The sequence below is a fragment of the Hyalangium gracile genome (assembly GCF_020103725.1).
Taxonomy (GTDB): domain Bacteria; phylum Myxococcota; class Myxococcia; order Myxococcales; family Myxococcaceae; genus Hyalangium; species Hyalangium gracile.
Map to the genome: position 1 here is coordinate 1 of NZ_JAHXBG010000011.1, position 57671 is coordinate 57671.

The following is a 57671-nucleotide window of genomic DNA, read 5'->3' on the forward strand; positions in this document are numbered from 1 at the left end:
CTTGATGTCCTTGTGGACGATGCCGCGGCGGTGCAGCTCCGCCAGCGTGGAGGCCAGCGCGATGCCCAGCTCCAGCGTGCGAAGCACCTCGAACGGCTGCCCGGTGAGCTCCGAGAGTGGGGTGCCTTGGACTTCCTCCAGCAGCAGCACCGGCCGCTCCTGGAGCTGCTCGCAGGCATGGGCCCGGGTGATGCCAGCCACCTCCCGGAGTCGCTGCAGGATGCCGAACTCGCGGCGGTAGCGCTCGCGCTCGCGACTACCCGGGGCCGAGGCCGCGGGGGTCTTGAGGATGAGTGCCAGCCCGTCCGAGTCACGGACTGCTCGAAAGAGCAGGTTCGTGCCTGTGGTCTTGATGGCCCCTCGGAGAGTGTAACCCGGGATATTCAGCATGGAGCGATGTACTGGGCTGGGAGCCTGGGGGCAAACCTCGGCTCGACCGCCACGGGTTGAGCCATGATTGTCATCATGGCTCAGGTGTCGTCGCAACCCATACAAAGCCTGTACATACCCTCGCCTCGGCACAGGCAGTGAGGCGAGGGCTCGCGGTCCTAAAGGGAACCCCTGGAAGTTGCCGGCCGGAGCCGGTGGCTGGGGCTGCCCCAGGCGAGCCACCTCGGACTGGAGGGTGGAGCGGGTGGCGGGACCGAAGCGGCCGTTGGCGGGCTGGATGCCGTGACGGGACTGGAAGTCCATGACGGCGCGCTGGGTGATGAAGCCGAAGTTGCCGGGGCCGGAGTTGAGCTGGTCCTGGCCCATGAAGCCCAGGGCGACCAGACACTTCTGGAGGATTCGATTTTTCCTCTGCTTTCTGCGTTTGCTGGAATTGCTGGGTGAGGACAAGGATAAGCCTTGCATCGCTCGACCCATCCCCCGGAGGAAAGACATGGCCCGCACTCCGCTGTTCGAGTTGTTCCGGCAGACCACTCGCATTGCCCTCGCATCGGAGCGGGAAGGAGTGCCTGAGCGCGAGGCCACGGAGGCCATGCGCGTGTCCCGGCGCTCGCTGCTCAAGAACGCCACGGTGCTCGGCGCGGGGATGGCGGCGGGGCTCGGCACCCAGGCCTCGGCCGAGCCGTTCCTGCACGGAGGGCGGACCGGAGAGCCGCGCGTCGGCATCATCGGCGCGGGCATCGCGGGCCTGGCGTGCGCGTATGATCTGAAGCGCGCGGGCATCATCGCCACGATCCACGAGGCGAACGAGCGCCCGGGTGGGCGCATCTTCTCGCTGGGCGGAGCGTTCCCTGGGCCCGTCGCCTTCCCTGGCCAGGTGGTGGAGCGCGGCGGCGAGCTCATCGACACCGGGCACAAGACGATCCTGGGCTACGCGCAGGAGTTCAACCTGGCCAAGGAGAGCTACATCAAGCCGCCGGGCGACGTGTTCTACTCCTTCGGCGGCCAGCGCTACCCGGAGTCCGTGGTGGTGGAGCAGTACCGCGCCTTCGTGGCCGCGATGCGCGCGGATCTCCAGCAGCTCTCGGGTGCGCCGACGGCGGACGTCCACACGCCGGTGGATCGCCAGTTCGATCTGATGGATCTGCGCACGTACCTGGAGACGCGAGGCGCGGGGCCGGTGCTGAAGGCGGCCATCATCGCCGCGTACGAGGCGGAGTACGGGCTGACGGCGGATCAGCAGAGCTGCCTGGGCTTCGTCTTCTTCATCCGGGCCAACCGGCGCTCACGCTTCGAGCCGTTCGGGGTGAGCGACGAGCGCTACCACCTGGTGGGCGGCAACCAGCAGATCCCTCGGGAGATGGCCGCGCGGCTGCCGGGGCAGGTGCGCCATGGCGAGCGGCTCGAGGCGGTGCGCAAGACGGCGGCCGGAGCCATCGAGCTCACCCTGCGGCGCGGCTCCACGGCGATCACGGCGACGTACGACGCGAGGCCGAGCGCTTCGTGGCCGATCTGAACCGGGTGTATCCGGGCGCAGCGCAGAAGGTGACGCGGGACACGAGCGGCAGGATCCTGGCGCACCTGGAGCACTGGCCGTCCAACCCGGGAACGCTGGGCAGCTACACGGCATACAGGCCCGGGCAGTTCACCTCGATCGCCGGCAACGAGGGCAAGTCGGTGGGCAACCTCTTCTTCGCGGGCGAGCACACCAACTCGTTCTACTGGTGGCAGGGCTACATGGAGGGCGGCGCCCTGTCCGGAAAGGACGCGGCCGCCGCCATCCTCGCCCAGGTGAAGTCCGGCGAGCTGTGAGCCCGAGCGTGGCTCACAGCCCCACCGGAGGCTCTGCTCACATCAGATAGGAGCTCTCTGCTCCACCAGCTTGCGCGCAGCTCATGACGGAGGGAAGGGTGGTGACGCCGCTCACCCTCTGCCCGCCCCCTCGGTGAGCCTCGGGCCCGTCAGGCCGAGGGGCGAGCAGGCAGCTCCACGCTGAAGGTGGCGCCCTGGCCGGGCTGGCTCTCCACGCGGATGGTGCCCCCCAGCGCCTCGATGATCTGATGGGTGATGTAGAGGCCGAGCCCCAGGCCGCCGTAGTGGCGCTCGGAGACGGCGCGCTCGAACATCCCGAAGATGCGGCTCGCGTGCTGGGGCTCGATGCCGATGCCCTCGTCCTTCACCGTCAGCCGCGCCCGGCCGCCTTCCTCCCAGAGCCGGACGTGGATGGGCCGGCCGGCTCCGTACTTGAGCGCGTTGGTGAGCAGGTTCGTCACCACCTGCTCCAGCCGCAGCCTGTCCCAGAGCCCTACCACGGGCCTTGAAGCCTCCAGCTGTACCTCGCAGCCGGACTTGCGGGCCTGCTGCTGAAGCTGGGAGACCATCTCGCACGTCACCGCCGTCAGATCGACCTCCGTCAGCTGGAGCTGGAGCTTGCCGGTGCTGAGCCGCGAGACATCCAGGAGGCTCTCCACCAGGTCTCCCAGCCGCTTCGCCTGCCGCTGCGCCACCTCCGTGGACCGGATGACGCGCTCGGCGGGCACCACCCCCTCGGACGCACTCTTCGCGGTCGCCGCCAGGGAGGCCAGCCGAAGCTGGAGCGAGGTGAGCGGCGTCCTCAGCTCGTGCGAGGCCACGGAGAGGAACTCGTCCCTCACCCGAACCGCCGCCTGTGTCTCCTGCAGCAGCCTCAGGCGCTCCTCCTCCTGGCGCTTCTCTTCCGAGATGTCCCGCAGCTCGATGACGGTGCCCACAGGCACGCCGTCCTCCAGGATGGGGCTGGCCGTGAAGGCCACCGGGTAGAAGGCGCCCGTCTTGTGGACGAACGTCGCCTCGCCCTGCTCCTGCATCCGCTGAGGCAGCGCCCGGTCGATGGGGCACTCCTCCATCGGGAAGTGGCTCCCGTCCGGCCGCGTGTGGTGCACGACGTAGTGCAGGGGGCAGTCCCTCGCCCGCACCTCGGCGAGGGTGAAGCCGGTGATCTTCTCCGCGGCCTCGTTCATGAAGGTGCAGTACTGGCGCGCATCCATCATCAGCAGGCCCAACGTCGCGTTGTTCGTGATGGCCTGCATCGTGCGGCTCTGGGCGGCCAGGGCCTGCTCCGCCTTGCGTCGCGCCTCCTCCGCCTTGGCGCGGCGGAAGCCCTGGCCCAGCGCCATGGCGACATCCGCCAGGGTCTCCATGACGACGGGCGGCAGGGGCTGCCGGGCGAACAGGGCGATGACCCCTATCACCCTCCCGTCCGTGGACAGCGGGTAGCCGGCGAAGGAGACCAGCCCCTCCCGACGGGCCCACTCCTTGTCCTGGACCTGGGGATCCTGGAGCACTTCGTTCGTGAGGTGAGGCCGGCCTTCCTGGGCGATGCGCCCGATCTTGAGCTGCCCCACGGGCACGCGCGCATGCGCTCCATCGAGGTGCGTGTACAGGCCGGCGCTGGCGCGCAGCACCAGCTCCGCTCGTGACTCATCGAGCAGCCAGGTGCGGACGAACGCCGCGTCGAGGTGCCGGCAGACCTCGTCCGTGCAGCGCGTGAGCATCCGCTCCAGGGAGGGCTCCTCGGCGAGCCCCTGGCTGACGGCCGCGCGCAGCTCGGCCATCCGAGCCCTCAGCGCCTGCTCTTCTCGCTTCTCGGCCTGCGCGCGCTTCCTGGTCGTCACGTCCCGGAAGACCAGGACGATGCCCAGCAGGCGGCCCTGGCCATCCCGGATGGGGGCGCCGCTGTCATCGATGGCGATCTCGCTCCCATCCTTACGGACCAGGAGCGTGCTGTTCGCCAGCCCCACGACGCCCCCTTCGCGGAGGACCTTGGTGACGGGGCTCTCGACCGGCTGGCGTGTCTTCTCCTGGAGGATGTGGAAGACCACGGACAGCGCCTTGCCTCGGGCCTCCGCCGAGGTCCACTGGGTCAGCGCCTCCGCCACGGGGTTGAGGAAGACGATCCGGCCCATCGCATCCGTGGCGATGACCGCATCCCCGATGCTCCTCAGGGTGGTGGAGAGCCACTCCTGCTGCTCGAACTCCCGCTGCTGCCCTCGGCGCATCGAGGTGTTCAAGAACGTGAGGAAGACACCCGCGAACAGGAACAGGGCCGTGGAGCCCAGATCCCTGAGCGACAGGGAGAAGGCGTAGAAGGGCGGCACGAAGACGTAGTGCGCAAGCAGTGCCGACAGCAGGGTACTGAGCATCCCGGGCCCCCAGCCGCCCAGCCACCCCGAGAACATCACCGCTCCGAAGAACACCAGGAAGGGGATGGGCTGGACATACGGCCAGGCGAGCAGTTGCAGGACGAGCGCCACGCCCGTGGCGAGCACGGCGGTACCGTACCGGAACACTGTCCCGCGCTGCCTGGTCATATCAATCGTCAGGACGACCCGCAGGGCCCCGCTCGGGCCACATGGACACCTCCACGCCGCCCATGCCTTGTCGAAGCCTGAACTCAAGGTGCGCACCGCGGGGCTGGCTGGCAAGCGTCTCGGGCCTCGTCCCCGTGATCCCGTGCGAGCCGATTTCTACGGTGTCCCCGCTCCAAGGTGCTGTGCGCGAGGCTTCACCCGTGGAACGATTCCGGGCGTGGGGAGGCCTCGGCGGCTCCCCAGCGAGGTGGAGCATGGCACGCATCGCAGTGCTGGGCGCTGGAGGGGTGGGCAGCGCGACGGCGCGGTTCCTGGCGCGAGAGGGACACGACGTCACGCTCATCGAGCAGTTCGGGTTCGATCACGATCGGGGCAGCTCGTACGGCACGTCACGCATCATCCGGAAGACGTACACGGATGGCTTCTACACGGCGCTCATGGGGCAGGCGTATCCGCTCTGGGACGAGCTGGAGCGCGAGGCGGGCGAGTCGCTGTTCGCTCGGACCGGGGGACTGTTCTTCGGCCCCGCCGAGCATCCGGAGCTGGTCGCCATCCGCCGCGCGCTGAAGGACAACGGCGTGCCGTTCGAGGAGCTGGAGCCCGCCGCGTGCGCGCGCAGGTTCCCGCGGCTCCGGCTGCTGCCGGGAGAGGCGGGCGTCCTCGAGCGGGAGGCGGGCTTCCTCCGCGCCTCCGCGTGCGTCCGCGCCAACGTGCGGCTGGCGGAGGCGCACGGGGCCCGGCTGCGCCCGAACACCACCGTGGAGGCCATCGAGCCGCGCTCGGGAGGCATCCGGCTGGCGCTGGCCGGGGGAGAGTCCCTCGAGCTCGAGCGGCTGGTCGTCACCGCGGGCCCGTGGACGGCGCGCCTGCTGTCCCGCTTCGTCACCCTGCCGTTCACGGTCACCCGGCAGACGTACTGCCACTTCGAGCCGGAGGCGCCGGTGGCGGACTTCGGCGCGGAGCGCTTCCCGGTGTGGATCGACTTCGCGACGAACTTCTACGGCTTCCCGTACGACGGGCAGACGCCGGGTGTGAAGGTGGCGTGGCACGAGACGGGCACGCCCACGGAGCCGGAGCGGGCGGACCGAGCGCTCCACGAGTCCGACCGCGAGCCCCTGCGCCGCTACAGCGCCGAGCACCTGCCGGGGCTCTCACCGCGCGTTGTCTTCGAGAAGGTCTGCCTCTACACGATGACGCCGGACAAGGACTTCGTGGTGGACCACCTGCCGGGCGAGCCTCGCGTCACCCTGGTGGGCGGGCTGAGCGGGCACGGGTTCAAGTTCACCGTGCTGCTCGGGCGCATCGCGGCCTGGATGGCGACGGGCCAGCAGGTGCCCTGGGAGCTCTCCCGGTTCTCGCTGGCGCGCTTGCCGGGCGCGTCGTCGCGTCCCGCCTGAGCGCGGGGCTCACGGCTTGCGAGGCAGGCCTCGGCCGGTGACGAGGTATACGGCGAAGCTGCCGAGCCAGTGGCCTCCCTCGTAGTGCGCGCCGGTGACGGAGCGCAGGCCGGCCTCCCGGTGGCGCTTCGCCGCGGCGCGCAGCGAGCCCAGCCGCTTGTCGGAGGCGGGGAGCGCGGAGGCGATCCCCTCCAGCATCCACGCCCGGCTGAGGTTCAGGCCGTCCAGGTGCGCCAGCTTCGGATCGCCAGGGTCGGACACCACCGCCGGCTCCAGCCACGTGGCCGAGCCGTTCGTGGGCAGCTCCGGCAGGAAGCCACGCAGCCACGTGACGAAGCGGGCCGGAGGCAGGACGCGCCGCATCAGGTCCGCCTCGGCGATGCACGGCGAGAGGAAGTCGTGCCCGGAGGGCTCGTACGCCAGCGGGCCGCGCTGATCCTTCCCGTAGAACGCCTCCACGCGCTCCACGAGGAGCTGCTCCATGGCGCGGTCCCCGGCCAGCCGCGCCCAGTCCAGGACGAGGCCGAAGGCGAAGGCCGTCTGGTCATGCTCGCCCACGCGGATGGGGCGCGTGAGCTTGGGCACCCACTCGCGGATGCGCTGGGCCGAGGCCTGCTCGAGCGGCTTCAGCGTGGCGGCCCACTCCCGGGCCTGGGGATCGTCCCACTCGCGCAGCTCGGCCGCCAGCTGGAGCAGCCAGGCCAGCCCATAGGGCCGCTCGAAGGAGACCCGTCCGGTCCCGCCCAGGTAGGCCACCTCGGCGGTGATGTTCGCGGGCGTCAGGCTCCGGGCGAGCGCCGCGCGGGCGCGGGGGGCGAAGGCCGCCTCCGGGAACGTCCTGGCCAATCGGGCAAGCAGCCAGTGGCCGTGGACGGCGGAGTGCCAGTCGTAGCACCCGTAGAAGGCGGGGGTGAGCTCGCGAGGGGGGCGCGCGTCCGCATCGCTGCTCAGGACGTGGGCGATCTTGTTGGGGTATTCCTGGTGGACACAGGTGAGGGCCAGCTCGGCGAAGCGCGTCGCGGCCTCGGCGGTGAAGTCCGTGGGCGGCGGGGGGCTGGAGGTGATCATGGTGGCAAGGCCCATCAGCAGGGGCAGGTTCATGGCGGGAGCCTAACGCAGCGGGCCACGCCGAACAGGTGCCAGATCTCTGCTAGAACGAAGGTGTGGGGACTGTCCGTGGAGGCCTCGGATGGAAGTGAAAGGTGTCGCGTTCCTGGCTCGGCAGCAGATGATCGTACAGGAGCACGGAGAGGCGGCCTGGCAGGCGTTCTTCTCGGAGTACGCGGCGCGCGAGCCGCTCTTCGCCCAGCCGGTGATGCCCGTCACGCGCATGCCGGTGGAGGCCTTCCTGCGCTTCAACGAGGCGCTGGTGGATCGCTTCTACAACAGCGACCCGAAGATCTACTGGCAGTTCGGCGTGAAGTCGGCCGAGTACGCGCTGGGCCGGGGGCAGCTCAAGTCGATGTTCGCCCTGGGGGACCTCAAGCGCTTCCTCCTCTTCACGCCCGGCATCTGGAAGGGCTACTTCACCGCGGGCGAGCTGCTGGTGAAGCCCGAGGCCGAGTACACGGAGCTGCGCATCGCCAACGTGCCTCGGCCCCACATCTACTTCGAGCTGTCGGTGATGGGCTTCGCCGCGGGCGGGCTCAAGATGCTGGGCGCGACGAACCTCCAGCACGAGGTGGTGAAGGGCTTCACCCGGGGCCACCCCGAGGTCGTCTACCGCTTCAAGTACGGCTGAGCGGGCGCTTCAGCCCAGCAGCTCGACGGGCGCTCCGACCTGGAGCGTCCCCGGGCGGCGCACCAGCACGTTCTGGCCGAACATCACCTGGCCGTCCTGGCGGCGGAAGGTGGCGAGCGTGCGCAGCGGCTCCCCGTCCCGAGCCTTCTCGCCCGTGAGCGGATCCACGGTGGTGAAGACGCACCGGCCGCAGGGCTTGACCACCTCCAGCTCCACGTCGCCGATGCGCAGCCGCTTCCAGCCGTCCTCCGCGAAGGGCTCGCAGCCCTCCACCACGAGGTTGGGCCGGAAGTTCTCCACGGTGACGGGGCGGGGCATGCGCCGGTTCAGCTCCTCCACGGAGGCTCGCGACAGGAGCAGCAGCGGGAAGGCGTCCGGAAAGCCCACGTGATCCTCGGGCCGGGCGTAGCGGGGATCCACCGGGCGCTCCGTCCGGGCGTCCACGCGCACGAGGACGATGGGCTGGCCGAGGTACTGGCTGAACCAGCGCTCCGCGTCCTTGCCGGCGCGAGCCGCCGAGCAGCGATCGTTCCAGATGGTGACGTCCAGGCGCTCGGCCCCCGCGGGCGGCGCGGGCACGTGCAGCTCGGGCTGCTCCGGGGCGGACAGGCGCAGGCCTCCCTCGGTGGGGACGGCGCTCACGCGCACCAGGGAAGGGAACTCGCGCCCGGTGATGAAGGAGCCATCGGGGCGCACCAGCATCCAGCGGCGATCATGCTCCAGCCCCATCGGCTCCGCCGTGGCCCGCGTCAGCGACAGGCCCCGCGTGGACTTGATGGGGTGGATGAAGAGCTGGGCCAGCACGGGCATGGGGCGCTCCAGGAGTGAGGCGGAGGCGTGCGTCGGACCTCAGGTGGCCCGCGGCAGCTTGATGCGGAAGGTGGTGCCCTTGTTGGGCGTGCTCTCCACGGAGATGTCGCCGCCGAACCCGGTGACGATGCCGTGGCAGATGGACAGCCCCAGCCCCGAGCCGCCCGGCTTCGTCGTGTAGAAGGGCTCGAAGATGTGGCCCAGGTGCTCGGCCTCGATGCCGCTGCCGTTGTCCTGGATCTCCACCACCACCTCGGAGCCCTGCGGGCGCGTGCCGATGCGGATCCGGGGCTCGGGGTGGCTCTCCGGGAAGGCCTGGGCGGCGTTGGACAGCAGGTTGAGGAAGACCTGAGTCAGCCCCTCCTCGCTGGCCAGCGCCAGGGGGACCTCTTGCAACTCCACCACCCGCTGCACGCGCGAGCCCGCGGGCAGCTCGGCCCGGGCGAGGGACTGCTCCACCGCCTTGCGCACGTCCACCGGCACTCCCGGCTGGGGGCTCACGCGGGCGAACAGCTTCACGTCCTGGACGATGCGCTTGAGGCGATCCGTGCCGTGGATGGCGTCCCGGCACGCGTCCAGCAGCTCCGCCGGATCCTCCAGGGGCGCGCCCGCGGTCCGCTTCTCCAGCGCCAGCCGCAGGTGGTTCAGGTTGGTGCTCACGAAGCCCAGCGGGCTGCTGATCTCGTTGGCCATGCCCGAGGCCAGCCGGCCCATGGCCTCCAGCCGCTGGGACTGCGCCAGCTGCGCCTCCAGCCGCGCGCGATCCTCCATCTCCTGGCGCAGCCGCACGTTGGCGGCCTGGAGCTCCGCGGTGCGCGCGGCGACGGCCTTCTCCAACTCCTCCTCGCGGCGGCGGCTCTGCCGGGACAGGTCCCACTTCTGCGCCAGCGCGTGCGCCATCTGGCGCACCTCGATGTTGTCGAAGGGCTTGCGCAGGATGAGCAGCCGCTGGTTGATGCCCAGCCGCTGCGCCACCTCCTCCCACGAGTAGTCCGCGTAGGCCGAGCACAGCACCACCTGCAGATCCTCGTCGGCCTTCCACAAGAGCGCGGTGGTCTCCACGCCGTCGATGCCCGGCGGCATGCGGATGTCCACGAAGGCCAGGGCATAGGGGCGGCCCTCGGCGGCGGCCTCCCGGACGCGCTGCACGCCCTCCTCGCCCTGCGAGGCGGAGTCCACCTCGAAGGAGTAGGCGCCGCCGGTGCGCGCCTGCGGCGAGCCGAAGAGGGCCGTCTCCAGGGCATCCAGCGAGGTGCTGCTCTCGGAGGCCGCCAGGATCTTCTGGAAGTCCTGATGGATGGAGGGGTTGTCGTCGATGATCAGGATGCGACGGCGGGGAGAGGCGGGCATGCTCATGCTCGGGCCTGCTCGGGGTTGAGAGGGAGGTCGATGATGAAGGTGGCACCGTGGCCGCGGCCAGGGCTGGTGCAGGTGAGGCTGCCCTTCATCTCGATGGCGGCCAGCGCGCTGGCGTGGAGCCCGAAGCCATGGCCTCGCTTCTTCGTCGTGAAGCCCTGGCTGAAGATGCGCGGCAGGTTCTCCGGGGAGATGCCGATGCCATTGTCGGACACCTCGAGCCGCAGCCGATCCTCGGGCTGACGGGTGATGCGCAGGGTGAGCTGCTTGTTGGGCTGCTGGCTCTCGAGCAGCGCGTGGCGCGCGTTGCTCAGCAGGTTGACGAGGATCTGCAGCAGCTTGTGCCGGTCCACCATCAGGTCCGGCACCGACGCGTACTCGCGGCGGACCTGGATCTCCAGCTGCTCGAACGAGGTGGCGTGAAGACGCAGTGCGTCATCGAGGAGCTCCGGCAGGGCCACCCGCTCCGTCACGCCCACGAAGCGGGCGTGCTCCTGCTGCATGCTGACCACGGACTTGATGTGGTCCACGTTCTTGGTGAGCGACTGCATCTCCGCCAACATCGTTGCCTGTTCCTCCGCGACCTGCCGCGAGACGGACAGGAGATACTCTGGCAGCAGCCGACCCCTCTCGTCACGCGTGAGGAACGTTCCCAGGTCCGGGGCGTGCTGGTTCATCAGCTCGGTGGCGCGGACCATGCCCTGCACCCGGGAGCCGCGCAGCCGCTCGGCCACGAGGGTGGCCGAGACGTTGACGCTGTTGAGGGTGTTGCCCACGTTGTGGAGCACCCCCGTGGCGATCTCCGCCATGCCGGCCTTGCGCGACGTCTCCAGCAGGGTGCGGTGCAGCTCTCCCAGCCGGGCCTCGGCCTGCCGCCGGGCCGTCACGTCCCGGCCGAAGAGCGTCACCCCCGTCACCTGCCCCTGGGCGTCCGTCATGGGGGTGAGGGACATCTCCAGCGCGGCGGTGGTGTCTCCCACCGGGTAGACGAGCTCCACCCGGACGCGCTCGCCCTGGAGCGCCCGGGCGAAGTTGTCGGGGAACTCCGGGTGCCGCTCGGCGAAGCGCTCCAGGGCCAGCGGCTCGCCCACCCGAGACTCCTGTCCGAAGATGCGGGAGTACCACCGGCGGTGCGCCGAGTTGGCCGTCAGCAGGCGCCCCTGGGGGTCCAGGGAGCACACGATGTCATCGGTGCTCTCCACCAGGTTCGTCAGCTTGCGCTCGTTGTCACCCAGGATCCGCAGCGTCCGCTCGAGCTCCGCCTGGGCATTGTCTCGCGCCCGGCTGTGCATGTAGCTCAGCCCCCAGACGCACACGATGCAGACGGCGGCGAAGACGTTGCCCGAGAGCGACAGCCCGCTGCCGCCGTTGGCGCTCCACAGGGTGAACTGGCCCTGGGAGAGCGGCAGGAGGACGATGGCATACAGGGCCATGAGCACGGCGAAGACCAGGCCTCCGCGCGAGCCCAGCACGAAGAAGGACAGCAGCGGAATGAGCGTGCTGGCCACATGGGTGGCCGCCATGGCGTTGTTCAGGTACAGGCTCGAGCCGATGTAGGCGCCCGCCAGCGTCGAGCACAGCAGCAGGCCAGGGCCGAAGGGGGAGGAGCTCCGACGCAGGAGCACCAGCGTGAGCGTGTAGGCCACCACGCAGAAGATCGCCACCCCGAGCAGGAACCCCTTCCTCGGCAGCGACAGCACCGAGATCAGGAAGAAGAGGGCCATTGCCAGCTGGGACACCGTGGCGGCGACGACAATCCGGTAGCGGGTGAGCTCGTCCGGGCGGCCCTGGCGTTGGGCCTCGTTCAGGAAGAAATCCAATACCTTCCGGATCCAGAACGAGGCCCCCTGGCGTGGGACCTGGGGCCTCGCCGCCGAAGACTCGGATTCTGCAATTCCGGAAGAGCTGGCATTCATTGACAAGGCCTGCACAGCATAGATGGCCTTGGCCCTACTGTGTCGCCAGGGAACCGGGTAGCCCACCTTCGTACAGTGTGCGCTGTCAAACATTGTAGGGCCATGTAGGCCCTGGGCTGGGGCTATGAAAGCGCCTTGGCGGCGGGCAGGAGGATGCGGGCGGTGGTGCCCACACCGGGCTGGCTCTCGAGGGCGAGCGTGCCGCCGTGCGCGACGATGATGCGGCGGGCCAGGGCGAGCCCCAGCCCCACGCCGCCGGTGGTGCGGGCCCGGCTCTTGTCGCTGCGGAAGAAGGGCGTGAAGAGGTGGGGCAGCTCGCTCGCGTCGATGCCGATGCCCTGGTCGGCGATCTCGATGGTGAGCCCCGTCTCCTTGGGCCGTGCGCGCACCCGCACCGTGGTGCCGGGCTCGGAGTACTTGCCGGCATTGTCCAGCAGGTTGTCGAGCGCGCGGCGCAGCAGCACCGGGTCCGCGTCCAGCACGGGCAGCGGCTCCTCGGCGCTCACCTGCAGCGTGTGCTGGGGGCGGGTGGCGCGGAAGCGGGCCGCGGCCTTGTCCAGCAGGGCCTGGGCCTCGACGAGCTCGCGGTGCAGGGGGGGAGTCGCGCCGGGAGACTGCCCGCTGGCCAGATCCAGCCGGGCCGCGGTGAGCACGTCCTCCACCAGCCGCTCCAGCTCGGACAGATCGGTGGTGATGTCCGCGAGCGACTCACGTGCCAGGTCCGCGTCTCCCTCGGAGGCCAGGTCCAGCGCCACGCGGATGCGCGCCAGCGGCGTGCGCAGCTCGTGGGAGACGTTGGCGATCAGCTCCTTCTGCGAGCGGAGCAGGTGGGTGATGCGCTCGGCCATCTCGTCGAAGGCGACGGCCACCTGCCCCAGCTCGTCGCGCCGGCGCAGGCCGGTGCGGACATCCAGCATCCCCTCGCCGAAGGCGCGAGTCACCGCGGCCAGCCGCTGCAGGGGCACGGCCAGGGTGCGGGCGAAGGCGATGGAGGTGACGGCCGTGCACCCGAGCACCAGCCCGATGAGCACCGCGAAGTTGATGGGCGGCGGTCGGGGCGGAGGCCTCTGGAGGATGATGGCGTAGGCGGTGGGCGCTCCACCCGTCGGGAGGGCGACGACCATCCGGCGAGGCTCCTCCTCCGAGCCCGGGGGCCGTCGCTGGGCAGGGCCTGGGGGCGCCGAAGGGTCGGGCGGTGGGGCCTCGAGCGGAGGCGAGGCGCTGGAGGCGAGGACCCGCCCGTCCATGGCGCGCACCGTCGCTGGATGCCCCAGGTGCTTCTCCGCTCGCTCCAGTGCCGTCTGCAGGGCGGCGGGCTGGTCCACGAGCTCGGACCACTCCGCGGCGAAGAAGGAGCGGTAGTGGTCCATGCCCCTTCGCATGGGAGGCTCCGCGACGAGATCCCTCGTGCCGATCACCACCGCGACGATGAGGACGAACTGGGCGATTCCCACCAGATAGATGCGCAGCAGCAGCGAGCTCGGCAGGCGCAGACGCCCTGGGCTCATGACTCGTCACCGCGAGTGAGCATGTAGCCGGCGCCGCGCACCGTCTTGAGCAGCTTCGGGGTGCGAGGGTCCTCCTCCAGCTTCTGGCGGATGCGGAAGATGTGCACGTCGATCGAGCGGTCGAACACCTCGTCCGCGCTGCCCTTGACCAGGTCCAGGATCTGCTCGCGGCTGAGGACGCGGCCGGCGCGCTCGGCCAGCACGCGCAGCAGCCCGAACTCGTAGGACGTCAGGGTGAGGGCGCGGCCATCCAGGGTGGCGGTGAGGCTGCGCGGATCCAGCTGCAGCCGGCCGACCTGGATGGGCTGGACGGCGGGGCCCGCGTGGCCGCGAGCGCGGCGCACCTGGGCGCGGATGCGCGCGAGCAGCTCGCGAGAGGAGTAGGGCTTGGGCAGGTAGTCGTCCGCGCCCGTCTCGAGCCCGAGCACCCGGTCGATCTCCTCGCCGCGCGCGGTGACCATGATGATGGGGACATCGCTGCGGGTGCGCAGCTCCCGGCACACCTCCAGGCCATCGCGGCCCGGGAGCATCAGATCCAGCAGGACGACGTCGTAGGCGTGGCGGCTGGCCTCGGCGAGGCCCTCCGGGCCGGTGCGGGCCACCGTGACCACGAGCCCATGCTCCTGGAGGTAGCGAGCAGTGAGGCGAGCCAGTCGCTCATCGTCCTCCACCAGGAGGACCTGGACGGTTCCTTCCTCGGGCGCCAGGCGGTTCGGGTGCTCCATATGGGTCGCTCCAGTCCCTCTGCGTCAGGCGGCCCCCTGAGGGTGGCGGAAGGTGCGCGACCCGGAGAGCCCCTGGAAGGGATTTTACGGAGTCCACTTGGAGCCCGCATGGAGAGAACCAGACTCCGGGTCGCGCAGGTACACCCTGACGCGGGCCCATGTCCGCCATGCTTCTGGATGATGAAGAAATATTTCGGACGCCCGGGGCCGCGGGGGCGACTCAGGCGGCGGGGCGCTGGGCGGCGGCCTGACGGCGGTCGTGCTGGTAGCGGCGCAGGACCCACTGTCCGGCGGGACGGGCGCGCAACTCCTCCGACATCTGGACGAGGGCCTTGGGCATCGGAACGTCCGCTCGGGCCGCGTACGGCGAGCCCTCGGGCTGGATGATCGGGGCGAGCAGCGACGCCGCGGTGATGTCCGCGATCGTCAGGGTGGAGCCCACGAGATAGCGCGAGGGGTCGCCCTGGATCTCCCGCTCGAGGCGGTCCAGCGCCGCGAGCACCTTCACCCGGGACTCCTCCACCTTGTCGGGATAGATGCGGTACTGACGCGTGAGGACGCGCTTGACGAGCGGGACCAGCAGTCGGCCCAGCCAGCGCTGGGGGGCGGGGTACTCCCCGAACATCAGGGCACCCAGGTTCGCGCCGCTCCCGATGATGTGCCCATAGGCCCAGCGGCGCACGTGGATGCCGGCGTCGTCGAAGAGCTCCTCCAGCTCCAGCGCCCGATCGCGCTCCGGGCCGGGCGGAGGTAGCAGCGGAGGGGTGGGGTAGGTGCGCTCCAGGTGCAGGGCGATCTCGGTGGAGTCGCCCAGCGCCACGGAGCCGTCCACCAGCACCGGCACGCTCCCGCCGCCCTTCGCCAGCTTCTTGGCCACCCCGCGGTGGGAGCCGGGCATCAGGTTCTTGAGGGTGTAGGGCAGGCCCTTGGCGTCGAGCAGCCAGCGAGCCTTCTCGCAGTAGTGGGAGATGGGGAACTGGTACAGCGTGCGTTCGGTGGGAGCCATGGCCCGAGCATCCCACGATTCGCGCGCCGTGACGTCACTTCATCCGCCGGAGCAGCGGCCGCAGTCCTGCTGGCAGCCGGAGCCTTGCCCGTTGCCGCACTGCTCGCTGATCTGACAGATGCGATCTCCACAGGTGTAGATCTCGCTCGGGCGGACCCGGCTGGTCAGCGCCTTGTAGGTGACGCCGTTCCAGGTGCACGTCAGGTAGAAGCCGCCGGGGACGATGGGCTGGCAGAGCTGCTCGCAGGTCCCGGCGTAGCTGAGGGGCGGGCACGCCCGGTTCGTGTAGGGATCGGAGCTCGACAGCTCACAGGCGCGCGAGGAGGACTCGTTGGCGCGCAGCCGAGGCCCGTCCGAGCCGAAGAAGACGCCCTGGCCGTTGAAGAGGTTTCCGAAGAAGCACGCCTCCCGGCGGGAGTACTGGTGGAGCTCGTCGAAGGTGAAGGGGATGATCTGCCCGGTGGCCGTCTTGCCGAGCAGCGAAATCGTCACCGACACGCCGAACTTGTTGACGTGGGCGGCCATGCACGCGGAGACGAGCTGCTGCTCGGCGAGCGTGGCCGCGCGTCCGTTGGCCCAGCTCGGCGCCAGTCCCAGTCCGCCCGCCCAGCGATAGGTGACGCGCGTCTGGGGAGACCGGTAGGTGCGCACCTGTCCCGCGGGCACGGCGCAGCGGACGATGTAGCGCATCACCGTGTCGTTCAGGGTGGGGTTCTGCGCGAACCATGTGTTGAAGCTGGAGGAGGACAGGCCGTTGGCGGACAGGCCGTTGGCGGACAGGCCGTTGGCGGACAGGCCGTTGGCGGACAGGCCATTGGCGGACAGGCCGTTGGCCATCAAGCCGTTGTCGGACGACAGCTCCTGGCTGGATTCCTCGAGGGCGGGCTCGGAAGAAGGCTCGGTGTCGGGCTCCATCGGGCCGCAGGCCAGCGGGCCCGCGACGAGCAACCCGACGGAGAGCATGGCCATGAGGCGTGAGGGAAACGGGGACATCTCCTGGCTGCGGAAGGCTTCATTGATCGGCACCGGCTTCATCGCGGACCCCCTTCGGCAGAGCTTTCAGAGTTTCCGGAGATACTGCTGACGAGTGATCACTTCAGGAAACAAGACCGCAGGGCAGGTGGGCCTTTTCGGTGGCTCGTGAATGAAGCGGACGTGAACCAGGTGACGTTGGAGGCTCGCGGTGTCCGGTTTCACAACCTCGCAACGCGGGACGGATCCAACGCGCGACGGCTCATCGGCCTTCGAGTGTTTTTCCGGTAACGAGCGAGGGGAGGAGCATCATGCTCGCCTGTACGCGCGACGCGAGCCGTCGGATTCACGGGCGGAGCGGACCGGTATAGACAGGTGAGCCATGCGCTCCTCTCCCGTCCCAGTTCCTGCCCGGCTCACCGCCGGAGTGCTCCTGCTCGCGCCGCTGCTCTGGGCCGCCGCCCCTGAGGCACCTCCGCGGCTGGAGGACGCGGTGCAGGACACCTTCCAGGGAGTGGCGCGTGTGGTGGCGGTGGGGGACGTGCACGGGGACGTGGAGGCGCTGACGGAGGTGCTGCGGCTCGCGGGCCTCATCGACGAGAAGGGCCGGTGGGTGGGCGGCAAGGCTCACCTGGTGCAGACGGGAGACATCGCGGATCGGGCTCCCCGGACGCGGGAGTGCTACGAGCTGCTCCGGCGGCTGGAGCGTGAGGCGGCCGCGGCGGGCGGCCGTGTGCACGTGCTGCTGGGCAACCACGAGGCGATGAACATGCTCGGGGATCTGCGCTACGTCACTCCGGAGGAGCTGGCCTCGTACGCGGATCAGAGCCCGACCCCGGATGCGGAGGGGCAGCCGCGAGGGCTCGCGGGACACCGGGTGGCCTTCAGCCCCGAGGGCCGATATGGCCGCTGGCTGCGAAGCCGCCCCGCGGTGCTGCGCATCGACGGGACGCTCTTCATGCACGGAGGGCTTCAGCCGGGAGTGCCGGCGCGGACGCTCGCGGAGCTCAACCGCTGGGTGCGCCAGGATCTCTTCACGGGCAATCCTCCTGGAGGCGCGACGGACTCGCAGGGCCCCTTGTGGTTCCGAGGCTACGCGAAGGATCCGGAGCCCCAGTGGAGCGAGGGGCTGGACGAGGTGCTGCGCCGCTTCGGCGCGAAGCGGATGGTGATGGGGCACACCCCGACGGGGGACGGCCGCATCGGGGTGAGGTTCGGCGGCCGGACGCTGTTCATCGACACCGGCCTGAGCGCCTATTACGGCCGGCACCTGGCGGCGCTGGAGATCCGAGGGGACCGGCTCACGGCGATCTACCCCGAGGGCCGGGTGGAGCTGCTCGCCCCGGCCGTGAAGAGCGCTCCGCCCCCTGCGTCGAAGGCCGCGCAGGGAAGGTGACCGCGCCGCAGGGTGGGCTCAGCCCAGCAGTCCGCCCAGCGCGCCGCCCAGGCCACCGCCGCCAGGAGTGCCCGAGCCGCCACCGGAAGCCCCCGCCAGCATCGGCACCACCGCGAGGATCTTGCTCACCAGCCCGGGATCGAGCCGCGACTTGAGGAAGTTGAGGACGATGGGAGCAATCAGCGTGGCCTTGCTCGCGTCGATGTTGAAGCGCTGGGCCAGCGAGACGAGCGCCGCCACCTCTCCCGCCTGGGACACGGCACCGCCCAGGGCACCCAGCGCGCCTCCCAGGCCGCCCGAGGAGGAACCCCCACCCATCAACCCACCCAGGGCGCCCATGAGCCCACCGCCCGCGTCCGCCGCGGGGGCCTGGGCCTGCGCGGCCTGTTGCCAGCCCTGCAGCTCGGGGACGGCTCCCGCCACCTGTCCGGCGGCGTCCGCTCCGAGCTTCTCCTTGACCGTGCCCTGGATGAGCCCCAGCACGGAGCCGGCGAGCCCCTGCGCCTGCTGAGGGTTCACGCCGAGTTGCTGCGAGAGTTGTCCGATGAGGTCCATGTGACTCCTGTGGGAGGGGCGTCCTATCTACCCCTCTCAGGGAAGTTGGGCGAGGGAGAGGGACGCGAGCCAGCCGCCAAGGGAGAGTTGAGCCCACGAGCAGGCCGGTGGTGTCGTGAATCGAACGGGCCGTCGCTCCGAACCCGGGGAGCCCACGTGAGTGCTGGCGAGCGCCGTCTCCTGGCACGTCACCGGAACCCACGGAGAGCGGAGCGGCTGGCTCCGAGGGGTCGTTCCGGCCCGAAAGGGGACACGCGTTGGTGCCCCCTCTTCGGGAACCGGCTCCCTCCCTGTCGGCCGGACCGGTTGCGAACTGGTATGACAAGCATACCAGTCGGCGGCGTTCTCGCCCGACACGGGCACCTCCCCGGGAGGCGGTGTGGCTCGGGGGCGGTGGGTGCGTCGCGCACCGGGCCAGACGGTCGAGCAGCGCCTCATCCGCGGCCGGTCGTTCACCGGTGGACGTGACGGCCGGGTGGGGCACTGGCGCCGCCGAGGCTCAGAGCGACTCGCAATACCCGTAGTTGCAGGCGGGGGCGGACGCGGGAAAGTCCCCGGGCCCGCCGCACGTCTTGCAGGACGTGGCTCCGTTGGCGACCTTGTCGAGGAAGCAGCCGCAGGCGGACTCGGTGGAGTAGGCGCTCAGCGGGCCCATCTCCGGGGTGCGCTTCACCTTCATGGCGCACTTGGGCACCAGGTGCCGCTCGATGATGGCCTGCAGCAGCTCCTGATCGAGCTTGGCGGAGGCGAAGCGGCTGACGAGCGCGCCGGCGGCGGCCGTGGGCAGTCCGCTCTCCGTCCTGGTGTAGAAGTGCACTGGTCCCCAGTTGGGGTAGTGCCCGTCCCGGACGTTCTGCAGCAGAACCCAGAGAAAGGTTGTCCATGGCAGACACAATCGTCGTGGCGGGAGCGGGCAGCATCGGCTGCTTCGTGGGCGGGCTGTTGGCGGCGGCGGGCCGCGAGGTGCGCTTCCTCGCCCGGCCGAGAATGGTGGCCGAGCTTCAGGCCCACGGTCTCACCCTGACCGACCGCGACGGCGGCAGCCGCCACGTGCCGGCGGCGAGCCTCTCGGTGACGGATGATCCCGCCGTGCTGGCCCAAGCGCGGTGGATCCTGGTGACGGTGAAGAGCGGCGCCACGGTGGAGATGGGGGAGTCCATCGCCCGCCACGCGAAGCCAGAGGCCGTGGTCATCAGCCTGCAGAACGGCATTGGCAACGCGGACCGGCTGCGCGCCGTCGCCAGAGGGCAGCGGGTGGTGGCCGGCATGGTGCCCTTCAACGTGGTGCACCGAGGGGAAGGGCGCTTCCACCGGGGAACGGACGGGAGCCTCACGGTGGAGGCGGGAGTGCCCGGCCTGCTGTCCACGCTGTCCGTCCCTGGCCTGGCACTGGCCGAGCACTCGGACATGAGCGGGCTCGCCTGGGGCAAGCTGCTGATGAACCTGAACAACGCGCTGAACGCCTTGTCCGGCCTTCCTCTCCGCCAGCAGCTGGCGGACCGGCGCTGGCGTCGCGTGCTGGCGGCGAGCCAGCGAGAGGCGTTGGAGCTGATGGCCGCCGCGAAGATCGTCCCCGCGAAGGTAGGGAAGGTCCGACCGAGGCTGCTCCCCGGAATCCTGTCCCTGCCGGATGCGGTGTTCCAGCTGCTGGCGGGGGCGATGGTGAAGATCGACCCGGAGGCTCGCTCCTCGCTCTGGGAGGATCTGGAGAAGCGGCGGCCGACCGAGATCGATCACCTGCAGGGCGCCGTGGTGGAACTGGCGCGCTCGCTGGGCCGAGACGCGCCGCTCAACCGGAAGGTGCTGGAGGCGGTGAAGCGCGCGGAGGCCGCCGGGACGGGCTCTCCGCGCATGACGGCCGAGGCGCTCGGCCTCACCAGAACTTCATCTTCTTGACCGCCTTCTTGGCGGTCTTCGAGACGCTCTTGCTCACGTCCTTGGCGGTGTTCTCCACCGCCTTGGTCGCCTGGTTCACGCCCTTGTTCACGCTGTTGGCGAGGTCCTTCGCTTCCTTCTCGCTCTTGCCGTAGACGTCCTTGAAGACCTTGGCGGTGTCGTTGACGCCGTCCATGACGCCATCCTTGACGGCATCGGCCCACTTGTTCATGTCCTTGAACACCTCGCGCAGGGCCTCCTCGACCTTCTTGCTCATGATGTCCGGGAGCCGGGTGAACGTGTCGGACTTCACGTCGACCTTGAACCTGCCCAGGTCGACGTGCTGGCCCGCGAAGTCGAAGCTGGACTCCAGCTCGATGGCGGACTGGGCTCCCTTTCCCGCGGTCCCCGTGCTCCACCGGGCGCGACCCGACTTGTCGTACATGACGACGTTGCCGTCGCCCTGCATCGTGAGCCTCGCGATGTTCTGACCGTTGGTATTGCTGGCCCAGATCGCGCCGCTCTGGCCGTTGTAGATCACGAGATTGCCATCACCCTGGAAGGCCACCTGGGTGCCATCCCGGCCATGGGTCGCGGAGGCCCACAACACCTCGCCGCTGCTCTTGTAGAGCACCAGGTTGCCGTCGGCCTGGAAGACGAGCCGCATGAACCCGTTGGACAGCAGCGTCGACTCTCCGGGGTAGGACGAGCCTGGCGCCAGGCTGATGTCCGCGGGCGCGTTGTCGATGTCGACGTCCACCTCGACCTCGAGGTCGGTGTTGATCTTCGCCTTGCCGAGTGCGCCGAGATCCACCGTGCCGACCCCCACCTTGACCGTGCCGTTGGCGCCGAAGCCGGACTTGCCGAAGCGGGCGTCGAGGTCGAACTTCACGCCCGGCGCCAGGTTCCCGACGAGCTCGAAGTCGATCCCCTGCACGGACACGCTGGCGTAGATGCCCTGCTTGACGCCGAGCATCGTCATGCTGCCGTTGACGTAGAAGTGGGGCGGGCGGAACTGAGGCACCGGGTTGTCGTTCTGGGTGAACGTCGAGACCGAGAGCTTCGGCCCTCCGCCGCCCTGCAGCGCCGCGATGGAGAACACCTTCTCGTCGAGGATGACGATCTTGTCCATCTGCGCCTCGACGGAGATCCCCCGGTTCTGGGCGATGTCGACGGTGGCCGAGGCGTCGAAGCCCGCGAACGAGATGGCCGCGTTCAGGTAGTAGCCCTGCGGGAACGCGATCGAGCCGATCGAGGTCTTCTGCGGCGCGAAGTAGAACTGGGGCTCGACGGAGACCTCGATGTCATTCCCGCTCTTCTTGAGCGCGTAGTGCCGCATCTTCGTCAGGTCCGTGAGGTGCCAGGACTCGCCCTTCTTGTTCGTCCGGAGGGTGAGCTGCTCGGACGCGCTCGGGATCTGCACCTTCGCGGCGGCGAACGCGGGTGAGAGCTTCGTGAGCTCCTGGCCGTCGAGCTCGTCGGTGAGATCGCCTGGAATCTTGAACCGATGGGTCCCCTTCAAGGCGATCGTCTTCAGGACGTCGTCGATGTTCGAGGGGATGGCGCTCCCCAGCAGCGTGTCCGTCACGTCGTTCAGCGTGAGCTGGCTGAGGGAGCCGGCGACCAGGCTGTTGGACGGGTTGGTGCTGTCGAAGAAGATCGCGACGGACGACGAGAACCTCGACGTGTCGATGGTGCATGCGATGCCCAGGCTCGGGATGCCGCCCCAGTTGACGCCGATCTGGAGCGCGAGGTTCGACAGCTTGAAGGCCTTGCAGTCGACGGGCGCCGAGCCCTTCATGGTGGCCGAGAGGAAGGCCCCGCTGGGGACGAACGCCATCGTCGTGTCGAACGTCTGCTTCTGCCCCTGGATCTCGACCTGCATGTTGCCCGTGAGGAACATGCTGGGCTTGCCGTTCTGCAGGAGGATGCCCAGCTGGTAGTCGAACGGCAGCCCCTGGATCTTCGTCCGCTGCTTGAAGAAGAGCCGCGAGCTCGCGGAGGGGTTGGGGCTGCTGACCGCGAGCGCGACCGACTGCCTCGAGCCGAGCCCGAGCAGCTTCATGAGCAGGCTGTGCTGCTTGTCGTTCGCGTCGAGCTGCCAGTCGGCGAAGACCATGAAGCCCTGGGTGACACCCTGGGCCGTGGCCGGCATGGCCAGGCTCTTCGTGGCGAGCTGGGGCGTGTTGAACTGGGCCAGCGAGGGGAACTGGAAGCTGGGGTTGTCGAAGCTCGACACCACGAGCATGAGCTTCTCGAGCTTGACGACATCCTCGATGGCCTCGAGGGCCGAGAGCCCCGGGATCTTCGAGATGCCGCTCGTGGCGAGATCCAGCCCCGCGGCGAAGCCCCACTTCGTGCCCACCTTGCGCGCCTCGAACGCGAGCGCGCCGAAGCCGTCGATCGTGGTGCCCAGGTTGAAGACGTAGTCGTTGCCGCGCTTCTGCACGAGGATCGCGGCGGACGACAGGGTCAGGTCGAAGCCGGGCGGCATCTCCCCGACGAGATCACACAGCTCGCCGATGACGCTCGTGAGCTGGATGTTCTGGAACGTGCCGCGCACGGTGATGTCGCCGGGGATGCCGTAGCTCACGGAGAGCTGGAGCGACTTTCCGAAGGCGGCGGTGCCGGCGAGCTTGCCCGAGACGGGTCCTCCCTTGGGGTAGGAGAAGTCGACGAGCACGTTGCTGACCGTGAGGTTCGAGCGGCCGACCGGGATGACGAAGGGCTTCGAGCTCGTGGCGGCGAGCATCTGGGCCGAGTAGAGCTTCCCCGGCGAGACGACCATCGAGAGCGTGCCGACCGAGATGTCACTCGGCGCGGCAGCACCGGGCGCGAGCTTCTTGAAGAGCCGCTCGATCGGGATGGACTGGTTGTCCACGTGGGCGAAGACGGTGAACCCGTTGCGGCTCCGGGCCGAGACCGAGATGGGCACTCCCTCGATCTCGAGCGTTCCGGAGACCGTCACGCCGACCCGGGACTTCCCGCTCCCGAACGGATTGTCGACGTCGAACCGGCAGGAGAGGTCATTGACGACGAGGTCATCGCCCCAGATCTTCCAGGAGACGCTCGGCATGCCGACGGTGAAGCTCACCGTGTCGATGTCGGCGGTGCGGCCGTAGGACGACAGGATGAGCGTGACGCCCATCAGCTCGAGCGCCTCGAGCTTCTCCACCGCGCTCCGGAGCTCGTCGGGGAGCAGGGAGGCCAGGCTGTCGGTGCCGCAGAGATCCACGAGGCTGGCGAGCTTGCCGAGCTTCATGCCCTCGCAGCTCGCGTAGAGGCAGACGCGCGGCAGGTTCCACTCGAGATCGGCGGAGAGGTCCAGGGTGATTCCAGCGCTCGGGACGGAGAGCCGGGCCGAGTAGCCGTGCGTCGGCGAGAAGTCCCCGTTCGTGGCCATCCAGTCCGTGGAGGTCGGCGTGTAGACGAGGAACGTCGGATCCTCGAAGGAGAGCTTGCCGATCTTGAAGTCGAGGGGGAGCGGGGCCCTCAGGTGGATGCCGGGCACGTCCTTGCGGAGCAGGGCGCGAGTGGCGACGAACTTGTTGCCGGAGAGCGTCTCCTCGCCCGGCTTCGGGATGCGGATCGTCCCCCGGAGCGGGAGTGCGCCTCCGCCCGTCATGGCGTACTCGAGGACGCCGACCATGCCCTGGGAGCGCATCTGGGACACGACGTTGTGGCCGGGCTCGAGCGCCACGCCGCGCTTCTCGTCCGTCTCCGCGTGCGACGAGACGATGACCTGCGTGTCGAAGAGGTCGAGCGATTCGACGAAGGGCTTCTGGAGCGACGTGAAGTCCGTGCCGGAGTCATTGATGGGATAGCCGGTGTCGTAGTTCCACACCGTGGGCAGCTTGGGAAAGCTGCGCGAGAACGTCCACGCGCCGGGGCCCGGCATCGTGTCGCGCAGCGTGTACGTGAGCCGCGTCCTCACGTTGCCGTCCGTGTCGAGCGAGAAGCGCGCGGTGACTGGCAGATCCGCGACGCCCAGGACGGAGGAGCGGCCCTTCAGGGTGACGGCCTGCTCGTCATCGGAGGTCTGCTCGAGGCTGGGGCTGGAGATGGTGACGTTCTGGCCCTCGAAGTAGGTGTCGAGGAACGTCCCCATGGCGGGGCCGAGCCTGTCGCGAGAGAGGACGACGTCACCTTGGCTGACGGAAAGCACATCTCGGAGTTCTTGGAGTTTCATGGTCGCACCAGGCCAGGGGTCAGGAGTTCCGCGCGTCCTTCTTGGGATACATGAACTGGATCATCGCGATGTCACCGTCGCTGGGCGCCCAGGGGGTGAACACCTTGGGCAGCTGCTCCAGCGCCTCGGGCGCGACCTCGCCGAGAGAGGGATAGTTCAGCTTGATGCCCAGCTTCTTGAGGATCTCGGCTGCCGCCTTCTCTCCGAGCTTGTCGTTGAGCGGGTCCGTCCGGCAGTTCCAGACGTAATAGCCAAACGCCGGGTAATGCATGATGGACGCCGGATCGTAGGGGCCTCCGTCATCCACGTTGTTCTTCAGCACGACCTCATGGGCCAGCCATCCAACGGGTGGATCGGATTTATTGAAGGAGTAGCACAGCCTCGGAACGTCTCCCGCCTGGTACGGAGCATCCTCGATGCGGCCGTTGCGCTCGTTCTCGTGGGACAGGCCGAGGATGTGCCCGAGCTCGTGGGGAATGCTCTTCCAATGATCCATCTGCTCGGAGGCGACCGGGAACATGGCCATGTTCCCGACGTTGCTCCCCGTGGCTCTGCCGTTGGCGCCGGCGGTGGTGCTCCTGGTATCGGTGAGCTTGATGTATTTCACCTCGTCGTTCGGGACGTTGGCGCCCTCCTGGAGGGGCTCTCCCCGCTCGACGAACGAGATGTGGATGCCATCGGAATTGACGAAGTACATCCACTCCGACATGCACCTGCGGATGACGCCCATGAGCATGACGGCGTTGTCGTAGAGCTCTTCGTCTCTCCTCAGCTCCTCTCCTTCCTTCGACCGGACAGCTGGCTCCTTGGGGATGATGAATCGGTAGGGGATGATCCCGTTGGCCCACCGCTTCTCTGCCTTGACTCCGAATCCCATGACGCAGCCTCCGACACGAAACGAGCGTGTCCCTCCCAGGAGCACGTCACGTGCCATCGGGCGGTCGCTGCACGGGAGTTCTTCATGCCGCGAGGGCGCGCTCTGAGCGGGTCGCGGGAGCTGCCGGCGGAGTGCGGAATCCGCAGGAAGAAGCTGCGGATTTCGCAGGGTGTCTCGGAGGACTGCGTGCGGAACGCGTTGGAAACAGACGCGCCTGCGTTCAGCGGGGACGCGTCAGGGCCGCCGACACAGGAAGATGTCGTCGAAGAGGCCGTCTCCGATGGGCCGCTTCAGGGGCTCGACGCGGAAGCCCGCCTGGGTGAGCACGCGATTCCACGTCTCGCGAGGAAAGAGCCCCTCGACGTGCTGATCGTGCACGGCCTTGAGCTCGGCTCCCTGCCGCAGCAGGAACCCGAAGTCGACGACGTAGGTGCTGTCCTCGGGGTGGGGATCCCACGTCCACATGAGACAGCGGAGCGAGCGGTCTCCGTCGTCCTCCGACAGCACCTCGGTGGCGTCCCGGAAGGTCTCTCGGGTGCAGTCCGGCGCGATGATGGCGGCGCCTCCGGGCCGCGTGTGCACGAAGGCCGTGGTCGCCGCGGCGAGCAGGTCCTCCTCGGTGCGCATGTAGCAGATGGCGTCGTGGATCAGCACCGCGTCGAACGTCCGGTTCAGCCGCAGGGTGCGCATGTCTGCCTGGACGTGCTCGCAGTCGGGGTTCTGCTGGCGGCTCAGCGCCAGCATGTCGGGGGAGAGGTCCGCGAGCGTGCAGGTGAAGCGACGCTTCAGGTGAAGCGCGTTGTTTCCGGCGCCCGAGCCGAGCTCGAGCAGTGTCCGCGGCGGAGGAGTGACGACGCGCTCGAACGCGGCCGTGAAGCACACGGCCTCTTCCTCATGGTCCTCTGGCGGATCGACCAGGTGGTACCAGGGGACGAGCTCGCCATAGAGGAGGGGCTGCATGGCCCCTGGTTCTATCAGTCATGCGTGGTCAGGCTGAAGATCTGCCTGAGCCGGCCGAGGATGCGGTTGGCCTCGGGCGCCGCATCCGAGCTGGCGCCGCTGGCCTCGGCCACCGCGCGCAGCTGGGTGCGCCGCCTGGCCAGCAGCGACGAGAGCTGCCGCGCCAGCCCCGGGTGCGTGACGAACATGCGCGCGAAGGCCGGCCGGTCCAGCTCCAGCAGCACCGAGTCCTCCATCGCCACCACCGTGGCCGCGCGCGGCTCGCCGGTGAGCAGGGACATCTCGCCGAAGTAGTTGCCGCGCTTCAGCCGCGTCACCTCCAGCCCCTTGCCCGTGCGCACCGACACCTCGCCCGAGACGACCAGGTAGAAGGTATGCCCCTCCTCGCCCTCCTCGATGATGCGCTCGTTCTTGCCGAAGCGCCGCGCCACCAGATCGCACCTGAGCCGATCCAGCTCCTCCGGCACCAGCAGGGCGAAGAGGTCTACCGCCCGGAGCAGCTCCATCACCGACTCCGCGGAGAACTCGGACTTCTGCGCCGCCTCGGTGCGCGTGTGCAGCACGCGCTGCGGCAGCCCGAGCTCGATGTTGTCGCGCTTCAGCCGGTACCAGAGCCGCGTGTACAGCTCCTCCATGGTGTTGTCCGCCTGGGAGAAGTCCGCCACCCAGTACCGCATCTGGTAGCGGATGGACGACTCGCCATAGGACCACGTCCGGCACTGCGGCGGCGGCTCCTGGAGGATGGTGCTGATCTCCTTCATCACATCCAGCACCGCCGCCTTCACCCGGTTGGGCGGCGCGTCGATCGAGAGGCCGATCTCGATGTCGATGGCGACCGGCTCGTAGCCGAAGGAGAAGTTCTTCACGATCTCCTTGGCCACCATGCTGTTGGGAAGGGTGATGCTCTCCCGGCGGAAGGTGACGATGCGCGTGGCGCGCCAGCCGATCTGCACCACGCGGCCCGTGTACTCCTTGATGCGGATGAAGTCGCCCACCTGGTAGGGCCGCTCGAGCTGCAGCGACAGGCCCGCGAACAGGTTGCCCAGCGTCTCCTGGAGCGCCAGACCGATCACCACCGACAGCACCGCGGAGGTGGCCAGCAGGCCGCCGAGGTCCAGGTTGAGCTGCGTCTGCAGGATGGGCAGCGCCGCCAGCCCGTAGAGCACGAAGCTGATGACGTCGCGGAGGATCTTCGGCGTCGCCACCGGCGAGCGCAGGCGCACGAGCTTCAGCGCCAGGGCCACGCAGGAGCGGATGACGCCGAAGGTGAAGGTCAACATCCACCCGACGTTGACGAGCTTCACCACCGAGCTGGGCGCGTCGGCGGGAATCGTCCAGGCCGCCACCCGCAGCGCGAGGAAGGCGATCAGGAAGCGGAACGCGCCGCGCAGGTCCCGGCGGAACTCCTTGTCGCTGCTGGCCGAGCGCATCCCGAACAGCAGGACCACCAGGACAGCTCCAACGACGAGGGAGACGTTGCTCTGCAGAAAAGGAAGCAAGGCGTGGAAACTCTGACCGAGCCGATCCAGGAGGGTCAAGCAGGCGGTTGACGCCCAGGGCGCGACCGGACATACACGCACCATGACGCTGGCCTCGGTGGTCGGACAGCCCCGTGCGATTGATGCACTCCAGGCGGCACTGCGCAGTGGCACGCTGCATCACGCCTACTTGTTTGCCGGGCCAGAGGGCGTGGGCAAGGAGCTCGCGGCGGTGGGGCTCGCCCAGGCGCTCACCTGCCCGGAGCAGCCCGAGGTGGGGTGCGGCCAGTGCGCCAGCTGTGTGCGCGTGTCCAAGGGGCTCCACCCGGACGTGACGTGGGTGATGCCGGACGAGGAGCGCGTGGCGCGCGGGCTGGCGGGGCGCTCGGACTTCACGGGCACGCCCAGCCGGGACATCCGCGTGGAGCAGATCCGCGGCCTGCAGGAGCGGCTGGCGCTGCACGGCCTGGAGTCTCGCCGCAAGGTGGCGCTCATCACCTCCGCTCACCGCATGAACGAGCCCGCGCAGAACGCCTTCCTCAAGACGCTGGAGGAGCCGCCCGCGGACACCACGCTCATCCTCATCGCCGCGGCGATGGACAAGCTGCTGCCCACCATCCGCAGCCGGTGCAGCAAGGTGCACTTCGCTCCACTGCCGGTGGACCTGGTCGCGCAGCGCGTGCAGCAGGAGCGCCGGTTGGATCCGCAGACGGCGGCGCTCGCCGCGGTGATGGCCGGTGGCAGCCTGGGGCGCGCGCTGAGCCTGGACGTGGAGGGGCTGGCCCAGCGCAAGGAGATCATCACCCGCTTCGAGGCGCTCCGGTCGGAGGACGCGCTGCCCCTGCTGCGCTTCGCGGAGGCGTACGGCGGCTCTCGGGAGGACGCCGAGCAGGCGCTCGCCCTCCTGGCCCTCTGGACGCGGGACGTGGCGCTGCTGAAGGCCGGGGGCGAGTCCCTGGCGAACCTGGACATGAAGGAGCTGGCGCGCGAGACGGCGGCGCGTGTCTCCGAGCCCGAGCTGCACCGCCGCGCCTGGCTCATCGAGCGCGCGCAGGCGGGCATCGGGCGCAACGGCTCGCCCCGGCTGCAGCTGGAGCGGATGCTGCTGGAGCTGCTGATGCGGGAGGTCCGGTGAGCGCGGAGATGGATGACGTGCTGGCGGAGGTGAAGGCGGGCAAGGTGGCGCCGCTGTACCTGCTCTGGGGCGAGGAGTTCCTGGTACGCAAGGGCGCCGACGAGCTGGTGAAGGCGCTGGTGCCGGACGCCTCCATGGGGCTGAACTTCGCGGTGCTGGACGCGTCCTCCCCGCGCGAGGTGGCGCAGGAGCTGGCCACGATGCCGCTCTTCCCGGGCCGCAAGGTGGTGCTGGTGCGCGATCCCGAGTTCGTCGCGCCCAAGAAGGGGCGGGGGGACGCGCTGGGCAAGGCGCGCGAGGCGTGGAAGGCCGGCAAGCGCAAGGAAGGGGCGCGCCGGCTGCTGGCCCTGGCGGCCCGGGCGGGCTGGGGCGTGGACCAGCTCGATCCGACGGCGCCCGGCGCGCCCTCGGTGGAGGAGTGGAAGGAGGAGCTGGACGTGGACCTGGCGGAGGTGGACCTCGCCTTCCTCAAGGAGGCCGCCGCGTTCTGCCGGGACGAGCGCATCACCGCGCCGGAGGGAGATGCGTCGGCGCTGCTGGAGCTGCTCCAGAAGGGGCTGCCCAAGGGGCACGCGCTGGTGCTGGCCGCCACGGACGTGGATGCCAAGAGCCCGCTGCTCAAGTTCGCCAAGGACCAGGGGCACCTCGTCGAGCGCAAGGTGGCCGCGCGCCACAAGGATCTGGATCTCTCGGAGATCGCCACCGAGTTCCTGGCGCCCTTCAAGAAGAAGCTGGGCCGCGGGGCGCTGGAGCAGCTCAAGGAGCGCGTGGGCGGCAACATCCGGCTGCTCCAGTCGGAGTTGGAGAAGCTGGCCGTCTATGTCGGAGACAGCGCCACCATCGAGGTGGCGGACGTGGCGCTGCTGGTGCACCACGCGCGCGAGGAGGAGTACTTCGAGCTCTCCGAGTCGCTCCAGAAGCGCGATCTGAAGGGCGCGCTGGGCTACGCCGAGGATGCGATGGGGCAGGGGACGCACGCGCTGCAGCTGCTGGGTGCGGTGGCCTCCATCGTGCGCGGGCTGCTGGAGAACCACGAGCGGCTGGGGCAGTACGCGAAGGGCTCCGCGCCGCGCTCGTTCGATGACTTCAAGTCGCGCATCTTCCCGAAGATCGAGCAGGAGGCGAAGGCGGCCAAGGGCCGCGCCCCGCACCCCTACGCCGCCTTCCTGAGCATGCAGGCCGCGGCGCGCTACGAGCGGCGGGAGCTGCTGCGCGCGCTGGTGCACTGCGCGGAGGCGGACCTGGAGCTGAAGTCCTCCGCCAGCGGCAAGCTCGTCATCGAGCGCCTGCTCTGGAGCCTCTGCGCGCGGCCTGCCTGAGCCTCGCCGAGGCCCACCGCCTCAGCCGGCCTCTTCCTCTCCCTCGGGGAGGGCCTCGCCACCCGCGGCGAGCCACTCCAGCGCCTTGAAGCGTCCGTGGGCCAGCGCGAGCAGGTCGGCCAGCGTCGTCTCGTCCAGGGCTTGCAGCGGCTTGCCCCCGAAGAGGAGGCCCTCGCCGGGCTTGCCTGGCAGCAGCCCCTCCTCCTGAAGCTCGGTGACGCGGTGGCGGGACCAGTGGCGCAGCCCCTCCACCGCGGCGCGCGCCTTGCCCTGGCTGGACGTGACGCCCTTGCGGTCGAAGCCCACCTCCTCGGCGGACTCGAGCAGCGTCTCCAGATCGGGATCCGCCTCGGCGATCGACGGATCGGCCGCGATGCCCCGGGCAAACGACTCGTACCGGGCGCACTCCAGGAGCACCTCCCAGCGGTCGCGCTGCACCTGCACCTCTTCGAGCGGGCGCCGCTCGGCGGACTCCAGGAAGGGCTGGGGATCCTTGAGGAGCGGCAGGCGCTCCAGGAGCGGCGCGGTCTCCACGCGGGCCTCGGCCGGCGGCAGCTTGCCCTGCTTCAGGGCCCAGAGGAGCAGCTGCAGCTCCTCGGCGCTCCAGGCCACGGACTGACAATCGTCCGGGGACCAGGTGCCGGGCTCCTCTTCGAGCAGCTCCATGCCGGTGACGCCCAGGGTGCTGAAGAGGCCCTCCTCATCCATCCACTTCCGCAGCCGGAGGAGCTCCTCCTTCGCGGCGGAGTCCCTGGCCTTCGCCAGCCGCTCCTCCAGGGCCAGCCTCCGCAGCAGCCCTCCGAGCACCAGGGCGCGCTGGGCCACGGCCTCCGCCTCCGGCGGCACCGGCTCCGTCCAGGAGTCCTCGTCCTCGTCCGGCTCCTCCTCGAGCAGCTCCTCGTCGTCGGGGATGGCCTGCTCCTGTGTCTCTCCGTCCCAGTCATCCTCGCCCTCCGCCGCCTGCCGCTCGCGCTGGATGGGACCGGTGGGCAGCCCCTCGAAGTGGTGGCCGTAGGGAGTGGCGCGCAGCTCCTCGCAGAGCGTCACGAGCTCGGGATCCTCGCCCTGGGCGTCGCGGGCCACCTGGGCCACCGTGCGCAGCACCTGCTCGCGATCCGGGGCCTTGAGCTCCGCCAGCGTGGGCAGGGCGGCCTTGGGGAACAGGGAAGCGAGGTTCGCGAAGAACGGCCCGCGCTCCTCCGGCTCGCGCTCGTGGAGGAGCTCCGCCAGCTCCTGGCCCAGCTTCTCGGGGGAGCGCTGGGCGAAGGCCTCGACGATGTCGCTCATGAGCTCCGGGATGAGCGTCCTGTGACGGCCCACCAGGATGAGCAGGTCCGCCCGGAGGGCCTCATCCGTGTCGGAGTCGAGCAGCAGCTCCAGGCCGGACAGCCTCAGCGCGTCGCACAGCATGTCGAGGAGCGCGGGCTCCTCCTCCGCGGAGGCCTCGAGCTCCTCCTGGGGCATCTCCGCGAGCAGTCGGAGGATCTCGCGGATGGAGCGAGGCTCCCGCATGAGCGGCACGGCGAGCACCGCGTCACGGCGGCTCTCGGTGGAGGCCAGCGCGCCGTGCCACTTCGGGAAGGCGTCAGGCTCTCCCAGGGAGTGCAGCAGCCCCGCGGCCCAGGCCCGGGTGCGCTCGTCGCGAGCCGCGAGCAGGGGCTTCAGCACGGCCCGCACGGGGGCGGAGTCCGGCAGGGAGATCAGCATCGTGGCCGCGTCGCGCCGCACGTCCACGGAGGGATCCGCCAGGAACGGGGGCAGCTTCTCCAGCGCCTCCTTCTCGCCCAGCCGCGCCAGGCCGAACGCCGCCTGGACGCGCACCCGCGGGTCGGGATCCTTCGACAGCACGCGGCGCAGGGTGGGCGCGTCCGCGGGGCGGCCGAGCTTGGCCAGCCCGTAGGCGCCCCACCGGCGAACCGACGCCTCCTCGTCCTCGGTGGCGCGCGCGAGGAACGGGGCTGCCTGGGGATCCTCCAGCTCGGCCAGCTCCAGGGCGGACGTCTCGCGCTCGTAGGGATCGTCGGAGGAGAGCTGCTGGCCCAGCTCCTGGATGGCCTCGTTCATGGGCGGGGCAGTCTACCCGGGCACAGGCGGACCGCAGCCTTGTTGGAGGCACACTTCGAGTGTGGGTGCAGGAAGGACGGGGCGACAGGCCCCCAAGCCGCGACGGCCCTCAGGGGCTGGAGGCGGAGGGCTCCTGCTGACCCCCGAGCAGGCTCCTGACCCGGGAGACCAGGTGGTCGTCGTCCCACGGCTTGCTGATGAAGTGGGACACGGCCTGGGCCGAGGAGGTCGGCGAGGTGCTCCACAGGTCCGCGTGGCCGGACAGGAGGATGCGCACGGCCCTGGGGGCGACGCGCAGCACCTTCTCCAGCAGCTCCGCGCCGTTCATGCCCTTCATCCGGAAGTCGGAGATGACCAGGTCCGGATCGAACGTGGCGAGCTTCTGGAGCGCCTCCTCGCCGTTGAGCGCCACCTCCACGGCAAACCCCTCTCGCCGGAACAGCCGCCGAAGCGCGCTGGCCACCTGCACTTCGTCGTCGACGATGAGGATCTTCGCCATGAAAGGACCCTTTGGGTGGCTAGCAAGACGCAGGCCACCATGTCTCCCTAGGAAAGCCGGTGAAAATCGAGGGTCATCGGTGACCTCATGGGTCTAACGCACCCCATGGGGGGTTCTGCGGGCTGCTCCGGGCAGTCTCATCCGATTGTTCCACTCTCAGACAATTCTTGGGAGTCATTTGTGACCCGGCTGGGCGGTGGGGAGTCGGCACCCCTCAGAGTGGGGGGAAGAGTCCCCCTCACAGTGGAGCAAGCAGGCTCCAGCGGTCTTGGAACGCGTGGCGGCATGGGGGGATTTCGGACACGAGGAAATGGCCCACGCGGCCCGGGGCCAGGGCCAGCAGGGCCGAGGAGCGCGTCCCGTAGGCCGGCGTGTGGATGCAGAGGGCCTGGAGCTGCCGGGCCAGCTCGCGCGAGACGGGAGCATCGGGCGGAGGCTCGGGGAGCTGCTCTTCCGGCGGGAGGTGATGGTCGGCCAGGAGCTCCTGGAGCCTGCCTGCCAGCTCGGGCCAGGGCCGCCGGGCGTGCTCGGCCGCGAGCATCCGGGCCCGCTCCACCTTGGGGAGCGAGGGGGCATCGAGCACGTTATTGGGAAGCACGTGGATGCCGGAGGGCACATCCTCGCGGATCAGCCGCGGGGTGGCGGGGCGCGCATAGGCCACCCGCAGCCGCGAGGCGTCTCCATAGAGCAGGTTGAAGGGGCTGAAGAGGGCAGGGTCCAATGTGTCGAGGTAACGCTCGACGGCCTCGAGATTCCCGGCGCGGAGCGCCTCGAGCACCACCTCGCCTCGCGAGCGGGGGGCCACGCCCTCGGTCAGCGCGCGGGGCTGATTGGTCAGCCCCACGAAGAGGCCCGTGTCCGTCACGCCCATCCACGTGCCGCCGTGCACGCTGTCCCGCCCGGGGACGACGATGCGCGGGGTGCCGGGGAGCACCTGGGGGCCGGAGGTGGGGCGGGCGTAGAGCTCATCCCGGTTGGTGGCGAGGATGAGGGGCCACTCGGGATGGACGTGGCGGAGGATGAGGATGGTGCACATCGTATCGAGTCCATAACACCCGGCTGGCCCCTCGCGCAGCGCAGCCCTACCGGAATCGATGACCCCGGGCATTCGAGCGGCTACAGTCCGCCGCCCTCTAGGAGAGTCCATGGCGGAGAAGATCCTCGTCACCAGCGCGCTTCCGTACGCGAACGGGCCCATCCACATCGGCCACGCCGTCGAGTACATCCAGACCGACATCTACGTGCGCTTCCTGCGCTCGTGCGGCAAGGACGTCGTCTACTTCTGCGCGGATGACACGCACGGCACGCCCATCGAGCTGAGCGCGTCGAAGCAGGGCATCAAGCCGGAGGAGTTCATCGCCGGCATCTACGAGCTGCACAAGAAGGACTTCGAGGAGCTGGGCGTGAGCGTGGACTGGTTCCACTCCACGAACTCCCCCGAGAACCGCCACTACGCGGAGCTCATCTACGGGCGCCTCAAGGAGAAGGGGGACATCGAGCGGCGCGACATCGAGCAGGCGTACTGCGAGACGGACAAGCGCTTCCTGCCGGACCGCTTCATCAAGGGCACCTGCCCCAACTGCAAGGCGACGGAGCAGTACGGGGACTCGTGCGAGAAGTGCGGCAAGGCCTACAGCTCCACGGATCTGCTCGATCCGAAGTGCTCGCTGTGCGGCACGCCGCCGGTGCGGAAGAACTCCACGCACCTGTTCTTCAAGCTGTCGCGCCACGAGGGCTTCCTGCGCGAGGTGCTCAAGCGCCCGGGCTTCCTCCACCAGGGGCTGGCCACGCAGCTGCAGAGCTTCTTCGAGAAGGGGCTGGCGGACTGGGACATCAGCCGGGACGGGCCGTACTTCGGCTTCGCCATCCCGGGTGAGACGGACAAGTACTTCTACGTGTGGCTGGACGCGCCCATCGGGTACATCGCCACCACGGAGAAGTGGTCGAAGGAGACGGGCAAGGCGAAGAGCGCGCTGGACTACTGGGCCGCGGACAGCGGCGCGCGCATCATCCACTTCATCGGCAAGGACATCGTCTACTTCCACGCGCTGTTCTGGCCGGCGGTGCTCCAGGTGGCGGGCCTGCACGTGCCCAACGAGATCAAGGTCCACGGCCACCTCACCGTGAACGGCGAGAAGATGTCCAAGCGGCGCGGCACCCTGGTGCCCGTGCGCACGTACCTGGACAACCTGGACCCGAGCTACCTGCGCTTCTTCTACGCGGCGAGCCTGGGGCCGGGGCCGGAGGACTTCGATCTGAACCTGAAGGACTTCCGCCTGCGGGTGAACGGCGAGCTGGTCAACAACGTGGGCAACCTGGCCAACCGGGGCCTGTCCATGCTGGCGGGGCCGCTCGAGAAGCGGCTGGCGCCGGGCCGGGAGGGGCCGGGCAAGGCGCTGGTGGAGGCGGCGCTGGCTCGGGTGCCCGAGGTGCGCGAGGCCTTCGAGAAGCTGGAGTTCCGCAGCGCCATCAAGGCCATCGTGGAGATTGCCCAGTCCGCGAACGGCTTCCTGCAGGCGCAGGCGCCGTGGGCGAAGATCAAGACGGATCCCGAGGCCGCGCGGGCGGATCTCTCGGACGCGGCGGACGTGGCCTACCTGCTGGGCGCGCTGCTCACGCCCGTCATTCCGCGGGTGACGGAGCGGCTCTTCGCGCAGCTCAACGCGCCGCCGCTGACGTTCGCGGCGCTGGAGAAGGCCACCTACCCGCTGCTGGATCGCAGCCGTCCCATCGGCACGCCCGAGCCGCTGCTGCCGAGGCTCGAGGAGGAGAAGGTCAACGCCCTCATCCCTCCGACCACCGAGCCCGAGCCGGCGAAGGAGGCCCCGAAGAAGGGGGAGAAGAAGGCCGAGAAGGCCGAGAAGAAGCCGGCCGAGGCGCCCACCACGCAGGCCTCGCCGGGGGCGGGCGCGGGTGGGGCTCCGGGCGAGATCGAGTACGACGACTTCGCGAAGGTGTCGCTCAAGGCGGGGAAGATCGTCGCGGCCGAGAAGGTGGCCGGGGCGGACAAGCTCCTGAAGCTCACGGTGGAGCTGGGTGAGGCCGCGCCGCGCACCATCGTGTCGGGCATCGCGCTGGCGTATACGCCGGAGCAGGTGACGGGCCGCCGGGTGGTGGTGGTGACGAACCTCAAGCCCCGGAAGCTCAAGGGCATCGAGTCGCGAGGGATGCTCCTGACGGCGGAGATGGGGGAGAAGGGGCTGTCGCTGCTGGATCCGGGGGATGTGCCTCCCGGCTCCCCGGTGAAGTGAGCGTCATGGACTGGCGGGCGGAGCGGGATCGGGCGCTGCTCGCCCTCGAGCGGGAGAAGCGTCCGCAGGCCCGCGCCGAGGCCGCTGATCTCCTCGTCCAGCTCGCGGCGGAGGAGCCCTCGCGGGCCTCGGAGTTCTCCGAGGCGCTCGTGCGGTTGCTCGCGGATGCGCAGGGCGAGGTCCGCCGCTCGGGGATCGGGCTGGCCACGCTGGTGCTGACTCCCGAGGAGCTGCCCGGCGCGCTCACGGCGCGGCTCTCGGACACGGATCTGGGCGTGCGCCTGGAGGCGACGGGGCGGATCGCGGACCTGGCGCTTCCGGAGCTGCGGGGCGCGCTGGCGCGGATGCTGGAGGACCCCATCCCCGAGATCCGCTTCGAGGCGGCGCGTGGCATGGCGGCGCTCAAGCACAGCTCGGGGCTGGACATCCTGGTGGAGGCGCTGGACACGGACATCCTTCGTTTCCGGGCGCTGGGGGCGCTGGCGGAGCTGGGGGACGCACGTGCGCTGCCGGCGGTGAAGCGGCTCTTTGGCCGCTGGCTGCTTCCCGCCTTCGAGCGCACCCAGGCCGCGGGAGTGCTCGCGCGACTGGGCGACGCGGAGGGGGCGGAGTACCTCCTGAAGCGCACCCAGAAGAAGTGGAGCGCGGATCGAGCGCTTGCCGTGGAGCTGTGCGGCGAGGTGAAGGCAACCGGGGCGCTGGAGCGGCTGCATGCCATCCTGCGGGATCCGAAGGATCCGTGCCGGGGCGCGGCGGCTCGGGGGCTGGGGCGGCTGGGAGACCCGAAGGCGCTGCCGTGGCTGCTGGCGCTGCTCGAGGACACGGCAGCCCCCGAGGACTGCAGGCTGGACGCGGCCGATGGCCTCTGGCGGCTCGGGCTGCCCGAGGGACAGGCGCGCGTGAAGGCGGCTGCCCCCACCTTCGCTTCACCCGAAGCGCGTGAGGAGCTCGCTGAACTGTTGCAGGAGAAGCCATGAGACTCATCGACGCACACTGTCACCTGGAGCGCGCGGACTTCACGGAGGTGGGCGCCGTCCTGGAGCGCGCCCGCGCCGCCGGGGTGGTGCACGCCGTCATCGTGGGCCAGTTCCAGGCTCCTGGAGACTGGGGCAACGCGCTGGAGCTGGCCGCGGCCCACCCGGACTTCCTGTCGCCCACGTTGGGCATCCATCCGCACGATGCCGCGAAGGCCACCGAGGAGGACTTCGCCACGCTGGAGCGCACCTGCGCCCGGCCCGAGCTGCGCGCGGTGGGAGAGGCGGGCCTGGACTACTACTACGATCGCTCTCCGCGCGATGTGCAGGCGGAGGTGTTCCGGCGCCAGTGCGCCCTGGCGCGCAAGCTGGACAAGCCCCTGGTGGTGCACGTGCGGGACGCCCACGAGGACTGCGAGGCCATCCTGCGCGAGGAGGGGCTGCGCCGCGGCGTCATCCACTGCTTCACGGGAGACACGGCCGCGGCTCGGCGCTACCTGGAGCTGGGGTTCCACATCTCCCTGTCCGGCGTGGTGACGTACAAGAAGACGGAGGCGCTTCAGGACGCGGTACGCTTCACGCCGCTGGATCGGCTCATGGTGGAGACGGACAGCCCCTTCCTGGCGCCCGTGCCGCACCGTGGGCGCAAGAACGAGCCCGCGCACGTGGTGGAGACCGCGCGCAAGGTGGCGGAGCTGAAGGGCGTGTCTCTCGATGAGCTGGCGGCCACCACCACGGCCACCGCCGCGGCCCTGTTCGGGCTCCGGGTGTCGTAGTCTGGCGACGACTCAGGCGCTGGCGGCCTTGCGCGCGGTGAGCTCCTTGGCCACCGTCGCCAGATCCTTGTCGAGGTGGGGCATCTCCAGCAGCAGCGAGTCCGGATCGAACTGGAAGTCCGCCTGCTTCAGCTTCAGCAGCGCCTGCATCGCGGCCTCGCCCGACTGGCCGGCGTAGGAGGCGAAGACGACCTTGCCATGCTCCAGGTGCAGATACCCCTCGAGCGAGTGGTGTCGCAGGTGGAGGCGCCCGGACTTGTGGCCGCTGGCCAGCGTCTTCAGCAGCTCCAGCTGGGGCAGCTCGTCATAGCTGCCCTGCACCATGCGCGCTGGCCCGTTGTGCTGGATGCGGTCCTCGTAGAGCTGCCGGACCACTTCCGCGGCCTTGTCGGTGTCCGTCGCGGACACCACCGCCGTCGCTCCGGCCATCAGCAGCCGATCCCTCGAGGCGTTGTCCGGCTCTCCCAGCACGATGATGGGCAGCCCTCCAGCCTCCGGCATGCCTCGCGCGTACTGGAGCAGCGCCGTCACATCCTGGATGCCGAACCGCAGGCTCACCACCAGCACGTCGCACTCCCGCTGCGCCAGCCCGTCCATCGCGCCGTCCAGCGAGGAGAACGCGTGCACCACCAGTCCCTGGCGCAGCGCGGACTCCAGCATGTCCGTGCGGATGGCCTCGTCCGACTCGGCGATGAGCACCTGGCGCCCGTCCTGGACGATGCGGTGGCGCAGCAGCTCGCCGCTCTGCACCTGCCCGACGATGTCCGCCACCACCGGATCGTAGAGGACGCCCGCGTTCTTGCGCAGGTGATCCAGCGCCTGCGCCTTGTTGAGGGCCTTGCCGTAGGCGTTGGCCGGGTTCTTCGTCAGATCCAGGAAGCTGTCCACCGCGGCCAGGATGCGCGCGCCCAGGGAGATGTCCTCCCCCTTGGTTCCCAGCGGCCCCGAGCCGTCGTACGCCTCGTACAGCTGGGTGATGATGGTGTTCACCGCCGGCTGCAGGCGGACGGTCTCGAAGAGCTTCACGGGCGCCTTGCACAGGCGCCGGGCCTCCGTCTTCCAGTCCGCGTTGGCGGCGTTGCTGGCCAGCGTGTAGTGGCGCTCGGCGGACTTGCCCAGATCGTGCAGGTAGGCGGCGATGGACATCGAGGCCAGCTCGCGGGGCGCCATGCCCATGCGCTTGCCCACGATGGCCGCCTGGCGCGCCAGCTGCGCCGAGTGCCCGCGGTGGTGGGGCCGCTCCTGCTCCAGCAGGCCCACGAGGATGTTCAGCGACTCGATGAAGTCGACCTCGGCCACCCCTCCGCGCGTGGCGCTGGCCGCATCGCGCATACCCGTGGACATGCGCGACATCTGCGTGCCGGGAGCCCGGGCCCGCACGCTGGCGTCCGTCTCGAAGCGCAGCTGGAGGTTCGGGGCCATTCGAGGCCCGCTCCCGGTGGCGTCGTAGGCGTTGGCCATGGTGGACGCGTCCGAGCGCACCACCTGCGGGCCGCCGTTCTCCAGCGTGGTGAAGGCGGTGGGGTCTCCGTAGTAGTGCTTCTTGATGGCCGCGGCGATGGCGCTGCGCAGGCCCACGTAGGCGTAGACCTCCGATACGCCCGTGACGAGGGCGATCTCGTCCAGCAGCGACTTGTTCTGCGGCTCGGCGGCGACGATGGACAGCAGCTTGCGCTCCGGATCGTAGGCCAGCGGCAGCACCGTCTGGGCCTCGGCCATGCGCACCGGGAGCTTGTCCAGCACGTCCGTGGGGAGCTTGGCCTTGGCCAGCTTCTCCGCGGACACGAAGCGGGTGTTGAACTCGGCGGCCAGGAAACGCAGCAGCGCGGCCTCCTGGAGCAGCCCCAGCTCCACCAGACAGTCGCCCAGCTTGTAGCCGGTGATCTTCTGGTGCTCCAGGGCCTTCTCCACGGCCTCGGCGGTGACGAGGCCGGCCTCGATCAGACGCTCTCCGAGCCGACGCTTCGACATGTCAGCCTTCCGTGGTGCCTTCACCCTCGGACTTCGACGCCGGGGCCTCGGGCTTTTCGGTGGCGGGTGCCAGTGAGGTCAGCGCGCTAAAGGGCTTGAAGGTCAGCTCCTGGGGCAGGGTGCTCGGATCGCGCGGCGGGCGGGCCGGGCGCTCCTCGCGGGGCGCACGCTCCTCTCGCGGCGGGCGCTCCTCTCGCGGCGGGCGCTCCTCACGGGGAGGACGGCCCTCGCGAGGCGGGCGCTGCTCGCGCGGAGGACGCTCCTTGTCCTTGCGCGGTGGCGTGGGGCTGCCTTCCTCGGCACCCGACTGTCCCGCCTGCGCACCCTGGGGCGCGCCGCCCTTCTCCTTGGACTTGCGGCGCTCCTCGCGCGACTTGCGGCGCGTCTCCACCGGCGACTTGCCCCGGGCCGTGGGCGAGGGGCCCTTCCAGAGCTGACGATCATAGTGCTTGAGCGGCTCCGTCCACCGGTCGTTCGGGTCACGCGCCATGGCCTCGAGCCACGCGGCGATCCGCGAGTCCAGCGAGTCCAGCGCGTGGACGATGAACGCCTCGATCGTCATGGGCAGCTTGGGCGAGCCGTACTCCAGCTTCCCATGGTGCGCCAGCACCAGGTGGGTGAGGTGGTGCTCGAGCGCGGGCGGGAAGCCTGGGATGGCCAGCGTCTTCTCGCGGATCTTCTGCGCCGTCATCACCAGGTGGCCGACCAGCTTGCCCTCGTCGGTGTAGTCGAACCCCTTCTCCGAGGAGATCTCCGCCACCTTCATCACGTCATGGAGCAGGGCGCCCGCCAGCAGCAGGTCCCGGTCCGCCATGGGGTAGTGGTCCGCCACCCGCAACGTCAGCCGCATCACGGACAGCAGGTGCTCGGCCAGCCCGCCCCGGTAGGCATGGTGGATGCCCTTGGCGGCGGGGGCGTTCGGCAGGCCCGCGGCGATCTGCGGGTCGTCCAGGAACGCCAGCAGCAGCTGCTTCACGTGCGGATCGTTCACGCGCTCGGTGATGAGCTCGCGAATCAGGCCCACCGCCCGAGGGCCCGCGCCATCGTCGCGACCGGGGCGCTTCTCCGCGCCCTCCTCGCGCTTCTCCGGCGCCTGCTGGGGCTTGTCCTGGGCCTTGTCTTTCTCCTTCTCCTGGCCCTTGTCCTGGGGCGCCGCGGCCTCGGCGGGAGCGGGCGGAGCCGGAGGCGGCTCGAACTCCTTGGGGTCCAGCGGGCCCGGATCCAGGCGCTCGAGCGCCTCGACCACGACCTGCGTCTTGCCGTGGAAGTTGATCACATGGCCCTGGATGAGGACGTAGTCCCCCGGCGCGAAGCCGGGCTCGAACTCGTCCACCTTGTCGAACACGCGCGCGTCGATCTCGCCGCTCTTGTCTCCGAGCGTCAGGGCGAGGAACACCTTGCCGCTGCGCGCCGTCACCTTGTTCTTCTGCGTGACGCGGAAGACGGTGTTGACGCGGTCCTTCTCCCGCAGATCCTTCGCGTAGACCTTGCGCACTGTCTCGACGGAGCCGCCCTCGGTGGCGGGCCCTGGAGTCTCAGCCGGGTTGTCAGTCGTCATCGTGGCTCGACACTACCACCCCCAGGCGGCGAGGGCGCGTTTGACTTCAGTTCACTTCGAGTGCCACCGCGTCGAGGTAGTCGGCGCCGGGGGTGTTCACGGGCGAGGGGTGGTCCGGGGGCAGCCCCAGCCGTGCCAGCCGGAAGGCCACCCGCTGCTCGCGCTCGCAGGCCTCCGCCACCAGCTCCTCGAAGGCCCCCAGGGCCAGGGGAGGGTGGTAGCCCGTCAGCAGCAGCCGGCCGCCATGCCGGGTGCGCCGGAGCGCCAGCCGCACGTGCTCGATGAAGCTCTCGTGGGAGGTGGCGTCCCGGGCGTCGAGCAGCACCAGATCGAAGGTGTCCGTCACGGCCTTCAGCACCGCCAGCGTGGCGCCGGACTCCACCTTCACCCGGCCGTACAGGCCGTTGGCCTCGGCGTTCTCGCGCGCCAGGTCCGCCGCGTCCGCGTCCTTGTCGAAGGCGAGGATCTGCCGGGCGCCGTGCAGCCCCGCGTGGACGAAGAGACCCCCCACGTTGCAGCACGGATCCAGCACCCGCGCGTCGCGTGCCAGGCGCGCCAGGAAGCGGCGCAGCTCCCTCTGATCGTAGTGGTAGCCCGTGTTCAGCCCGTAGGTGAGGTCCACCGTGAAGCGCGCGCCCAGCTCCAGCAGGCGGCACCAGCGGGGCGGGTTGCCGTACAGCACGTGGGGCCGCTGCGGCGCCAGCCCGAGCGCCTTGCGCCGGTACGAGTCGTTGCGCAGGAGCACCGAGGCCGCGCCGGCCACCTCCACGATGGCGCGGGTGAGCTCTTCGATGCGCGCATCCATCGGCCGGGTGAGCGTCTGGATGACGAAGTGGGTGTCGTACCGGTCCACGATGAGGCCGGGCAGGCCGTCGCCGTCATCGTTCACCAGTCGACAGAAGCGAGGGTCGTCCACCAGCCGGGCCCGCCGCTCGAGGGCATGGCGGATGTGGCGGGGGATGAGCCCCTCCGCCGTCTCCTCGGGCAGCCCCAGGCGGCGCACGGGGAAGGAGGCCTCGAGGTCCACGTCTCCCAGCCCGAGCACCTGTCCGTCCTCGTCCCGGAGCTGGACGGGCTCGCCCACCACGGGCGTGCCGTCCATGGACAGGATGTCCTCCCGGCTCAGCCAGAAGGCTCCATGGCGGAGCTTCTGCGCCGCCTCTCGAGACAGGTAGGTGTTGAGCACGTGGCGTCCTCCCTTTCTCCGCGGGCCGCGGATGCAGGCCCCGAAAGTCCTGCTGGGAAGAACATGTGTTCCCTGGCGCTCACTGTCGGCGGGCGCTGGGACGCCCCGCTGGAGGGCAGGGGAGGAGGCTCAGCGACGGCGGCGGAACGCGGTGAACGTCACCCGCCACAGCAGCGAGGCGACGCCCAGGCAGAGCAGGAACGCGATCATGCCCCGGCCGCTGCGGACCAGCAGCAGGGCACACACACCGAGGAACACCGCCACCAGGATCGTCAGCGTCTGGCTGCGATCGAAGGCACGAGACGGCTTCCGGGCCCGCGCCAGGTTGGGGATGCTGGCGGCCTTGCGCCACAGCGTGCCGCCCTCCTCGAGCACCTCGTCCTCGGGGGATACGAGCCCCGCGACATAGGCCTGCTCCACATGCAGGATGCTCTCGTACTCCAGCTCCCCCTCCGGGGTGCGTACGCGGTAACGCATGGCGCCTTCTCTTCTCCGGGCTCCTCCCGGCAGGCAGCCGGGCGAGCTTTCCGGTCGTTCTCTAGGTCAGCTCTCCGGCAATCTGCTCAGCGATGCGCAGGCCATCAATGGCCGAGGAGACGATACCGCCCGCGTAACCGCAACCTTCCCCCGCCGGGTACAGTCCGCGGAGCGACACCGACTGGAGATCCTCGCCCCGGGTGATGCGCACCGGCGAGCTGGTCCGGCTCTCGATGCCGATGAGCTTGCCCTCGTCGCTGATGAAGCCGCGCATCTTCCGGTCAAAGCCGCGCAGGGCCTGCTTGATGGACTGGGTGAGGCGCTCGGGGAAGAGGCGGTTGAGGTCCACGTGGACGATGCCGGGCCGGTAGCTGGTGCCGCCCGGCTCCGTCTTCACGCGCCCTGCCAGGTAGTCCGGGATGGTCTGCGCCGGCGCGAAGAAGCGGCCTCCGCCCAGCTCGTAGGCCTTCTGCTCCCAGTGGCGCTGGAACTCCAGGCCCGCCAGCGGCCCGCGGAAGCCCTCGCGCTCGAAGTCCTGCACGGACACCGTGACGACGATGCCCGCGTTGGCGTACTTCGCGTTGCGGCGCGAGTTGCTCATGCCGTTGGTGCACTGCAGCCCGTCCTCGGTGGGCGTGGGCACGACGATGCCGCCCGGGCACATGCAGAACGAGTAGACGCCGCGCACCTCGCCATCCACGTCCAGGTTCTCCGCCAGCTTGTAGTCCGCCGGGGGCAGCTTCGGGTTCTTCGCCGCGTTGCCGTACTGGATGCTGTTGATGAGCCCCTGCGGGTGCTCCGCGCGGAAGCCGAGCGCGAACGGCTTGGCCTCGATGCTCACCCGCCCGTCCGCGGCGAAGCGCTCGTACAGCTCGCGCGCCGAGTTCCCCGGCGCCAGCACCACCCGGTCGCTCTCCAGCGTGCGCCCGTCCACCAGCTTCACGCCCGCCACGCGGCCGTCGCGGTAGAGCAGATCCTCCACCTTGTGCTCGAAGAGCACCTGGCAGCCCCCGGCGATGAGCATGTCCCGGATGCGCGCCACCGCGCCCGGCAGCAGGTCCGAGCCGATGTGCGGCTTGCCCTCCACGAGGATGTGGTCCGGCGCCCCGTACTGGGCGAACGTCTCGATGACCTTGCGCACCATGGGGTGGTTGATGCGCGTGGAGAGCTTGCCGTCCGTGTAGGCCCCGGCGCCGCCCTCGCCGAAGTTCATGTTGCTCTCCGGATCCAGCGAGCCGTCCCGCATCAGCTTCGCCACATCCTTGCGGCGCGTCACCACCTCGCGGCCGCGCTCCAGGAGGATGCTGCGCACCCCGCGCTCCAGCAGCCCCAGCGCGCAGAACAGGCCCGCCGGGCCCGTGCCGATGATGAGCGGCCAGCGCTCCGGCTCCTTCACGCGCGGGGGCGGCTCGGGCTCGGGCGGCGCCTCGCCCACGTCCGGCGGCAGGCGCGCGGGCTTGCGCCCCGGAGCCAGCGTCACTTCCAGCGTATAGATGTAGCGAGGGCTGCCCTTCTTGCGGGCATCCAGCACCGAGCGCACCACACGCACCGAGGCCAGATCGGCTCGGGTGACGCCCAGCTTCTCGGCCGCACGCTGACCGAGCAGCTCCTCCGGCTCGTCCAGCCACAGCCCGATGTTGTTTACGCGGTACGCCATATGCCCTCGTCTCCGTGCCCTGAGGCGCGTATCCCCGGCCCCGGGGTGCAATGCAAGTCCCTGAAAACACAGGGGCTCCCCAGGGGTGGGGTGTGTATCCTGCTATACACCCCTTGACCGCAATCCCTGGGTTCCTGGTGGGGGTGCGAAGCTCCCTTCGCAGTCGCTCGGTGCTCGGCGGAGCCCTCGATACCTCTTAACCCTCCGCAGATCATGAGGAATCCGCTCGGCTGCCAACCGTTGGCATGGGGGTTGAATCCTGTAGCACGCAAGTAGCAGCAGTCCCCCTCATTCTTTCTTTGGAGACACGTCCTTGAGCACCGACCAAAAGGGCCCCCGGATTCTGGCGCGCACCTTCTTCGCTCAGCTGCGCTCGAGCGGATACACGCCGCACCAGATCATTGGCATTGCCACGGAGCTGCTCGACCTGGTGACGGAGGAGCTCAAGCAGGGCGACAAGCCCGCCGATGTCGCCCAGGTAACGCCCGAGCAGGGCGCCGGCTGGCAGCCGAGGGTGTAGCCCGTTAGGATGGTGTCTACCAAACCCTAGTGGGCGATCGAGCTCCGGACTGGCTTCCGGGGCTCACGCCCTCTAGGCGCGGTGGTTGACCGGCGAGGAGCCGGTTTTTTTTTGCCCGAGCCCCTCGCGTCGGCGGGTGCGCGCCGCGGACATGGCCACCCCGAGCAGTCCGGCCGTGAGCGCGGTGAAGACGGAGCTGGCGGTGCGCAGGGCCATCAGCCCCAGCAGGGTGGCGCCCAGCACGAAGGCCACCCAGTCCACCCAGACGGGGCGGGCGCGGGGCAGCACGAGCAGCGTGACGCAGGCGGTGAACGGCAGCCCGAGCGTCACCTGCCGGGCGATGCGCGGGCCGCTGTTGAGGACGATGTTCCAGTTGGTGACGAGCAGGGCGGCGAAGATGACCACCGTGCCCAGGGCCAGCACCATGACGCCCGCAGCGGCGGCGTCCTTGGCCAGCCGGGCCTTCTCGTCGAACTGCTGGACGGCGAGATCCACCAGGTGCTCCAGCGCGCTGTTGAGGATCTCCGCGAAGAAGATGAGCAGGACGCAGAAGATGAGCGTCACCTTCTCGGCCAGGCCCAGCTCGATGCCGCTGCCCACCAGCCCTACCAGCACCGCGGAGACCAGGTGGACGCGCATGTTGCGCTGATGGACGACGGTGTGGATGAGCCCCGCCCACGCATGGCGGAACGAGGCGACGATGCCCGCGCCGCCTCGGGGCGGGAACGGGGGTGAAGGTGGGGCAGGGGCGTTCATTGGAAGTCGAGGGGGCAGGCTAGCACTCGCGGGGGCGGAATCCCGCGCTCGCGCGAGAGGGGGCGTGGCCCTATGGTCCGCCCCCAGCATGGCACGCCTTCTCTCTGTCTTCGGCTCGAGCTTGATCTGTCTGTCGCTTCCGGCGCTCGTGTGGGCCCAGGCGCCCACGGAGCCCACGCAGGACTGTGGCCTGGAGCCTCCGGGAGCGGTGTATGTGCCGCTGCCGGAGCCTCGGCCCTCCGAGACGGCTGTGTGGAGCGACGCCGAGCCACCGCCCGTGCGCCAGGAGATCCGGGATGGGACGCGCTCGGCCGCGTCGGGCCTGCCGCAGACGCGCATGCGCACCGGAGCGCTGTCCGGGAAGACGGTGTACCTGAGCCCCGGACACGGCTTCTACCGGGACTCGAGGCTGGGGCGCTGGGCGACGCAGCGAGGCAACACGAACGACGTGGTGGAGGACCTGATCTCCGCCGAGACGCTGGACCAGTACCTGCTGCCGATGCTGATGAGCGCGGGGGCCCGCGTGGTGCCGCTGCGCGAGCCGGACCTCAACGGGCGGATGGTCATCGTCAACAACGGTGACGCGGACTACTCGGAGACGGGGCCCGAGGGGCTCTTCAGCTCGGCCAAGGTGCCGGGGTGGGGGCCGCCGCCCTCGCCCATGCCGAACAACGTGCTGCCCTTCAACCTGGGTGGGAGCCGGCTGATGACGGCCGCTCCCTCCGCGACGGCCTCGGCCTCGTGGGTGCCGCGCATCCCCGCGGATGGCAACTACTACGTCTATGTCTCCCATGCCGCGGACGCCGCGCGGGTGCCGGACGCGCACTTCGTGGTGAAGCATGCGGGAGGCGAGAGCCACTTCCGCGTCGACCAGCGGCGCCATGGCGGCACGTGGCTGATGCTCGGGCGCTTCTACTTCAAGGCGGGCCAGAGCGCGGAGAAGGGGGCGGTGGTGGCGCTCAACGACTCCACGGCGACGGGCACCGTCTCGCTCGACGCGGTGCGCATTGGAGGTGGCACCGGCTTCATCGGAGACGCGACGATGGGGCCGCTCGGGCTGCCTCGCTACCTGGAGTGCGCGCGCTACCACATGCAGTTCAACGGGGCGCCGGCCTCTGTGTTCGCGCCCTCGGGGACCAACGGGCTGGGCAACGAGCGCAACGACGATGTGACGGGGCGCGCGCGCTTCGCGACGTGGGACCACGAGGCGGGCGAGGACGCCGTGTACGTGTCCTGGCACACCAACGCCGGCACCTCGGGCACCGTCGTGGGCACGGAGACCTACGTCTACGGTCCCAACCCGGTGGACGGCTCGCTCAACTTCACGGGTGTGCCGGGAAGTGACGTCCTGGCGACCTTGCTGCGCGCCGAACTGGACCGGGACTTCAAGACCGCGGTGGACGCCAACTGGACGACCCGGAGGCTGCGCTCGGCCTACTTCGGTGAGCTGAACCCGACCCACAACCCGGAGACGCCCTCCGTGCTGCTGGAGATCGCCTACCACGACTCGGTGCTGGACTCGGCGCGCCTGAAGGAGCCCGAGTTCCGCCGGATCGCGGCCCGCGCCATCATGCAGGGCCTCATCAAGTACTTCGCGGCGAAGGACGGAAAGCCGGTCAGCCTGCCGCCGGAGCCGCCCACCGTCGTGGCCGCGGTCAACGTGGCCGGCGGAGTGGAGGTGCGCTGGGCGCCTCCTGCAACGGACTCGAACGATCTCGGCGGGCACGGTGCCACGGCCTACCGCGTCTACCAGAGCGAGGACGGGCTGGCCTGGGACGAGGGCACGGAGACGGCCGGCACCACCCTCACCGTGAACCTCGCGGCGGGCACCACGCGCTACTTCCGGGTGGCCGCGCTCAACGCGGGCGGCGAGTCCTTCCCCTCGGACACGGTGGGCGCGCGGGTGGGCACGACGCCGCCCGTGCTCATCGTCAACGCCTTCGATCGCCTCGACGCGACCATGGACCGTCCCGAGGACCTCTCGCGCTTCAGCCTGGGCTCTCCGCTGCGCGTGCTGCTGGAGACGATGAACGATGGCTCCTCGGTGCGTCGCCATGGGGCGGCGGTGGCTCGGCACGAGGTGGCCTTCGACAGCGCGACGAACGAGGCGTTCGCCGCCAGCCTCGTGAGCCTCTCGGGCTATCAGCTGGTCGACTGGTTCACGGGGCGCGGAGGGCCCGGCGGCGCGGCGCCGACTCGCGCGGAGCAGGACGCCCTGCGAGCCTTCGTCACCGGGGGCGGGCACCTGCTCTTCTCCGGCTCCCAGGCGGCCTCCCGGCTCGCCACGGGGGACATGGCCGACCAGGCGTTCCTCGCCGACATCCTCCGCGCGGCGGTAGCCAGTGGCTCGTCCTCGCTGCTCGTGGAGGGGCAGCCGGGCGAGTGGCTGGCCTCCGTGGCTGGAATGGAGCTCGACGACGGCACTCGGGGAGGCCTGGCTACCGGCATTCCCGACGTGCTGACCCCGGCGGGAGGCGCCGCCGTGCTGCGCTTCAACGGGACGGAGCTGTCCGCCGGCATCTCCTCGGCGCCCGGCGGACAGGTGCTCTTCCTGAGCGTCCCCCTGGAGGGAATCGTCAGCCCCCTGAGGCGCGAGTACGTGCTGGGGACCTTCCTGGCGCGCACGGGGCTGCTCGCCACGGCGCCCCCGGCTCCGGGAGACGATCCCTCCCCACCCGACCCGGGGCCGGCCAACCAGTGGTCCGCCGCTACAGGCAAGGATCCCCGGCCCCCGGATCCGCCGCCGCCGCAACCCATTCCTCCCTATGTGCTGGACCTCCTGCCGCAGTTCTACGAGGAGGGGGACACCGGCTGCGGGTGTGGGGCAGGCACCGGTGTGGCCGCCGTGCCATGGCTGTTGCTGCTCGTTATTGGTCAGCTTCGACGCCGGGGGCGGAAAACACCGTATTCCGAGCGTTGACTCGGGTGCGGCGCCTGCCTACGGTCGGCCGCCCTTTCTCGCTACGTGGGCCAGGCGCCCACCATTCGTTCTCAAAGGAGACAGACATGGCCACGAAGATCGGCATCAACGGGTTTGGTCGCATCGGTCGCTGCGTGCTGCGCGCGATCCTGGCTCGCAAGGAGCAGGACCTCGAGGTGGTCGCCATCAACGATCTCGACAAGCCCACGGCCCTGGCCCACCTGTTCAAGTACGACTCCGTGCACCGCACGTGGCCGGGTGAGGTGAAGGCGCAGGAGAAGGCCATCGTCGTGGACGGCCGCACCATCGCCGTCACCGCGGAGAAGGACCCGACTGCGCTGCCCTGGAAGTCGCTGGGCGTGGACATCGTCCTGGAGTGCACCGGCCGCTTCACCGCGCGCGAGGGCTCCGAGAAGCACCTGGCCGCTGGCGCCCGGAAGGTGATCGTCTCCGCCCCGGCGAAGGGCCCGGACATCACCATCGCCTACGGCATCAACCACGATCAGTACGATCCGAAGAAGCACCACATCCTGTCCAACGCCTCGTGCACCACGAACTGCCTGGCGCCGGTGGCCAAGACGCTGGTGGACAACTTCGGCGTCGAGAAGGGCCTGATGACGACGATCCACAGCTACACCAACGATCAGCGCGTGCTGGATCTGTCGCACGAGGACATGCGCCGCGCCCGCGCCGCCGCCCTCTCCATGATTCCGACCAGCACCGGCGCCGCGAAGGCGATCGGCGAGGTGCTGCCGGCGCTCAAGGGCAAGATGCACGGCCTGGCCATCCGCGTGCCGACCCCGAACGTGTCCCTGGTGGACCTGACGGTGGTGACGAGCAAGTCGGTGACGCAGGAGGCGCTGCTCGAGGCGTTCCGGAAGAACGCCGAGGGCCCGCTCAAGGGCATCATGCAGTACAGCGACGAGCAGACGGTCTCCATCGACTACAACGGCAACCCGCACTCGGCGATCTTCGACGCCACCAACGCCTTCGTCATGGGTGAGAACATGGTGAAGGTGATGGCGTGGTACGACAACGAGTGGGGCTTCTCCAACCGCATGGTGGACACCAGCAAGTTCCTCGCGGCCAAGGGCTTCTAGTCCGCGGCACAGGGCGCACCGAGAGGGGAGACCGAGAGAATGATCCGCTACATCGATGACCTGCAGCTGACGGGCAAGCGCGTCTTCATCCGCGTGGACTTCAACGTCCCGCTGGAGGGCAAGCGCGTCACCGACGACACCCGTATCCGAGAGGCGCTGCCGACCATCCGCCGCGCGTTGGAGATGGGCGGCAAGGTCATTCTCGCCTCGCACCTCGGGCGCCCGAAGGCGGGGCCGGAGCCGAAGTTCTCGCTGGAGCCGGCCGCCACGCGGCTGGCGGACCTGCTGGGCCCCAAGCACGAGGTCATCCTCGCGGATGACTGCATCGGGGACGCGGTGAAGAAGCAGGTGAAGGAGCTGAAGGACGGGCAGGTGCTGGTGCTGGAGAACCTGCGCTTCCACAAGGAGGAGGAGGGCAACGACGAGTCCTTCGCGCGCGAGCTGGCGTCGCTGGCGGACGTGTACGTGAACGACGCGTTCGGCACGGCGCACCGGGCCCACGCCTCCACGGCGGGCATGGTGCCGTTCGTGAAGGAGAAGGCGGCCGGCTTCCTGATGAAGAAGGAGATCGAGTACCTGGGCCGCGTGCTGAAGAACCCGGAGAAGCCGTTCGTGGCCATCCTGGGTGGGGCCAAGGTGAGCGACAAGATCAAGGTCATCGAGAGCCTGCTGCCCAAGGTAGACGCGCTGCTGATTGGCGGCGCCATGGCGTACACCTTCCTCAAGGCGCAGGGCGCCGAGGTGGGCAAGAGCCGGGTGGAGGAGGACAAGCTGTCCCTGGCCACGAAGATCCTCGAGGCGGCGCAGCGGCTGAAGACGGAGATCGTCCTGCCGGTGGACCACGTGGTGGGCAACGAGCCGTCGGAGAAGAGCAGCAAGAGCGAGACGCCGGACCGGAACATCCCGGCGGACGTGATGGGCCTGGACATCGGGCCGAAGACGCGGGCGCAGTTCACCCAGCACATCCGCAACGCGAAGACGGTGGTGTGGAACGGCCCCATGGGCCTGTTCGAGGTGGAGAAGTTCGCCGAGGGCACGCGCGTGGTGGCGGAGGCCATGGCCAACAACCGCGGCGCGGTGACGGTGATCGGCGGCGGGGACAGCGCGGCGGCGGTGCAGCAGATGGGCTACGGGGAGAAGATGAGCCACGTGTCCACGGGTGGTGGCGCGTCGCTGGAGTTCCTCGAGGGCATCGCGCTGCCGGGCATCAAGGCGCTGGAGACGAAGTAGCCGCACAGGCACCTGGGAGGAAGCATGGCCGCCGAGCCGCGCCGGAAAGTCATCGCCGGCAACTGGAAGATGAACAAGACCGTGACCGAGGCGCTCGCGCTGGTGCGAGAGCTTCGGGGCATGGTGTCGATGCTGCGCGACAAGGTGGAGATCGTCGTCGCGCCGCCGTTCGTGGCGCTGCACCCGGTGGCCAAGGCCATCGAGGACTCGAACCTGAAGCTGGCGGCGCAGAACTGCCACTGGGAGGCGTCGGGGGCATTCACGGGCGAGGTGTCCGCGTCGATGCTGAAGGACGTGGGGTGCACCTACGTCATCCTCGGGCACTCGGAGCGCCGGCAGTTCTTCGGCGAGACGGACGAGACGGTGAACAAGCGGGCGCAGGCGGTGCTGAAGGCGGGGCTGGTGCCCATCCTCTGCGTGGGCGAGACGCTGGCCGAGCGCGAGGCGGGGCGGACGCTGGAGGTGGTGGAGCGGCAGGTGAAGGGCGGGCTGGCGGGGTTCGGCGGGGCGGACGTGGCGAGGTTCGTGGTGGCCTACGAGCCGGTGTGGGCCATCGGCACGGGGCGGACGGCCACGAGCGCCCAGGCGCAGGAGGTCCACGCGGCCATCCGCTCGCAGCTCTCCCGGCTGTACGACGGGGGGACGGCCGAGCAGGTGCGCATCCAGTACGGCGGCAGCGTGAAGGCGGACAACGCCGCGGAATTGCTGGGGCAGAAGGACGTGGACGGGGCGCTCGTCGGAGGGGCGAGCTTGAAGGCGGGCGACTTCGCGGCCATCGTCAAGGCGGGCGCCTGAGAGCGGCCGGGGCGGGGTGGCTGGAAGAAGTTGTCACCCCGGTGTCCGGTTGTGTAGGGTGCGCGTCCTTTCCATTGAGCGTTTGAAAGAGAAGCCATGCTGACCTTCTTCACGATCGTGCACGTCGTGCTCTGCGTGTTCATGATCTTCGTCATCCTGCTGCAGCCCGGTAAGGACGCGGGGATGGGCGCTGCCCTCGGTGGTGGCGCGGCCACGAGCGCCTTCGGCGGCCGGGGCGCGGTGACCTTCCTGAGCAAGCTGACGGGCGTCTGCGCGGCGCTGTTCTTCCTGACGTCGCTGGGCCTGTCGTTCGTGGGCCTGAAGACGTCGGTGGCGGCGGGCACGACGAGCAAGAAGCCGGCGGCGACGGCTCCGGCGACCCCGGGGGCTGAGGCCGGCACGACGGGGGCGGAGACGCCCGCGCCTGCTGGGACGCCTGGCGCTCCGGCGACCCTGGAGCAGCCGCGCGAGACGGCGCCTGCGCCTGCGAACGAGGCGGCCCCGGCCGCTCCGGCTCCTGCGGCACCGGCCCCGGCGACTCCCGCGCCGGCGCAGTAGGAAGAAAGAGGGGAGCGCGACGGTTGAAAACCGTTGCGTGACCCAACGCGGTTCAGGTACATCGGCCCGCGTAGAAAAGCCCAGGTGGTGGAACTGGTAGACACACCATCTTGAGGGGGTGGCGCCGAAAGGTGTGCGGGTTCGAATCCCGCCCTGGGCACTCCGAAAGAGCCTCCGAGTCGAAAGACTCGGGGGCTTTTTCGTTGCCCGACTACTCCTCCTGGCGATGTGCTGTCACTGTGCTGGTCCCTGCTGACTCTGGGGAGACGCACATGATCGCTCACCGAACCGTGCGCTGGGGGCTCGCTCGCCTGGGGCTGGCATGTGCCCTGCTCTCAGCTTGTGCCGGTAGCTCACAACGCTCCTCACATAGGGACCTGCGCCTCGACACAGAGACGGCGAGCCGGATCCGACATGCCGCCACGGCGGCGAATGGGGCAGGCTCGTTTGCGCCCGCTGCGACGCGGGTTGTCGCCTCCGAACTCGCCCGGTGGGTCCCTGCGCTGCTCACATTGCTGGAGAGCGACAATGCCGTAGGAGAGCTCGAGGAGCGGTTGGTGGAGTGCGCCCGGCAAGCCGAGCGGCAGGTGAATGCTTCATGGTTTGGCAACCGCTCGCCTACCCGAGAAGAGTGCGGGGAGGAGGTGGAGGTGGACGGCTGCGGTGAACCCATCACACGGGCCATCCTGCTGGGGCAGCAGAAGCATGAGATTGCCCTCCAGTGCGCTCGTGAGGTCCTGGAGAAGTTGTGGCCAGCGCCGTTCAGCGTCGAGCAGCGCTACCGTTTCTATCTCAATGCTCGGTTTCTCGAGACCGTCAGCCGAGAAGAGGAGGCGCGACTGATCGCTCAGGGCTGCACCCGAGAACTTTGGCGCACGATCAAGCCGGACATCGTGCTGCACGCGGATGGCGACCTGCGCAGAGCCGCTTTGGTCCTCGACTTCAAGTTTCCTTGTCCGGACACCAATGCTCCGCGGTGGAGGGAGTACGGGGAGGGCAGTGCCTATGCCAACTCCAATCAGGGCGAGATCTACAAGGAAGCGTTGGGGGGAAAGGCCGTGATCATTTCCCCACGCAGGGGGATGACCCGATGAGGGAGAAGGTTCCTGTCATCCGCTTGCGGAACAAGTGGGGTGTTCTGATGGCCCGCGACGGCGTCGTGGTCTGTTTCTTCATGCGTCGCTCCCATGGGGAAGTGGCCTCCTCCGTGTGGCGAGCCTTGGATACCTACCGTCGTGCCATCCCTCCTCGAGCGCTGGGTTGGTATGGCAGCCCCGAGGGAGATACCCTGCCGCTCGACGACAAGGGATGGGAGCACATCCGTTCGAAGATGCTCGACCGCCCTTCGGCGAACGCTTGCAATATCGACCTGGAGGAAGACGCTAGCGAAGTGGGGGGCTACCACTTCGAGTACCGGGGCCGACGGCTCGATGCGCCGCTCTTCTCTCACGACGAGGACGCCACGAGCGGGGTGGCTTTCTCCTTTCCCACGGAGTACCTCCTGGAGCACGGTCCCGCCCAGCTGCGCGCTCTGGCGATTGAACTCGGACGCGAACTGCCCTTCAGCTTCGGGTACGCCAGTCTCGCCTTCGTGTGTCCGCGTGGGCTCTGGTATGGGGCTCGCCAGGAACTTCTGGCTCCGCTGTCTCGCTACCTGGGCCTGGATCTCTATTACCTGGAGGATACAAGCCGGGTCATTGGCACACATGCGAGAGGCGCTTACTGGCTCACCTTCCTAGGCCAGCCGCTGCTGGGCCAATTGGGCCAGGTCCAGGGGCTGCGCGACAAGCTCGCCTTCCCGGAGGTGACGCTCCAGGAATTGGAGGGCGAGCGCCTGCTGATCAGCCTGGGGGATTGGCCGGAGGTCATCGACACCGCGAGTGCGCCACCCTTGCTTCCCCAATACCGTGCGCTGGCGCATCTGCTAGAGCCCTTCATGTACGAGGAGCGCACCGGCTGGTTCTCCGAGGACAAGGACAACATGCGCCGGTGGCTCCGCCGGCTTTGCCAGTGAGCATGCACCGGCTACCGCCTTCCAAAGGCAATCGCTAGCTCGTGCCTGTCGGTCCAGAAGATTGCGACTGCAAGTGAGGAGAGAGCAGATGGCGGAAGCTGAACTTGACACCGTGAAGTCCGGAAACGGTGATCATCTCATCAGTCCCTGCATGGAGGTGCTGGCCTTCTCACGGACGAGCCTTGAGCATGGAGCCCCAGGGATGCTGGCGTTCTACCAGGCTTTCCTCGAGCGCTGGGGGGCAGGGGTGACCTTCTACCGCACGAACACCATGAGTCGCGTGAAGAAGGCCACGAACCAGACCTTGGAGATGTTGCCCTTCTGGTTGCAGGACAAGGCGTCGCTTCGAGAGAAGTTGTTGGGGCTGAGGCTTCACGGCGGAAGAGGAGGACATGACTACGCGCTGCCTGCGTTCGAGATGTTCTCGGATCAGAGCAACGCCAAGGAGCCGTGCTCGTTCTTCAGGATGGCAGTTCCGCTCGAAGCCACCTGGCAGGACCCAGGGGCGCTTCTCGCCCTGGTCCGCGAAGCTCTTGCGAAATTTCCCTTACATTGGGGATACGCAGGGTATTCGCTTCTCTGGGAAGAAGAGGAGGTTCGGCATGAGCCCGAGGCGGTCAGTACGCTGGAGGACTGGCTCACGGAGCTGCCGGGCCTTTCTTACGGCTACCCTTTGTTCTTCCTGTCACGGTCCGTTCGAGGCGTGATCGATGTGAACTGGCTGACCTTGTTGGGGCCAGAGATGACCAACCAACTGGGGGGACAGGAGAAGCTGGCACGCGGGCTTCCTCCTCAAGTGCGGGTGCATTCATTGGGAGCCGGAGGCGCGTTGATACAAGCGGGGCAGGGCCCGGTGCTGGGGAGGGCGACCGAGGCTCCTTCCTTGGAGCACTACCGCGCGGTGGGCAAGGCCGTCAGCGCCCTGCGTGCTCCGCGCGCGGTCCTTGAGGAAATCCAGATGTGGCCCCTGAGTGGTGGCCAGGAGGTAGCGTGGCTTGACCGCTTTTTCCCCTGAAGTCATCTCGGGCCCGCTACGGGTGCACGTCTGGTCCGCTGCTTCTCTCTCTCGGGATGAGCTCGCTGCGCTGGACCGGCGCGTGGGGGCCTTCGCGTCCGCGGTACGGTCGGGTTTGTTCGGGCCTGCGGAACTGAAGTCGGCAGGTCTTCTCCCTCAGCAGGTGGCTGCGCTTCGGAATGGGCAGTCCCTCGCTTGGGGCTGGGACTGGGCTGTGAGCGGATTGCCTCTGGGGGCCTTTCGCGTACTTCAAGGGATGCTCGCCTTCTTCAGTGCGCAGAACGCCCCTTTGCTTCATTGCGAAGTGGCGTGCCCAGGAGATGTCCGCAACCTGCTTGCGGTGCCGGTGGACTACCCTCGTGCTGCACGGGCCGGACTCCTCTTTTCCGTTTCGGAGCCATGTGCCCGGAACTTCTAGTGAAAAGAGCGGGCGCGGAGCTGACGCGAAGATGACAAGAATGTCAGCTTTGCGCGGTGTTCAGGTCCGCCTCCTCCCGGAACCGGCTCAGAGGTACCCCATCCAGTAGGCCAGGGCCGCCAGGCCCCCCGCCAGGGCCACCCCCGCCAGGGCCACCCCGTGACTCGAGGTGTTTCCTGGCGCGACCTTCTCCAGCACTACGTAGTGGCCAGGGTTCTGGATGAACATCAGGTAGCCCTGCTTGACTCCCGAGCCGTAGGTCACGCTCGGAGACAGCCGGCCCATGCCGGGGCGACCGTGCTGCGTGCTTGAACGCTCCTTGCCGGACTTTCCGACAGGCTGCGCTGCTGAAGGGACCTCCTTCTTCGCGGAAGAGTCCTTCCGCTTCGACTTCTCGCTTTGAGCCTTCCGCAGCGCCTTGTCCCTCTGGCTCTGGATGGCGGGGTCCCGGGAGAGGAGATCGTGCACGGCATCCCCCAAGCCCTGGTGGAAGCCTTCGCGGTTCCCGTTGATGAACTCCGTGATGATGGAAGCACACTCCGCCTCCACGTATTCGTCGGCCAGATCCTTGGCAACGCTGGTGCGAGCGTCGGAGATTTCCTTCTTGCTGGCGTTGTGGTTCTTGCTGAGCAGGCAGAGCCCGTCGATGAGGCAGTTGCCATCCGCTGCGGTCTCCTTCTCGGACAGCCGGAACACGTCACCGGACACCGTGTCCACGTAGAGCTTCTCACTTCCCTGCGGCCTGCTGAGCTCGGTGTAGACCCGGGCCGTCACACCCCACGCCGTCGCCAGGAGGGCACCCTCGGCCTGGGACAGGTAGGTATCCGAGGAGACAATCGAAGCCCGGTAGGCCTGCTTCAGTGCCTCGCTCGGCCGCCCATCGGGGGTGAGGGCCTTGGCCGCCTGCTTTCCGGAGGAGCTGCCGCCCTTCCCATCCTCCTTCTTGCTCGTATCGTCCTTCTTGTTCGCGTCGTCCTTCCTGGGCTGCTCGTCCTTCGCAGCGCTGCTCGTGGTGGCCGCGGTGGCGGTCAGCAGTTCATGAACGGCCCGCCACTCGGACCAGAGGATGAACCGGACGTGGTTCAGGGCGAGGCCGATGTGCCTGGCCTTGCCCTGGTCGCTCAGGCGCGATCTCTGGCCGGAGCGCTTCGGCAGGTCGTATCCCCGGGCATCGTCGACCGTGAGGATCTCCTTCGCGACCAGCGTCGAGAATCCGCCGGCCGCTTCGAAGCAACTGGCCATCAATGCATCCATGATGGTGCCGCTACTCGCGACCGAGGGGGGCTCCCGAGGCGGAGCCCGGTTGGCCAGCAGATGGGTCTTCACCACGCCTCGGCATGCCCGCATCAGCGCGGCCCAGTTCAGCTGGACGTCCTCACCCTGCTCCTCGTCCGCGGGCTGCTTGCTGGCTTTGCGGCCCTTGTTGGAGGACGGAGCCTCCATCGCCTTCTTTCGTTCATCGGCTGGATCGACGATCCGCACGCTGCCCACGTTGAGGGCGGCCTCCTCGGTCTCGCGCAGCTTCAGCGCGGCGCGCAGGGAGACGAGATGCATGATGAGGCGTTGGATGGGGGTGCTCGTCACGTCCAGCGTGTCGCGGATGGAGAGCGGAATGAAGGTCTCGCCCTGTCGAGGGGACAGCCAGTCCTCCTGGGGCGGAGCCTCGAAGATGAAGCGGTTCAACAGCGGGTCGAGGATGGTGCCGGTGCAGCCCCAGTCATCCACCTCCTGGCGGACCTCGTTCTTGTTGAAGACCTGGGCCATGGTGGATGACAGATCGTCCACGCGCTTCCTGTTCGTCCAGTCATCCACCATGAAGGAGGCCAGCTGTTCCGGCTTCCCCCCAGGGCTCTTGGGGAAGCGGAACTCACTCGCATGACCGTGGAGCAGCAGGTTGCTGTCGACCTTCTTGGCACTCCCCGTATGCGCGGAGACCGCCTTGCCGAGCGCGGAACTGAGATTCTCGAACTCGATCCGA

Annotated in this window: 46 protein-coding genes, 1 tRNA gene and 1 pseudogene (1 of these 48 running past the window's edge); 21 read left to right on the forward strand and 27 right to left on the reverse strand. The window is 69.2% G+C overall.

Annotated elements, in window-relative coordinates; all coding sequences use genetic code 11:
- On the reverse strand, window positions 1-390 hold a 390-nt coding region (locus KY572_RS22700; RefSeq protein ID WP_224245297.1), incomplete at its 3' end, for a phosphotransferase.
- Between the two features lie 291 nt (window positions 391-681).
- Window positions 682-984 (reverse strand): annotated as a pseudogene (locus tag KY572_RS48165) (hypothetical protein); the annotation flags it as partial.
- On the opposite strand from KY572_RS48165, the gene KY572_RS22710 reads away from it, so the two are divergent.
- Entirely contained in the window at window positions 884-1906 is a 1023-nt protein-coding gene (locus tag KY572_RS22710) for a flavin monoamine oxidase family protein (RefSeq protein WP_224245030.1), read from the forward strand. The pseudogene KY572_RS48165 and the gene KY572_RS22710 sit on opposite strands and share 101 nt — an antisense overlap.
- Window positions 1894-2202 carry an FAD-dependent oxidoreductase gene (locus KY572_RS22715; RefSeq protein WP_224245031.1) on the forward strand — a complete coding sequence of 103 codons (309 nt, stop codon included), beginning with the start codon at window positions 1894-1896 and terminating at the stop codon, window positions 2200-2202. Before KY572_RS22710 ends, KY572_RS22715 begins: the two co-directional genes overlap by 13 nt.
- Before the next feature lie 149 nt (window positions 2203-2351).
- Here the strand turns inward: KY572_RS22715 and KY572_RS22720 are convergent, their stop codons facing one another.
- The gene (locus tag KY572_RS22720; protein WP_224245032.1) at window positions 2352-4739 is read right to left on the reverse strand and encodes a sensor histidine kinase; all 2388 of its coding nucleotides are present in this window, start codon (window positions 4737-4739) and stop codon (window positions 2352-2354) included.
- Window positions 4740-4993: 254 nt separating this feature from the next.
- Between KY572_RS22720 and solA the strand changes: the two genes are divergently transcribed.
- On the forward strand, window positions 4994-6136 hold the full coding sequence (gene solA / locus KY572_RS22725; protein WP_224245033.1) for an N-methyl-L-tryptophan oxidase: 1143 nt from the start codon (window positions 4994-4996) through the stop codon (window positions 6134-6136).
- Between the two features lie 9 nt (window positions 6137-6145).
- Here solA and KY572_RS22730 read toward each other — a convergent pair whose 3' ends face one another.
- Window positions 6146-7237, reverse strand: coding sequence for a DUF2891 domain-containing protein (locus tag KY572_RS22730; protein WP_224245034.1), 1092 nt, complete (start codon window positions 7235-7237; stop codon window positions 6146-6148).
- 88 nt (window positions 7238-7325) lie between these two features.
- Between KY572_RS22730 and KY572_RS22735 the strand changes: the two genes are divergently transcribed.
- Complete coding sequence (locus tag KY572_RS22735; RefSeq protein WP_224245035.1) at window positions 7326-7877, forward strand: hypothetical protein; 552 nt, start codon at window positions 7326-7328, stop codon at window positions 7875-7877.
- A gap of 9 nt (window positions 7878-7886) precedes the next feature.
- Here the strand turns inward: KY572_RS22735 and KY572_RS22740 are convergent, their stop codons facing one another.
- The 7 genes from KY572_RS22740 to KY572_RS22770 form a co-directional block, all read right to left on the reverse strand.
- Window positions 7887-8687, reverse strand: a complete 801-nt coding sequence (locus tag KY572_RS22740; protein ID WP_224245036.1) for an MOSC domain-containing protein — start codon at window positions 8685-8687, stop codon at window positions 7887-7889.
- 39 nt (window positions 8688-8726) lie between these two features.
- Window positions 8727-10043: a hybrid sensor histidine kinase/response regulator gene (locus KY572_RS22745; RefSeq protein ID WP_224245037.1), complete on the reverse strand. Its 1317-nt coding sequence runs from the start codon at window positions 10041-10043 to the stop codon at window positions 8727-8729.
- Window positions 10040-11863, reverse strand: coding sequence for an ATP-binding protein (locus tag KY572_RS22750; protein WP_224245038.1), 1824 nt, complete (start codon window positions 11861-11863; stop codon window positions 10040-10042). Before KY572_RS22750 ends, KY572_RS22745 begins: the two co-directional genes overlap by 4 nt.
- Before the next feature lie 218 nt (window positions 11864-12081).
- Complete coding sequence (locus tag KY572_RS22755) at window positions 12082-13467, reverse strand: sensor histidine kinase (protein WP_224245039.1); 1386 nt, start codon at window positions 13465-13467, stop codon at window positions 12082-12084.
- Window positions 13464-14192 carry a response regulator transcription factor gene (locus KY572_RS22760; protein ID WP_224245040.1) on the reverse strand — a complete coding sequence of 243 codons (729 nt, stop codon included), beginning with the start codon at window positions 14190-14192 and terminating at the stop codon, window positions 13464-13466. The genes KY572_RS22755 and KY572_RS22760 overlap by 4 nt, the downstream gene beginning before the upstream one ends.
- A 220-nt stretch (window positions 14193-14412) precedes the next feature.
- Window positions 14413-15198, reverse strand: a complete 786-nt coding sequence (locus KY572_RS22765) for a glutathione S-transferase family protein (protein WP_224245041.1) — start codon at window positions 15196-15198, stop codon at window positions 14413-14415.
- Between the two features lie 39 nt (window positions 15199-15237).
- Window positions 15238-16233, reverse strand: a complete 996-nt coding sequence (locus KY572_RS22770) for a hypothetical protein (RefSeq protein ID WP_224245042.1) — start codon at window positions 16231-16233, stop codon at window positions 15238-15240.
- A gap of 319 nt (window positions 16234-16552) precedes the next feature.
- On the opposite strand from KY572_RS22770, the gene KY572_RS22775 reads away from it, so the two are divergent.
- Window positions 16553-17566 (forward strand): metallophosphoesterase, encoded by a 1014-nt coding sequence (locus KY572_RS22775; RefSeq protein ID WP_224245043.1) that lies wholly within the window; start codon window positions 16553-16555, stop codon window positions 17564-17566.
- Between the two features lie 18 nt (window positions 17567-17584).
- Here the strand turns inward: KY572_RS22775 and KY572_RS22780 are convergent, their stop codons facing one another.
- On the reverse strand, window positions 17585-18121 hold the full coding sequence (locus KY572_RS22780) for a DUF2780 domain-containing protein (protein WP_224245044.1): 537 nt from the start codon (window positions 18119-18121) through the stop codon (window positions 17585-17587).
- 499 nt (window positions 18122-18620) lie between these two features.
- Window positions 18621-18938 (reverse strand): hypothetical protein, encoded by a 318-nt coding sequence (locus KY572_RS22785; protein ID WP_224245045.1) that lies wholly within the window; start codon window positions 18936-18938, stop codon window positions 18621-18623.
- A 65-nt stretch (window positions 18939-19003) separates the two neighbouring features.
- On the opposite strand from KY572_RS22785, the gene KY572_RS22790 reads away from it, so the two are divergent.
- The gene (locus KY572_RS22790; protein ID WP_224245046.1) at window positions 19004-20017 is read left to right on the forward strand and encodes a 2-dehydropantoate 2-reductase; all 1014 of its coding nucleotides are present in this window, start codon (window positions 19004-19006) and stop codon (window positions 20015-20017) included.
- Here the strand turns inward: KY572_RS22790 and KY572_RS22795 are convergent.
- From KY572_RS22795 to KY572_RS22810, 4 genes are all read right to left on the reverse strand, one after another.
- Window positions 19995-24185, reverse strand: a complete 4191-nt coding sequence (locus KY572_RS22795) for a hypothetical protein (protein WP_224245047.1) — start codon at window positions 24183-24185, stop codon at window positions 19995-19997. The genes KY572_RS22790 and KY572_RS22795 overlap by 23 nt on opposite strands.
- Window positions 24186-24204: 19 nt before the next feature.
- Window positions 24205-25062 (reverse strand): M12A family metallopeptidase, encoded by an 858-nt coding sequence (locus KY572_RS22800; RefSeq protein WP_224245048.1) that lies wholly within the window; start codon window positions 25060-25062, stop codon window positions 24205-24207.
- 234 nt (window positions 25063-25296) lie between these two features.
- The gene (locus KY572_RS22805) at window positions 25297-26022 is read right to left on the reverse strand and encodes a class I SAM-dependent methyltransferase (protein WP_224245049.1); all 726 of its coding nucleotides are present in this window, start codon (window positions 26020-26022) and stop codon (window positions 25297-25299) included.
- A gap of 14 nt (window positions 26023-26036) precedes the next feature.
- On the reverse strand, window positions 26037-27470 hold the full coding sequence (locus tag KY572_RS22810) for a cyclic nucleotide-binding domain-containing protein (RefSeq protein WP_224245050.1): 1434 nt from the start codon (window positions 27468-27470) through the stop codon (window positions 26037-26039).
- A gap of 133 nt (window positions 27471-27603) precedes the next feature.
- Here KY572_RS22810 and holB point away from each other — a divergent pair, with 133 nt between their 5' ends.
- Window positions 27604-28635: a DNA polymerase III subunit delta' gene (gene holB / locus KY572_RS22815; RefSeq protein WP_224245051.1), complete on the forward strand. Its 1032-nt coding sequence runs from the start codon at window positions 27604-27606 to the stop codon at window positions 28633-28635.
- Window positions 28632-29954 carry a DNA polymerase III subunit delta gene (gene holA, locus KY572_RS22820; RefSeq protein ID WP_224245052.1) on the forward strand — a complete coding sequence of 441 codons (1323 nt, stop codon included), beginning with the start codon at window positions 28632-28634 and terminating at the stop codon, window positions 29952-29954. The genes holB and holA overlap by 4 nt, the downstream gene beginning before the upstream one ends.
- A 21-nt stretch (window positions 29955-29975) precedes the next feature.
- On the opposite strand, the gene KY572_RS22825 is transcribed toward holA, so the two are convergent.
- The 3 genes from KY572_RS22825 to KY572_RS22835 form a co-directional block, all read right to left on the reverse strand.
- Window positions 29976-32018, reverse strand: coding sequence for a HEAT repeat domain-containing protein (locus tag KY572_RS22825; RefSeq protein WP_224245053.1), 2043 nt, complete (start codon window positions 32016-32018; stop codon window positions 29976-29978).
- A gap of 109 nt (window positions 32019-32127) precedes the next feature.
- Window positions 32128-32517, reverse strand: a complete 390-nt coding sequence (locus tag KY572_RS22830; protein WP_224245054.1) for a response regulator — start codon at window positions 32515-32517, stop codon at window positions 32128-32130.
- A 238-nt stretch (window positions 32518-32755) separates the two neighbouring features.
- Window positions 32756-33553: an NRDE family protein gene (locus KY572_RS22835; protein ID WP_224245055.1), complete on the reverse strand. Its 798-nt coding sequence runs from the start codon at window positions 33551-33553 to the stop codon at window positions 32756-32758.
- Between the two features lie 109 nt (window positions 33554-33662).
- Here KY572_RS22835 and metG point away from each other — a divergent pair, with 109 nt between their 5' ends.
- The 3 genes from metG to KY572_RS22850 are packed head-to-tail and all read left to right on the forward strand — an operon-like array spanning window position 33663 to window position 37518.
- Window positions 33663-35768 carry a methionine--tRNA ligase gene (gene metG / locus KY572_RS22840; RefSeq protein WP_224245056.1) on the forward strand — a complete coding sequence of 702 codons (2106 nt, stop codon included), beginning with the start codon at window positions 33663-33665 and terminating at the stop codon, window positions 35766-35768.
- 5 nt (window positions 35769-35773) lie between these two features.
- Window positions 35774-36745: a HEAT repeat domain-containing protein gene (locus KY572_RS22845; RefSeq protein WP_224245057.1), complete on the forward strand. Its 972-nt coding sequence runs from the start codon at window positions 35774-35776 to the stop codon at window positions 36743-36745.
- Entirely contained in the window at window positions 36742-37518 is a 777-nt protein-coding gene (locus KY572_RS22850; protein ID WP_224245058.1) for a TatD family hydrolase, read from the forward strand. The genes KY572_RS22845 and KY572_RS22850 overlap by 4 nt, the downstream gene beginning before the upstream one ends.
- A 12-nt stretch (window positions 37519-37530) precedes the next feature.
- Here KY572_RS22850 and KY572_RS22855 read toward each other — a convergent pair whose 3' ends face one another.
- The 5 genes from KY572_RS22855 to KY572_RS22875 form a co-directional block, all read right to left on the reverse strand.
- Window positions 37531-39489, reverse strand: a complete 1959-nt coding sequence (locus tag KY572_RS22855) for an HD domain-containing phosphohydrolase (protein ID WP_224245059.1) — start codon at window positions 39487-39489, stop codon at window positions 37531-37533.
- 1 nt (window position 39490) lies between these two features.
- The gene (locus tag KY572_RS22860) at window positions 39491-41047 is read right to left on the reverse strand and encodes a 3'-5' exoribonuclease YhaM family protein (protein WP_224245060.1); all 1557 of its coding nucleotides are present in this window, start codon (window positions 41045-41047) and stop codon (window positions 39491-39493) included.
- 46 nt (window positions 41048-41093) lie between these two features.
- Entirely contained in the window at window positions 41094-42233 is a 1140-nt protein-coding gene (locus tag KY572_RS22865; RefSeq protein WP_224245061.1) for a class I SAM-dependent rRNA methyltransferase, read from the reverse strand.
- A gap of 129 nt (window positions 42234-42362) precedes the next feature.
- Complete coding sequence (locus KY572_RS22870) at window positions 42363-42710, reverse strand: hypothetical protein (protein ID WP_224245062.1); 348 nt, start codon at window positions 42708-42710, stop codon at window positions 42363-42365.
- A gap of 61 nt (window positions 42711-42771) precedes the next feature.
- On the reverse strand, window positions 42772-44367 hold the full coding sequence (locus KY572_RS22875) for an NAD(P)/FAD-dependent oxidoreductase (protein WP_224245063.1): 1596 nt from the start codon (window positions 44365-44367) through the stop codon (window positions 42772-42774).
- Between the two features lie 313 nt (window positions 44368-44680).
- Here KY572_RS22875 and KY572_RS22880 point away from each other — a divergent pair, with 313 nt between their 5' ends.
- Window positions 44681-44887 carry a hypothetical protein gene (locus tag KY572_RS22880; protein ID WP_224245064.1) on the forward strand — a complete coding sequence of 69 codons (207 nt, stop codon included), beginning with the start codon at window positions 44681-44683 and terminating at the stop codon, window positions 44885-44887.
- A gap of 72 nt (window positions 44888-44959) precedes the next feature.
- On the opposite strand, the gene KY572_RS22885 is transcribed toward KY572_RS22880, so the two are convergent.
- Window positions 44960-45643, reverse strand: coding sequence for a diacylglycerol kinase family protein (locus tag KY572_RS22885; RefSeq protein ID WP_224245065.1), 684 nt, complete (start codon window positions 45641-45643; stop codon window positions 44960-44962).
- Window positions 45644-45731: 88 nt separating this feature from the next.
- Here KY572_RS22885 and KY572_RS22890 point away from each other — a divergent pair, with 88 nt between their 5' ends.
- From KY572_RS22890 to KY572_RS22930, 9 genes are all read left to right on the forward strand, one after another.
- Window positions 45732-48563, forward strand: a complete 2832-nt coding sequence (locus KY572_RS22890; protein ID WP_224245066.1) for a golvesin C-terminal-like domain-containing protein — start codon at window positions 45732-45734, stop codon at window positions 48561-48563.
- A gap of 86 nt (window positions 48564-48649) precedes the next feature.
- On the forward strand, window positions 48650-49663 hold the full coding sequence (gene gap, locus KY572_RS22895) for a type I glyceraldehyde-3-phosphate dehydrogenase (RefSeq protein ID WP_224245067.1): 1014 nt from the start codon (window positions 48650-48652) through the stop codon (window positions 49661-49663).
- Between the two features lie 39 nt (window positions 49664-49702).
- Window positions 49703-50893, forward strand: a complete 1191-nt coding sequence (locus tag KY572_RS22900) for a phosphoglycerate kinase (protein ID WP_224245068.1) — start codon at window positions 49703-49705, stop codon at window positions 50891-50893.
- 24 nt (window positions 50894-50917) lie between these two features.
- On the forward strand, window positions 50918-51688 hold the full coding sequence (gene tpiA, locus KY572_RS22905; RefSeq protein WP_224245069.1) for a triose-phosphate isomerase: 771 nt from the start codon (window positions 50918-50920) through the stop codon (window positions 51686-51688).
- 96 nt (window positions 51689-51784) lie between these two features.
- The gene (secG, locus tag KY572_RS22910; protein ID WP_224245070.1) at window positions 51785-52246 is read left to right on the forward strand and encodes a preprotein translocase subunit SecG; all 462 of its coding nucleotides are present in this window, start codon (window positions 51785-51787) and stop codon (window positions 52244-52246) included.
- A 78-nt stretch (window positions 52247-52324) separates the two neighbouring features.
- Window positions 52325-52406: transfer RNA gene (locus KY572_RS22915), tRNA-Leu, on the forward strand.
- A 112-nt stretch (window positions 52407-52518) separates the two neighbouring features.
- Window positions 52519-53340 (forward strand): hypothetical protein, encoded by an 822-nt coding sequence (locus KY572_RS22920; protein ID WP_224245071.1) that lies wholly within the window; start codon window positions 52519-52521, stop codon window positions 53338-53340.
- Window positions 53341-53465: 125 nt separating this feature from the next.
- A complete protein-coding gene (locus KY572_RS22925; protein WP_224245072.1) occupies window positions 53466-54260 on the forward strand; it encodes a type VI immunity family protein in 795 nt (264 codons plus the stop codon).
- An 88-nt stretch (window positions 54261-54348) separates the two neighbouring features.
- Window positions 54349-55275, forward strand: a complete 927-nt coding sequence (locus KY572_RS22930; RefSeq protein WP_224245073.1) for a type VI immunity family protein — start codon at window positions 54349-54351, stop codon at window positions 55273-55275.
- Window positions 55276-55780: 505 nt separating this feature from the next.
- On the opposite strand, the gene KY572_RS22935 is transcribed toward KY572_RS22930, so the two are convergent.
- A protein-coding gene (locus KY572_RS22935; RefSeq protein ID WP_224245074.1) for an eCIS core domain-containing protein crosses the window boundary here: on the reverse strand, window positions 55781-57671 show its 3' portion. The gene runs 383 nt beyond the window's last position; 1891 of the gene's 2274 nt are visible here — the last part of the coding sequence; the start codon falls outside the window, past its right edge; its stop codon occupies window positions 55781-55783.

Coding starts and splice junctions, on each gene's coding strand:
- solA (WP_224245033.1), top strand. CDS start 4,994: ATGGCACGCATCGCAGTGCTGGGCGCTGGAGGGGTGGGCAGCGCGACG.
- KY572_RS22770 (WP_224245042.1), bottom strand. CDS start 16,233: ATGAAGCCGGTGCCGATCAATGAAGCCTTCCGCAGCCAGGAGATGTCC.
- KY572_RS22745 (WP_224245037.1), bottom strand. CDS start 10,043: ATGAGCATGCCCGCCTCTCCCCGCCGTCGCATCCTGATCATCGACGAC.
- KY572_RS22920 (WP_224245071.1), top strand. CDS start 52,519: ATGATCGCTCACCGAACCGTGCGCTGGGGGCTCGCTCGCCTGGGGCTG.
- KY572_RS22835 (WP_224245055.1), bottom strand. CDS start 33,553: ATGTGCACCATCCTCATCCTCCGCCACGTCCATCCCGAGTGGCCCCTC.
- KY572_RS22765 (WP_224245041.1), bottom strand. CDS start 15,198: ATGGCTCCCACCGAACGCACGCTGTACCAGTTCCCCATCTCCCACTAC.
- KY572_RS22875 (WP_224245063.1), bottom strand. CDS start 44,367: ATGGCGTACCGCGTAAACAACATCGGGCTGTGGCTGGACGAGCCGGAG.
- metG (WP_224245056.1), top strand. CDS start 33,663: ATGGCGGAGAAGATCCTCGTCACCAGCGCGCTTCCGTACGCGAACGGG.
- holB (WP_224245051.1), top strand. CDS start 27,604: ATGACGCTGGCCTCGGTGGTCGGACAGCCCCGTGCGATTGATGCACTC.
- KY572_RS22830 (WP_224245054.1), bottom strand. CDS start 32,517: ATGGCGAAGATCCTCATCGTCGACGACGAAGTGCAGGTGGCCAGCGCG.
- KY572_RS22720 (WP_224245032.1), bottom strand. CDS start 4,739: ATGACCAGGCAGCGCGGGACAGTGTTCCGGTACGGTACCGCCGTGCTC.
- KY572_RS22775 (WP_224245043.1), top strand. CDS start 16,553: ATGCGCTCCTCTCCCGTCCCAGTTCCTGCCCGGCTCACCGCCGGAGTG.
- KY572_RS22930 (WP_224245073.1), top strand. CDS start 54,349: ATGGCGGAAGCTGAACTTGACACCGTGAAGTCCGGAAACGGTGATCAT.
- KY572_RS22885 (WP_224245065.1), bottom strand. CDS start 45,643: ATGAACGCCCCTGCCCCACCTTCACCCCCGTTCCCGCCCCGAGGCGGC.
- KY572_RS22900 (WP_224245068.1), top strand. CDS start 49,703: ATGATCCGCTACATCGATGACCTGCAGCTGACGGGCAAGCGCGTCTTC.
- KY572_RS22780 (WP_224245044.1), bottom strand. CDS start 18,121: ATGGACCTCATCGGACAACTCTCGCAGCAACTCGGCGTGAACCCTCAG.
- KY572_RS22855 (WP_224245059.1), bottom strand. CDS start 39,489: ATGTCGAAGCGTCGGCTCGGAGAGCGTCTGATCGAGGCCGGCCTCGTC.
- KY572_RS22710 (WP_224245030.1), top strand. CDS start 884: ATGGCCCGCACTCCGCTGTTCGAGTTGTTCCGGCAGACCACTCGCATT.
- KY572_RS22870 (WP_224245062.1), bottom strand. CDS start 42,710: ATGCGTTACCGCGTACGCACCCCGGAGGGGGAGCTGGAGTACGAGAGC.
- KY572_RS22845 (WP_224245057.1), top strand. CDS start 35,774: ATGGACTGGCGGGCGGAGCGGGATCGGGCGCTGCTCGCCCTCGAGCGG.
- KY572_RS22790 (WP_224245046.1), top strand. CDS start 19,004: ATGGCAGACACAATCGTCGTGGCGGGAGCGGGCAGCATCGGCTGCTTC.
- KY572_RS22860 (WP_224245060.1), bottom strand. CDS start 41,047: ATGACGACTGACAACCCGGCTGAGACTCCAGGGCCCGCCACCGAGGGC.
- gap (WP_224245067.1), top strand. CDS start 48,650: ATGGCCACGAAGATCGGCATCAACGGGTTTGGTCGCATCGGTCGCTGC.
- KY572_RS22890 (WP_224245066.1), top strand. CDS start 45,732: ATGGCACGCCTTCTCTCTGTCTTCGGCTCGAGCTTGATCTGTCTGTCG.
- KY572_RS22805 (WP_224245049.1), bottom strand. CDS start 26,022: ATGCAGCCCCTCCTCTATGGCGAGCTCGTCCCCTGGTACCACCTGGTC.
- KY572_RS22755 (WP_224245039.1), bottom strand. CDS start 13,467: ATGAGCCCAGGGCGTCTGCGCCTGCCGAGCTCGCTGCTGCTGCGCATC.
- secG (WP_224245070.1), top strand. CDS start 51,785: ATGCTGACCTTCTTCACGATCGTGCACGTCGTGCTCTGCGTGTTCATG.
- KY572_RS22850 (WP_224245058.1), top strand. CDS start 36,742: ATGAGACTCATCGACGCACACTGTCACCTGGAGCGCGCGGACTTCACG.
- KY572_RS22825 (WP_224245053.1), bottom strand. CDS start 32,018: ATGAACGAGGCCATCCAGGAGCTGGGCCAGCAGCTCTCCTCCGACGAT.
- KY572_RS22730 (WP_224245034.1), bottom strand. CDS start 7,237: ATGAACCTGCCCCTGCTGATGGGCCTTGCCACCATGATCACCTCCAGC.
- tpiA (WP_224245069.1), top strand. CDS start 50,918: ATGGCCGCCGAGCCGCGCCGGAAAGTCATCGCCGGCAACTGGAAGATG.
- KY572_RS22740 (WP_224245036.1), bottom strand. CDS start 8,687: ATGCCCGTGCTGGCCCAGCTCTTCATCCACCCCATCAAGTCCACGCGG.
- KY572_RS22795 (WP_224245047.1), bottom strand. CDS start 24,185: ATGAAACTCCAAGAACTCCGAGATGTGCTTTCCGTCAGCCAAGGTGAC.
- KY572_RS22760 (WP_224245040.1), bottom strand. CDS start 14,192: ATGGAGCACCCGAACCGCCTGGCGCCCGAGGAAGGAACCGTCCAGGTC.
- KY572_RS22800 (WP_224245048.1), bottom strand. CDS start 25,062: ATGGGATTCGGAGTCAAGGCAGAGAAGCGGTGGGCCAACGGGATCATC.
- KY572_RS22735 (WP_224245035.1), top strand. CDS start 7,326: ATGGAAGTGAAAGGTGTCGCGTTCCTGGCTCGGCAGCAGATGATCGTA.